Source organism: Planococcus glaciei (genome assembly GCF_900099655.1).
GTDB lineage: Bacteria > Bacillota > Bacilli > Bacillales_A > Planococcaceae > Planococcus > Planococcus glaciei.
On the sequence record NZ_FNDC01000003.1, the window covers coordinates 114,599 to 171,457 of the forward strand.

Here is a 56,859-nt window from a genome sequence, read left to right on the forward strand (position 1 = left end):
GTTATGGACGCGTTTGCCGCTTACAGCCGATACAAACATGATTGGCGCATAGTCAAGGAACAAGAAATGCTCCCGGATTTTACGGGTCATGACGTTCATGGTTTTCTCGTCTTTTTCGACGGCATCCCATTTGTTTACGACAATGATGACTGCTTTGCCGGCTTCATGTGCGTAGCCCGCAATTTTTTTGTCTTGTTCCTGGATGCCTTCTTCTGCATTCAGGACAACTAAAACAACATCGGAGCGTTCGATGGCACGAAGTGCACGCAGTACACTGTACTTTTCTGTAGTTTCGTACACTTTCCCTTTTTTGCGCATGCCGGCCGTATCGATGATGACATATGGCTGGCCGTCGTACTCATATTGAGTATCGATGGCGTCGCGTGTCGTTCCGGCAACATCGCTGACGATCACGCGCTCTTCGCCTAAAAAGGCATTGACAAGCGATGATTTCCCGACGTTTGGACGGCCGATCAAAGAAAATTTGATGACGTCATCCGGATATTCTTCCTCGTCATCCTGTGGGAATTTTTTCGCTACTTCATCCAGCAAATCCCCTAATCCAAGTCCGTGGGAACCTGAAATCGGGAAAGGTTCGCCCATGCCCAGAGTATAAAAATCATAAATAAGATGGCGCATGTCCGGGTTGTCGATTTTGTTGACGGCTAAAATAACCGGTTTTTTTGTCCGGTATAATATTTTAGCCACTTGCTCGTCTTGTGCCGTAACTCCGTCACGTCCGTTGACGAGGAAGATGATTACATCCGCTTCGTCCATTGCAATTTCCGCCTGTTGGCGAATTTGTTCCAAGAACGGCTCGTCTCTTAAATCGATGCCGCCTGTGTCGATGATATTGAATTCATGTGTCAGCCAATCTGCCGAACTATAGATGCGGTCCCGTGTGACTCCTGGAATATCTTCCACGATGGATACACGTTCCCCGACCACGCGATTAAAGATCGTGGACTTCCCAACGTTCGGCCGGCCAACGATTGCTACTACCGGTTTTGACATAATAATTTCATCCTTCCACTTCTAATATCCCCATTATACACGAAAAAGGTGATGGCATCTTGTAAATGTCCATCACCTTAAAAGGTGTAATATTCAGTTTTTCTTTCGGTTGGCATAAACCGACGGCTCATAGCCCCGCATCGCCAAATAATGGTGAAGCTCCCCCGTGATGATCACCGGGCAATTTTCCAATTCCGCAATGGATTTTGCCCCCAGTGCGGTCATCATCATTTGAAGGTCTTCAGTCAGGGACTCGATTTCTGAAACCAGCCGGCTTTCGCCATGCTCAACGGCCATTTTTAAAAATGAACCCGCCAGCCCTGCGGCATTCGCACCCAATATGAAGGCTTTGATCATATCCTGGGCACCGCGGATGCCGCCGGAAGCCAATACAGTCTTTGGAAAAGCCTCTTTCGCTTCAATGATGGCCGCCGCTGTCGGAACTCCCCATTCTTGAAAATAAGAGAGTTTGCGCGCGCGGCGCTCATTTTCGATTGCCGCAAAATTGGTTCCGCCGTAGCCGCTGACATCAATCGCTGCAATCTGGGTCCCGGCCAGCTTTTCGGCCGCTTCCCTGGAAATGCCGAATCCCGTTTCTTTGACGATGACCGGAACATGGAGGTTTTCAGCTATTTCGGCAATGCGTTCAAGCGCTCCTTTAAAATCACGGTCGCCTTCCGGCATGGTCAGCTCTTGGATTACATTTAAATGAATCTGAAGCGCATTGGCCCCGATCATCTCCACAGCATCTCTCGCTTGCTGAACAGTCGCTTCGCTGCCCAGATTGCCCATGATGAATCCATGAGGATTTTCTTTCCGGACAATTTCGTAGGAAGCCCGTTCATTTGCGTCTTTAATCGCTGCCATCTGGGAACCGACAGCCATCGCGATGCCTGTCTCTTTCGCAGCCCGCGCGAGCATTCCGTTCAATTTTTCGGTCTGGCTCCCGCCGCCGCCTGTCATGGCATTAATAAAAACAGGTGATTCCAATTTCAAATCACCTGTCTCCGTATGAATGCTGATATCCTCTACTCCAAGGTTTGGCAATGCTTGGTGAATAATGCGTACATCATCAAACAAAGCTCCAGCGCTTTGGCCTGTAGATAGTGCATATTGAATATGGTCCATCTTCCGTTCAGCTCTCGACATTTATTCGGACTTAAATCCTTTTAATTTGTCGCCGATTACATCACTGATAGAAAAGCCGCTGGATTCTTCCGGCATTTCATAATTGGAATAATCTTGTTCCTTCTCTTTTTCCTGAAGTTCTTTAATGCTGAGTGACAGGCGTTTATCAGCTTTATTCACTTCCAGTACTTTTACTTGGACTTCTTGCCCTTCAGAAAGCACTTCATTTGGAGTTGCAATATGCTTGTGGGCAATCTGCGAAATGTGCACCAGGCCTTCTACCCCCGGAAGCACTTCAACGAATGCGCCATAGCTGACAATCCGTTTCACTTTTCCGTCATGAACCGATCCTTTTGGCGCTTTTTCTTCAATGGCATCCCACGGCCCAGGAAGCGTGTCTTTGATCGATAAGGAAATACGTTCAGAATCCCGGTCTACCGAAAGAACCTTGACGGTTACTTCCTGCCCTTCTGTTACAACATCCGAAACTTTCTCAACATGCTCATGCGATAACTGGGAAATATGGACAAGCCCATCCACTCCGCCGATATCCACAAACGCACCGAATGATGCAATGCGCTGCACTTTGCCTTTCAGCACATCGCCTGCATGAATGGTGTCCATCACTTCTTCTTTTTGTGATTCTTTTTCCAATTCCACGACGGCGCGGTGTGAAAGAATTAAACGGTTGTTCTCTTTTTCCATCTCCACGATTTTAAATGTCATAACTTTGCCTTTGTAATCTTCAAAGGATTCCACGAAATAATCTTCTACAAGTGAAGCAGGTACAAATCCGCGAACCCCGAGATCCACCACAAGTCCGCCTTTTACAACATCCTTCACTTCAGATTCAATAATTTCGCCAGACGCAAACTTTTTCTCCAACTCGTCCCATGCCTGTTCGGCATCGACTTTGCGTTTCGACAAAACAAAGTTTTCGTCTTCTACTTTGGTAATGACTAAATCTAGTTCATCACCGACCTGAACTGAATCTGATGCTTTCTCGATGTGTAGGCTCGACAACTCGCTGATCGGAATTACCCCATCAAAAGGCGCTCCCTCAATTGTTACAGTTACAGCTTTTTCTTCTATGTTCGTAACAATACCTTTTACGCGATCCCCTGTTTGGAAGTCGCGGTTTTCCATCTCGTTCATTTCCTCAGACATAAGTAGCCCTCCTTCACAAACTATCCACTTTCTATTTTATTCGAATTCTCTAATAAAAACAAAAAATATCACTTATTTTTGCTATATTCATCCAGAATTTCTTGAATGCTGCTCATAATCACTTCGGTCACTTCTTCGGCAGATGCTCTTCGTTCCCGGTAAGGGTCCATTAAAATCGGTTTGCCATAGACAACCCGTACTTTTCTGAACATCTTATAGGGCCCGATGATGGCGCAAGGCACGACATCTGCATTGCCCCGAAGCGCGAAAAATCCGGCTCCGCTCAACCCTTTTTTCAAGACGCCGTCTGTCGATCTTGTGCCTTCCGGAAACAAGCCGACCACTTCTCCGCTTTTCAGCACTTTTAATGCCGTTCTTAAGGCTTCGCGGTCACTCATTCCCCGTTTAACCGGAAAGGCATTTACTTTCGGCAAAATTGGTCCAAGGACCGGAAGTTTAAACAATTCTTCCTTTGCCATGAAATGGACCGTTCTCGGCGCAGTCATTCCGACGACTGGAGGATCCAGCGCATTAATATGGTTGGAACAAAGAAGTACGCCGCCTTCTTTTGGAAAATGCTCAGTGCCAAGCACTTCAAAACGATAAAGAGGATGCAACGCTGTTTTTACCAAAGTTTTCCCAACTGCATATAAATTCACGTTAGCTCAACCTTTCTCCTGCAAGTCTTAAAATCTCTGCTGCCGCTTCCCGGATGGTCAATGAAGTCGTATCAAGGTAGATCGCATCATCCGCTTGGCGGAGAGGAGAAACTTCCCGTTCACTGTCCATTTGATCACGTTTTGCGATTTCCCCTTGGAGTTCTTCAAGAGGCGTATGGATATTGCGTTTTTTATTTTCTTCGAAGCGGCGGCGCGCCCGTTCTTCAACGCTGGCAGACATGAACACTTTCAATTCCGCTTTCGGCAAAACGTCCGTGCCGATGTCGCGGCCATCCATCACAACGCCGCGCCCTTCAGCAAGCTGCTGCTGTAATTTCACCATTTGCAGGCGAACAGATTCGTGCGCAGCCATTTCAGAAACTGATCCTGTTACTTCCTGCGAACGGATGGCTTCTGTCACATTCTGTTGATCCAGGAAAACCAGCTGGCCATTTTCAGACGGCTGTAAATCGATGGCTGTCTTCGCCAGCAATTCTCCCGCCGCTTTATTGTCCGAAAGGTCGATGCCTTCGTTTAACGCCTTTAATGTAATGGCGCGGTACATCGCACCCGTATCGATATAAATATACCCCAATTGTTCTGCAACGATTTTCGCTATTGTACTTTTCCCGGCAGCCGCAGGGCCGTCCAGAGCGATTTGTATTGATTTCGTCAAAAAAGTCACCTCATCATATGTATTCATCATATTTTAACATAGAAAAGCGGAGCCGCCTATTCAGTCCCGACAGGCGCTGGAGGAATTACGGACAATGGCGCTTTTTGCCATTTTCCGTAAGGCCGAAGCGACCCGAGGGACTAGGCGGCGCAGCTAGACAACACTAGAAAAGCGGAAATGGCCGCTTAGATTCGACAGGCAAGAGATGGACCAAACTATTTTGGGCCATCTCTTTGCGACGAAGCATGAAATGCTGCAGGAGCAATAAGGGTTTTAGGCAGACCAGCGAAGTGGCGTTCTTTGCCACACAGCCAGGCTGGCTTATGACCCGAGAATCTGGCCATTGAAGCTAGACATTAGAAAAGCGGAAGCGCCTATCAAGCTCTGACGGGCGTAAGACGATTTGGCGAAGCGGCGTTTTTTCAGCCGCACAGCCGAAGCGGCTTACGACCCAAGGAGCTAGGCGTTGAAGCTGGACACTAGAAAAGCAGAGACGGACATGTAGAATCGACGGGCATAAGACAAACCGGCGGAGTGTCGTTCTTTGCCGCACAGCCGGGCTGGCTTATAACCTCAAGAGTCTGTCCTTTGCAGCTGGCCAACTCAAAATTAGAGGCAGGGCCATTAAACACCCATACCCTTCAACCAAAATTTAAACACAAAAAAAGCCTTGGGATGCAAGACTTTTTTAAGGTTAGAACCTAATCTACTTTATGGGTGCAAGGAAGAATTGTTATGGTAATGGGTCAGTGAGAGCTGGTGAGCTTGTTTCACTTTTCTTAAGGCAAACCACCATAAAAACAGCATAAATGGAATGACACCATACGACAAGTTCGTGTTAATGTACAATATTGAATTGTAGATCAAGTGCAGCGACATGGAGCTGACAAACGCAAAGGCCAGCCAAATTGGCCCGTTCGTCCCTTTTGTAAACTTGGCTCTGCCTAAATAGTAGCCCATTACCACTCCGAACAGTGCATGGCTTGAAACCGGCAAAAATGCCCGGATAAATGCAGTTTCCAACCCAAACTCCATTAAGTATAGAATATTTTCAACAGTGGCAAATCCGAGAGACACACTGGCACCGTATAAAATGCCATCATAAGGGTCTTCGAAATCAACATGCCGATAGACAGCGATAATTAGGACAAGCCATTTGAAAAACTCTTCTAAAATACTTGGAAATAACACTTTTTGGTTGAAGACCTGCTCAAATACACCTTCAAACTCAAAAACATATTGAATAAATAAAATCGGGAAAGTCAATACCGCGCCGTATATAAAAGATTGAAACAGCAGCTTGGAAGGCTCAGCAGCAAATTGATCACGCAAATAAAAATAACTGAACAACGCCAGACTTGGAGCAATTGCAACTGTCAGTAGAATTATCATATGCCTGCTCCTTTGCTTAAGTCCTCTTCCATCATCAACAAACAGGATGATCGCCGGCTCTCCAAATGGAGGACCGGCTGACCGTGAATTTTCGATGGAATTACTCGGCAATCAGCAAGGACAAATCCACCTAACCAATTGACGTTTCTCTTAATTATAGCACGGAACAATGGTAAATATTATCCATTTTTTTAATTTAATTCGAGCGAACTTATTTATTGAATGTATTAATGTCCACTTCTTTTGCCAACGATAAAACAACAGCCAACTTGATGCGCGCTTTTTTGCTGTCATAATCGCTTCCAAGCAGGACGCCTTTCAGCATCAAATCGTGGGCACTCCCCGGATAGCTGTAGCTTGGATAGGATTTGCCTTCTTCTGCACTGGTGGTCAGGACGACCGCTATCCCTTTTTGGACAGCCCGCTCAATCGCTTCCACCATATGCGGCGACACCTGTCCGCGGCCGGCTGCTTCCAAAACAATTCCCGCTGTATCCCCTTCGGCCAGCAAATCAATCATATGGCCGTCCTGTCCGGAATAGCACTTGATAATTTCTACTCTCGGCAGATGGACTCCCACTTGATGGACTTCATGGAAAATCGGTTTTTGGTAGACACTGACTACATCATTATCGATGATTCCGAGATAGCCGTGGCCGAACGAGTCAAATCCCTGGAGATTGCTGGTATGTACTTTTTTGACATATTTCGCTGTGTAAATTCGCTCATTAAAAACCACTACCGTGCCAACGCCCTTTAAATTATCATCGACCGATACATATATGGAGTTCCGCAAATTCGAGTAGACATCTGTTCCAACTTCGTCCGGCGACCTTTGCGATCCTGTCACCACAATCGTCCGGTCATCGCTGATGGTTAAATCCAGAAAATAAGCCGTCTCTTCCAAAGTATCTGTGCCATGGGTGACAACAATCCCATCCACCGTTTCATCAGCCAGTTCGGTCTGGATCGCTTCCCTAAGCTGGAGCATTTTATCGAAGCCGATATGCATGCTCGGCAATTGGAAAACATCGATCACTTTTACTTCTATTTCTTCCGGCAATTGGCACAATGCTGCCAGCTCCCTGCCTGAAATCGCCCCGGATTTCAACAATCCTTTTGAAACTTCCTTGCTTGCAATGGTTCCTCCCGTGGTAATCAAAGACACTTTTTTATTCATAAACCAACACCCTTTCTCCACCCTATTTTACACTATTGCCTTATCGATCCCATATATTTTTCCTTTTAAAAACAAGAAAAAGCGCACTTAGCGTACGCTTTCTTTCGCTGCTATCGCAGCTGCTATTTGATCGCCGTGGAAACGCCCGTTTTCGATGAAAATCGAATTGGCGTTATTGCCGGCAGCGATGACGCCTGCAATATACAGATTCTCTGTCTCTGTCTCCATTGTGGCTTCGTCGAAGATGGGGCATCCCGTTTCTTCGTCGATGGCAATGCCGATATCTTTCAAAAACCCGTGGTCCGGGTGATAGCCGATCATCGCAAAGACAAAGTCATTCGGAATCGTTTCTTTCGTATCGTTGACGGTCAGCTCAACTTCCTGCTCGCCAATCTTGTCCACTATCGAGTCGAACAGCATCGTGATTTCGCCTTTGCGGACCAGGCTGTCAAACTCCGGCAAAATCCAGGGCTTGATGCTTTTGGAATAGCTCGTGCCGTGATAGGACACAGTGACACGGCTTCCGGCTTTATGCAATTCAAGAGCGGCATCCACTGCCGAGTTTTTGCCGCCGATCACCAGAACATCCTGGTCAAAATAAGGGTGGCCTTCTTTAAAATAGTGCATTACTTTCGGCAAATCTGCACCTTTTGCATCGAGCTTATTCGGATTGTCATAATAGCCGGTGGCCGCTATGACATATTTTGCGCGATAGGTGTTTTTTGTTGTCCGGATGGTAAAATCCTGTTCTTTTTCAACAGCCAAAACGGTTTCAAACGGACGGACTTCCAGTCCGCTTCGTTTCACCACTTCCCGGTAATACACCAGGGCCTGATTGCGTCTTGCTTTCCGGTCTTCCGTTATAAACGGAATATCCCCAATCGATAGTTTTTCACTGGAGCTGAAAAACGTCTGGTGGGTTGGATAATTGTATATTGCGTTGACGACATTTCCTTTTTCGATCACAATCGGCCGAAACCCTGCTTGTTGGAGGGCAATCGCTGCGGCCAAGCCACACGGACCCCCGCCGATAATCAGTGCATCTACATTTTCCATTATAAACCTCTCCTACAATTTGAATCTCTCTTTAGCATAGAAGATTCTTTTTACTGCTGACAACCAAAAACACTTGGCTGTTTTTAAAACGCCCAGTTGCTAAATATGTTCGGTTAATTTTGGCTGGATGGTATAGACATGGTATTCTGCTTCCGCACCTAAACGCAGTGGCAGCTTGGTAGTCCCGTATCCATTGCTGATCAGTTCGGTTTTGCCGCTCATTTTTCGGAATCGCCCTTTCTCTGCAATTCCGAAACGCCCCAGCCGGATTTGCCCGCCATGAGTATGGCCGGCCAGCAGAAAATCTGCTGGATGGTTTTCTCTGACGTATTTGAAGATGGATGGCGTATGCGATGCAAAAAGGACGGTGTCTTCCGGTTCAACTCCTGAAAAAGCCTTGGAAATTGCATCTTTTTCGTATATGAAGTAATCAAGGCCGACCAATTTCAACTGAGGATTGCCAAACAAAGTCACCCACTCATTTTCCAAAACAGTCACCTTATACTTCTCAAAAAGCTTGCGAAGTTCTGCTTCACCAACATTCCGGTCATGATTGCCCCAGGTAAAGTACAATTCCCCTAGCTGGCTAAGCACTTTTAGATTATATTCAACGCGGCTTAGCGGCACGCCTTTTTCTGCCAAGTCTCCGCCGATAATGACCACATCCACTGGATTTGCCGTTAAATTCCCGTTTAATGTTCTTCTATGGATATCCGAGATGAACATTAGTCGAAACGGCTTAAACGGCCGTATAGCTGGCAATTCCACTGTATGGCTTTTCAAATTTTGCTGAAAAGCATTGCGTAACATAAAAAGAAGCAACGCCAGCGCTGCCAGGATGCTTTTAGTAATCCATTTCATCTTAAAAATCCTTTCAATTAAATAAAGAGGCAAAGCAGAGAGCTGCTTGTGCCTCTTTACATTTGTTTATCAGATCAGTCTTCGGAAATATCCAATACGCGGAACCCTGATTTTTCAAGTTCCTTCACGAAACGTTCCACATTGTCTTTTTTCTTGATTTTCAGGACGATCCGGCGTACCACTTTGTCTGTTTCATCAAAAGTAACCAATGAGATGACAGCTTCCTTGAACTTCTCAATTATATCACCTAATCGGCCGATGCGCCCTTCCGATTCTACAGAAGTAAACGTTATGCGCACCCCTTCTTTTTCCATGCCAAATGCACTTTGCAGCTGGTTCATCACGTCAAAACGCGTGACAATCCCGAGCATCTCGCCATTTTCGACGACGGCGATAATCGGGAAATCGTTCAATTCGACAATCGCTTTTTCAAAAACGTCATCAAGCTGTAAGTATACCTCCTGATTGACCATTACATCGCCGATTTTTGTTGTGCTGACAAAATCTTCTTTGGTTTTGCCGGAAAGGAAAAATGCACGGTATACGTGATACCAAGTGAAAATCCCTTTATATGCAGTGCCTTCCAATACCGGAAGTGCATCTATTGTATGCTGTTCAAGCAAATCTAGTCCAATTTGGACCGAATCATCCATTTTAACCGTATGGCATTTTTCTCTTTTGACCATTACACTTTTTACAAACATCCAGTTCACCTCTGCCTTTTCTCTGCTTATGAGTAATTATTTCGCCATCACCATTGTGTTTCCCTCTTTTATGGCAAAATTAACGTCCGGCCAACGGTTAATTCATTTGAGGATAATCCGTTCGCCTGTTTGATTTTTTCTACACCTGCGTTTGCCCCGGCAGAGCCATAGGTATTAACGGCAATTCGGTAAAGTGTCTCACCTGGCTGAACCACATGCGTTTTACCAGATGCATTTTTCTTTTCCTCGGCTTCTTTTTCAGCTTTGGCTTTTGCTTCCGCCTCTGCTTTCGCCTTAGCTTCTGCTCTCGCTTTTGCCTCTGCTTCTGCTTGGGCTTTAGCTTTTGCCTCGGCCTCCGCTTTTGCTTCTGCTTGTGCTTTTGCCTGAGCTTCTGCCTGTGCCTTCGCTTTTGCCTCAGCTTCAGCCTTTGCCTTGGCATCTGCATCGGCTTTAGCTTTCGCATCCGCTTCGGCTTTAGCAGCTGCTGCTTTTTCAGCTTTTTCTTTTTCAGCAGCAGCTTTTTCTGCTGCTTCTTTTGCTTGTTTTTCTTCTTTTTTCTTGTCTTCCTCTGCATCAGCAAGAATACCTGCGTTATCAGACGGTGAAGGATTTGTATCCAAGGTGACTTGATCGTTCACGGCGCTGGTTGTCAATGTGTCATCTGGCTCATACAAAACGGCCAAGTATATAAGAAGTGCTACAGGGAGTAAAATGAACATGAAAAATAAGGCAGGCAGCAGTACATTCTTTCTTTTCTTCGGCTTCTTTTTGCTCGTATTCGTTTTGCGGTAAGCCTTTCTCGAAGCTGCTGTACTGCTTTGAATTGCAATTTCCTGGCGTCCTTTTTCGATTGCCTCACGATAATTTTGTTTTCCCATAGTCGACTACCCCTATCTGCTCTAATAACTCCATTATGCCGAAAAATTCCCTTTTTGTAAATGTCGTTTTCCGAAAATTGTCATTAAGGCAATAGTGCATTTAGACGATTTTGCCAGCTCTCAAGTACTACTTTCTTCGGTTTCTCCAAGCGCTTGCTAAAAATCGAATAATCAATGCCATCATTCACGCAGCAATTCTCGGGCTTTCCTTTCAAGTGCTGGTCAAAGCACTCGATGATATACTCCCGGATGCAGCTTTGGAGATTGACCAACTTCTTCATTTTATCCACTTGCTTGATTTTTTCCCTTTGAAGAAATTCCATTTGGCGCAAGGTTTCGGATTCGCTCAACCGGCTCAGCCAGTAAGCAACGACGCGCAATGCGGTTTCTCTCACAATGCCCTCAGCCACCAATTGTTCCGCGCCGGCTGGATGGGAAGCGACTTGCTGGATTTCATGCCGCGTCGGCAATTCGTCCATAACAAGGCTTTGCAGCAAGCCTTCATCGCCTTCTGCATAAAGCAAAGTGGCAAGTGCTGCTTCGCCGTCACGCCCCGCTCTTCCCACTTCCTGGACATACCCCTCAACAGAAGTCGGCAATTGAAAATGCACGACATGCCGGATGTTTGAAATATGGACACCCATGCCGAACGCATTGGTCGAGCAAACCCAGTCCAATTCGCCGTTCTGGAATTGCTGCTGCACAAAAACGCGGTCTTGGTGTTCCATTCCGCCGTGATAGTACGAAGCGGAAATTCCCTGATCCATCAAAATGGCAGCAAGTTCCTGCGATTTTCGCCGTGTTCCGGCATAAATGATGCCCGGTCCTGCACTTCCGCGGACAAAAGAAGTGAGCCATTCCAGTTTCTGCCGGGAATCATCGAATTTCTTTATGTCATAGACAATATTTTTCCGGTCCATCGAATGCTTATATATAAAAGGCTCTTCGAGTTTCAAATACGTTTTGATTTCTTGGGTCACTTTTTCTGTCGCTGTAGCGGTCAGTGCCAGCACCTGCGGAAACTTCAGGATCGGAAGGATTTCCGCAATGCGGAGATAATCCGGCCGAAAGTCAAATCCCCATTGCGAAATGCAGTGGGCTTCATCTGCTACGAGCAGAGAAACGTGGATTTTCTCCAATTGTTTTTTGACAAAAGGCTGGACCAGCATCTCCGGAGAGATAAAAATAAAACGGTAACTGCCAAGCGTCTGCCAAATTTTCTCTCTTTCCTGCGGCTTCAAAAAGGAGTTGATGGCCACTACAGACTTCTCCCCCATTTTTTTCAGCTGGGCAACCTGGTCCTGCATCAGCGACAGCAACGGCGAGACGACCAGTACGGTGCCCGGCAGAATATGTGCAGGCAGCTGATAACACATTGACTTGCCCATGCCGGTCGGCAGAAGCGCAACCACGTCCTTGCCTTTTATGACCTGTTCAATCACTTCCCGCTGTCCTGGCCGGAATGACGAAAAGCCGTAGGCGGAAAAAAGCACTTCTTCTAATTTCATGGTTGGTCCTCCCTTAACGCAAGCGCCAAACGGATTTGGAAATATGTCGCGTCCGGCAGCTCTTCTTTTATATCCCTCAAGCGCTTCGTGTTTCGTTTTTTGCTGACGGTCACAATTTGTTCATACATGGCTGGCGGCATGAAAGGCGTAAAATTGAAAAAGGGGTCATTCATCGCCAGCTCCACAAAATGATCTTCAATGGTGCTGGTTTTCAATTGGCGGATTGCGGCAATTTCACTCAAGGAAAGGCCTTTTTCAAACAGCTTTTCTGTCCGCTGGGTCGACTCCGTCAAAACGGATCGTTGAATGACGTGATCAAGCAACGGGGAAAGCATAGGGAATCCGTTCCGCTCAAGTACATCGAGCCATGCATGCAATGCTTCTACTGCCGCTAATTGAACGTCCAGGATATGCAAATCATGCGCTAATGCAATCTGCTCCCACGTCATCCCACTCCACCCAAGGCCCGTTAAACGCTGCATCAGGACCATTTTCGAGCGTTCTTCGACATCCGCCGCCTCCAGGCTTTCCAGCATCTCCGCTTTAAAGCGGGCGACAGAAGCAGGGTCCCGGAAATTGATCTTTTTCAAATAATGTTTAACCCACGACTGCAGGTCTTCTGCGTTATGTACCGGATCGAATCGGTTGGTTTGTTGGCTTGTATAGGATAAAGTCTGGACGACCAAAGACAAGCGGTTCAAAAAGACGGCTTCATTGCCCCTGTATTTCCAGCCATTGAGCGGTGATGCCGGCATCGCATGAGCTAAAGCTTTATCCGTCAAATCGATCACTTGATCATTGTCTCTAAGCAGCTGACGGGCAAATAAGTTCTGGATTACTTCATCGTAAAGACGTTTTTCCAGATTTGGCATAGCTGCGAAATATGGGTGGAGCCGATAATAACCGACATCCTGAATGGTTTGGCCTGATTTCTTCCCTTTGATCAAATGGAACGGAGAAGAGATGGTGCGTTCTAAATTTATGGCTTTCATAATGGTAATAACGAGCTCCTCGAATAACAAGAGCGGCCCCCCTAGCGTTTTTTGGTTGAAAAACATAGCAAACACCTTTAGAATGAATTACGGTAGTATAACTGAACTTGTTCGGAGATAAAGGAGAGGAAAATAATTATGGCTAAGTATACCATTGTCGATAAGGATACTTGTATCGCTTGTGGCGCCTGCGGAGCAGCAGCTCCAGACGTTTACGATTATGACGACGAAGGAATTGCGTTTGTTATTCTAGATAATAACATGGGAACAGAGCAAGTTCCAGATGAACTAGAGGAAGACATGGAAGATGCGTTCGAAGGTTGCCCGACCGATTCGATTAAAGTTGCAGATGCTCCATTCGACGGAGACCCTCTTAAATATGAAGATTGATTTGAAACGCTAAAACAGGCGTTCACGAAAGCAAAGATGCTTTCGTGAACGCCTGTTTTGCATTATCAGCTGTTTATGCGGATAAAAAAAGCTGAGCGAGAATTCTATCTTCCCGCTCAGCCCATTATGTCTTTATTGGTAATAAAGGCGCTGCTTGTCGATCCACTTTTGCATGCTGCTGAACATCAGCAGGACAATAGCTGTCAGAATCAGCCCTTTAATCAAGTTGAATGGTAAGATTCCCAGAACAATTGTGCCGAATAGCGCATTGCCTGTTTCTGCAGGCATGTTCAAGAAATACGTGTACATCGGCAAGAACACCAAGTAATTTAATACGCTCATGCCGATCGCCATGGACAATGTCCCGGCAGCCAATCCGAAAGCCATGCCTTTTTTTGTAGCCATTTTGCGGTAAATCACGTAGACGGGCATAATAAACAAAATGCTTGTTACAAAGTTGGCTAAATGGCCGACCGGAACGCCTGTAGGGCTTCCAGCAAAAAGCCAATCCAGCGCATTTTTGAAAAATGCTACGAGTATCCCCGCAACCGGCCCCATTGTAATGGCCGCAATCAAAGCCGGCACATCACTAAAATCGACTTTCAAGAAAGCGGGTAACGCTGGCAAAGGGAAATTGAAAAGCATCAAGATAAATGAGATGCTGCTCAACATTCCGATGACGATCATCGACTGCAATTTTTTGTTCTTCATATTCCTCTCTCCTTGTAGTGATTCACCAGAAGAAAGGTTTGGACAATGTGGCCCTGTACACAATAAAACCCTTAAGCACGTTCACTTAAGGGAGAAAAGGCACATTTAATAAGCGCTGTGCTTATAGCTAAGCAACACACGTCCGCACCTTCACCTTCTCCCATCCAGACTATACTGTCGGCTTTGGAATCTCACCAAATCCTGCGTTTTACGGCTCGCGGGCTTATGGACATAACGTCCAATTACCGCCGGTAGGGAATCACACCCTGCCCCGAAGATGAATCGATATTTTGTTATACCCTAATCTTAGTAGAAAACAGACACCTTGTAAACTAAATTGTTTACAAAGTGTCTGTTTATTTCAGTTATTCCGTTGTCCATGGCGTATTGTTGGTTGCCACGGGTGTTTTCAGCGGCATTGTAAAATCATACCCCAGCCACTGCGGTTGCTCTGTATTGGCCAATTGAACTTGCTTGCCGTAAGATTTGGCTGTCATGGCAAAGCTTTCAATCATGCGCTGGGCGTCCATTTCTTCCATAGAAGAGAAATCAAAAGGCGATTGAAATTCGATTTGGACAAGTTCATCCGTTTCAGTCACCGAAAAAGCGATGTCTTTCGGCAGTGTGCTTTTCTGGAAATCATTCGGCGAATCTTTCATGGCTTGAAACGCTTCAGTAGCCGTTTCAAAAGGCATGCCATATCCAGGCGCCAAATAAGTTTCTCCTGCCGCTGTTGTAAATGCGTAAAAAGCGACATTCTTCACATCCGTCACAACCGGTTCCATCGGTCCCATCCCATTGAACTCCACCGGACTGCCGTCTTCATTCAATATCGCTACTTGACCGGCATCACGGAAAGTTTCCTGCAATGTGGACGTATAGACGCCGATGCTTGCAGAAGCCAAATCATATTGGTGGTCGCTTGGAAGCGTATGCTCAGCTCCTTGAGGACCCATGGCAATTCTCCCCACATACGGATGATATTCATCAAAGCCAAGGGCTTGTTCATCAATTTGGCTGGCGTACTGATTATACAGTTCAACGGTATTCGGATTTTCCTTGCCGAAGTCATCCATGATTTGGGCATCCGGAATCAGAAAAGAAAGCGGAATGACAAATGCGTTTTCAGTAACCCCAATCGTAAAAAGCGTATGCCCTTCCAAGTCTTCATCATAAATGGATATGCGGGCTGCCCCGGCATCTTCAGATTCCATAATGGACGTCTCTGCATCACCGGTTGCCGCATTTTCTTCCTGAAGCGTCCGATCTTCTGCTGAATCCGCGGTAGAAGCTGCAGACTGGTCCGCTCCGCTTTCCGTACTTTGTTCGTTGTGTGCTGAATCCATACCGCTTTGGCTTAATATCGAGGCAACCAATATGCCGATGGTGATAAAAGCAAGAGCCGCTACGAGCAGAGGCAGCCACTGTTTCTGCCGTTTGCGGGCAGGTTCTTTTTGGGTTAAACGCCGGTAAACTTCCTCTTTTGGCCGGTCGTCCCGGATAGCGGGGAAATCGCGCAGCAAATTCTCGATATGCTCATCATCCCAGTTGTCATGTGGCATTTGCCTCTCCCCCTTCCTTAGAGGATAATTTTTCTCGCAGCGCTTTTATGGCACGATGCTGGGTGGTTTTAACTTTCCCTTCGCTCCAGCCCAGCACCTCAGCTGTTTCTGCAATCGATAAATCCTGGAAGAAACGCATGATGATGACCATCTTCTGGTCTCCGGTACATTGATCCAACGTCTTATACAGCAATATTTTGTCTTCATTTAAAGAAGCCACTTCTTCCGGAATGCGTTCTGGTGAAGTCAGTTGCTGGGTTTCCCAGTCAAAATGCTCAGCTGAATGCTTTTGGCGGACTGCCGTTTTGCGGAAATGGTCTATTGCTACATTTTTGGCAATGGAAAAAAGCCAGGTTTTTTCGGAACTCTTTCCTTCAAACCGATCATAAGCCTTAAAGACCCGAATATAGACTTCGTGCATCAAATCTTCCGATAAATGACGGTTTTTCACCAGGTAGATGAGAAATTGGAACACGTCCTGATGATAGTCATCATACAAGCGATGGAAAACGGAGTCATCCATACACTCCCCCCGTTCTATGAATTAGTCGTCTCTGATTTCATAAAGTTACATCTTTTTAAGAGGCAGCAGGAAGACGAATGATGTCCCTTCCCCGACCGTGCTCTCTGCATAGATTTTTCCATCATGCGCATTGATGATGTTGCTGGCAATCGCAAGCCCTAATCCTGTACCGCTTTTGCCGAGCGTTCTCGCTTTGTCTGCTTTATAGAAACGTTCAAAAACATATTGCAGGTCTTCTTCGGGAATTCCGATTCCTGTATCATTCACGGAAACCTTGGCATATCCTTGTTCTTGTTCAACTTTGACAATCACTTGTCCTCCTGCCGGTGTATGGCGGAGCGCATTGTCGATTAAGTTTGTCATCACTTGTTCAATGCGGTCTTCATCAATTTCAGCTGCGGCCCAGTCGTCCAGCTCGGTTGCGAACGAAAGCTGAACGCCTGTTTCTTTAGCAGCCTGGGAGAATTTCAAGCTCATTCGTTCGATTACTTCATTGAATTGTACCAGTTCTTTATAAAGGCGCATATAGCCGGATTCCATGCGGGCAAGATTCAGCAGATCGGTCACAAGACGGCCCATTCGCTGGGACTCTTCGTAAATGATTTTCGTCATCTCGCGCCGTTCATCCTCTGTGGTGCCGACATCATCCAGAAGCGCTTCGCTGTACCCTTGCAGCATCGCAATCGGCGTACGCAGTTCGTGGGAGACATTGGCAATAAAATCTTCCCGCAGTTTTTCCAAACGGTGCTGCTCCGTCATATTGTGAAGGACCGCAACCGCTCCACGTACGGATTCCCCACTGTAAAGCGGACTGAACGTGATGGCGTAATAGGCGCCTTCCATTTCGAGTTCTTCCTGGATTTCATCTTCATAATCGAGCACATGCTGCAGCATATGGATCATTTCAGAAGGGAGCGGCTCCCCTTTTTCCACGCCTCTTTTCATCAGCCATTGCTGCAGCAATTTTTCTGCAGGCGGGTTGCTTAAAAGAATCGTGCCATCTTGGTTAAACGTAATCACGGCATCCGCCATTGAAGTCAGGATGCTCGAAAGCTGTTCTTTTTCCTGGTTGATCACTTCAACGTGATGCTTCAGCTGGCGGCCCATTTGATTGAATGCGGTAGCCAGTTGTCCGATCTCATCACTTGAAGTCGCGCGCACTTTTGTATCAAAATTTCCTTTCGCCAATTCAAATGCGCCTTCACGCATTTTCCGGAGCGGCGAAGTGATGCGCGTCGATAAAAAGAAAGCAAAAAATGTCGTTAAAATAAAGGCGATAAAAGCGGAAAGGAACACGATGTTTGTCGTCCGTTCCGCCGTACGGTCCATCACTTCAAGGGACTGGTAAATGAACACCGTTCCATGCTTCTGCTCAACGGTCTGCAGCGGACTGGCAAGCACAATATACGACTCCAGCATGTCTTCTTCGGTCAATGACGGCAGAAGCATTTCTTTCATGACGGTTTCATCGGTCTCGAACACTTTTTGGAAATCCGGTTCGTTTAAAATTTCTTCCCGTAGTTGATTCCCGTTGATGCCATTGTGGATATAGTAGGTACTTTCATGCGGAGCTTCCGCAATGACGGCGTTTGTTTCCGGCCCTAAAATGTCATCAATCACCGTCAGCGATATATTGACTTCTCCGTGGTCGTTGAAAATTGAAGCAATCGTATCCGCTTCTTTTGTCAACGTCTCCTCTACCGCTTCGCTATGGTAATTTCCAAGAAACTCCAACAGCAGCACTGTCACAATAAAAAGGACAAAGGAAACGAGAAGCAGTATTGTGATCCACAGCTTCCCGACTACACTATTCCATATTCTATTCATTTCCTACCTCGAATTTATAGCCGACGCCCCAAACGGTGACAATCATCTTGGCCGCCGATTCCGATACGCGGTTCAGTTTTTCCCGCAATCGTTTTACGTGGGTATCGACAGTCCGCAAATCACCGAAAAAGTCGTAATGCCAAACTTCTTTCAGCAAATGTTCCCGGTCAAATACTTTATCCGGAGATTTAGCCAGGAAATACAAAAGTTCGTATTCTTTCGGCGTTAAATTCACTTCGACATTATCCGCCGTGACGCGATGCGCATCATGGTCAATGGTCAAATGCGGAAACACGACCAAATCTTTTGAAACAGTAGAACTTGTTACAGGCGAATACGCTGATGAACGGCGCAGAATCGCTTTTACCCGCAGTACGACTTCTCTCGGGCTGAACGGCTTAACGATGTAATCATCCGCACCGGCCTCAAATCCTTCGACGCGGTTCGCTTCCTCGCCTTTAGCTGTCAGCATGATGATCGGCGTCATTTTCTTTTCACGGAGTTCCGTGCTGACCTCGATGCCGTCTTTTTCAGGCATCATCAAATCGAGCAGAATACAATGGTAATCTTTTTCGGTCGCCATCTCTAAAGCCTGGACGCCGTTTTCCGCTTCCTCTACGATATAGCCTTCACGCTCTAAATACATTTTCAGCAAACGGCGAATCCTTTCTTCGTCGTCTACAACCAATATTGTAATTTCTTCAGACATTGTAAACCCCTCCAACTTTTGTCTCTTACTCCTCATTGTACCGTCAATATTTGCAAAAATAAATAAAAAGCCTTTTCCACTAGTGGAAAAGGCTCATTAGTTTGTCCAGATAAAGGCGCTGACCTCTTTCTTGTCCAGCTGCAGCGCCTAGCTCCTCGGAGCTGGGCAGGCGCTTCCGCTTTTCTTTTTAAGCGTAAGAGTGCAGTCCGGCGATAATTAGGTTGACCGCTACCAGGTTGAACATGATAATCGCAAAACCGACTACGCCAAGCCATGCGGATTTTTCGCCGTGCCATCCTTTTCCAAGGCGCAGGTGAAGATACGCTGCATAGAACAGCCAAGTAACCAATGCCCATACTTCTTTTGGATCCCAGCCCCAGAAACGGGACCAGGCGATTTGGGCCCAGATCATCGCAAAGATCAAAGCACCTAAAGAGAATAATGGGAATCCGATAATAACTGCACGGTAGCCGATTTCATCCATCAACTGCAAGTTGACGTTTTTGACGAATGGCTTAAAGATTGCCGCAATGCGTTTTCTGGCTACTAGCCGGATGACCCAGTAAAGAATCGTACCGAACACAAACGACCAGAAAACCGTTGTCAATTTGCTGGCGTTTACGACTGCCGGTGTTTCCACCCATGGCGTCATCGTGCCTTCTGTCAACTGGACATATTCATTCATGCCAAATACCGGCGGCATGTTGTACGTAATCTTTGTTTCCGCATCTTTTTCATCAATGTACGTAAAGTCGGCTTGATAGTCCGTCAAAGTGAAATAGGTGCTCGAAATGACAAACCCTAAAACAATAACCAACGAATACATAATGGCTTCCAAGAAAAAACGCTGTTTCGAGTTTTTCTTCATGTCTACTACTTTCAATAGATATACCAATCCTGCAGCAGCGCTGATGGCCAAGACGCCTTCAGCAATTACTACGGTGCTTACATGGATTGCAAGCCAGTTGGTTTGAAGCGCCGGAATCAATGGGCTGACTTCACTTGGGAACATACTTGCAAACGCAATGATCAGCAGCGCAACCGGCAAAACAATCATGCCGATAATCGGCGTTTTGTATAGCGCATAAATCACGATAAATCCGCCTACCAATGTCATGCCGAACGCTGTCGTAAATTCAAACATATTGCTGAGCGGGGGATGGCCTGTTGCGCCCCATCTTGTAAAGAAGTAGCCCAGATTAGCTAGAAAGCCGAGAATGGTAATGGCAAATGCCACTTTCCCCCAGCGATTTTCAGAATCGAATGATCGTTCTTTGTTTCCTTTTACAGCTCCGCCGAATACAAATGAAGCAATCAAATAAGCAATGAATGCTGCATAAAGTAAATTGGAGCTCATGTCTGCTAAACTCATGACAATGCCTCACCTTCCTCTTTCTTCTGTTTCTCAATTTCTTCCTGCTGATCACGGTAAGCAGGAAGCGACGCGTATTCTGTAACTTGATCGAGATCTTTCTTCAAACCAAACCAGTTTTTGTTCGTATGGCCTGCTAAAAGAATCCCGCCATCCGCTTGTTGCTGAATCCAGAAACGGCGATGGTTAAAGTACATTCCCTGCGCCACACCAATCATGAAAATCAGGCCGCCTAAACCTAGAATCGGCAAAGTACGGTCTTTTCGAATGGTCAAACCGGAAACATCACGTGTATCTGCACTTTGGAAAGCCAGCTTGTATTGGTTCTCACCCAAAGGCTCCACTGTATTCTGAATGGTGATAAAGCTTGTTTCTCCGCCTGGCGTTTCAGGCGTTGTCATTTCCACTAAAAATCCTGGGTTGTTTGGAAGCGGCGTTGCGGTTTGCGGTTCACCGTTTTCAAAACCGGAAAAATCAGGGTAATAGCCAAGCAATTTTACGGTAGAACCATTCTCCAGTTCGTAATCGTTTTTCGGATTGATCAGATCAATCGTCAATTCACCCAAATTTTCTTCTGTTTCCTTATTCGTCAAAGCAAAAGTCATCGCTTTTAATTCGTTCAATTTAAAGTCCATTTGGTAAATGGCATAGCCATCAAATTTCAATGGCTGATTTACCCGGATCGCCGATTCTTCAATTTTCTCTAAATCGTTGGCTCCCGGAAGGCTGTCATCCGGTTTTTTGTAAAGGACGACATCGGTTTGATAGTTTTTGGCGACTGTTCCCACTCGCTCAATCGCTTCTTCAAATACTTCATCTTCTTCTGTGTTATACGTTTCCATCTCAAAATTCTTGCTTTCAAGCGTATAGCCCGGCGCTTCTGGAATCGCTCTTGTTTCCCCTTCCCGGATCCACAAAGTTTCGTCCACGTAAAAACCTGGCATCATGCGCAGCATAACACCTACCAGGAATATGATAAGTCCAATGTGGTTGACGTAAGGGCCCCATCTGGAAAACCGTCCCTTTTCCGCCAACAATCCGTTTTTGTCGCGCGATACATTGTATTTCAGTTCTTTCAGTTTTGCTTCCGCTTTATCCAAGGTATCTTCAGTGCCATTGCCTTCCGCATAAATGCGCTGCTTGTTCATGAAACTGGCATGGCGCAGAACCCGTTGGTTTTTCAACGAGCGATAAAGTGGAACAAAACGATCCAGACTCGCAACGATCAACGAAATAGCCAGCATGCCGACTAGGATAATAAACCAGAATGAATTGTATAGATCATGGAACCCCAAGAAATGATAGACCCGCCCGACGCTGCCGTATACATCCGCATAATAAGCTTGGATCGTTTCGGCATTTCTGACCGGCACATCGACGTATTGTTGTTGAGGCAATATCGTTCCGATTGCAGCGGCCACAAGGATAACGACAATCAGGCTGACACCGACTTTTACACTGGAAAAGAAGTTCCAGATTTTATCCACAATCGTTTTGTTATACGTTTGTGACCGTCTGGCGGTTCCTTCATAGCGCATGTCCACTAATTTGCTGTTCTGCTCTTTTTCCGTCAAAGACCGCCCGCAGGATTCGCATAATACCGTTCCGGGCGGATTAACATGGCCGCACTTGCATTGCATTTTCTCCATCCGAAAAAAACTCCTTATTCGGGTTTAATTTCTTCCATAAACCCTTTAATGTCTTGCTCTGTCATTTCACCTGTAACAACCTGCTCAATTTCCCCTTCCGGGTTCACCAATACCGTTGTCGGCAACGGAATGATGTTATAAGCAGTCATGACGCTTTTTGTTTTGTCGATGACAACCGGGAAAGACAAATTGTATTGATCAGCAAAGTTTTGGACTTCAAATTCAGACTGTGCAATATTGACAGCGAGAACTTGGACCCCTTGATCTTTAAACTGTTCATACTGGCGGTCCATTGCAGGCATTTCTTTCGCGCATGGTTTGCACCAGGTTCCCCAGAAATTCAGAAACACGCCTTGCCCTTTGTAATCAGACAATTTGTGGGTATTCCCTTCCAGGTCCACCAGTGAGAAGTCAGGCGCTTTGTCTCCGGCTTTAAGCACTGAGACATCTTCTGCTGTTGCATTGTTATAAAGTGTATAGCCAATGGCAGCAATCATTAAAAGCAAAATAACTGTACGCATAATCAGCCTGTTCTGCTTTTTCTTGTTTTTCTTTTCGTTCAATGTTATTCCTCCTTCGAGGTATGAATGCAAATCCAATTATAGCAAAGTTTCAAAGGCTTAAAGGACGGAGTTTTGAAGGGTTTGTGAACGTTAATTGCGCTTTCCGGTTTCAGCCATGACGCGCAGCAATTTCACTTCGTGGGCTGTCAATTCTCTTGATTCCCCGGCATTCAAGCCTTTCAAAGTCAGAAAGGCAAATTGCTCACGGCTCAATTTCTGGACTGGGAATCCAATGGCGTCGAACATTCTGCGCACTTGGCGGTTACGCCCTTCGTGGATCGTAATTTGGACAATCGCTTTGCCCGTTTTCTTGTCAGCAGACAATTGTTTGACTCTCGCTGGTGCCGTCATGCCGTCTTCAAGCTTGATGCCGCGTTCAAGTTTTTGAAGGTCCTCACGTGCCGGAACCCCTTTTAAGCGCGCCACATAAGTTTTATCAATTTCAAATTTCGGATGCGTCAGCATATTCGCAAATTCGCCGTCATTTGTCATAATCAATAATCCCGACGTGTCGTAATCCAGGCGGCCAACCGGATAAATCCGTTTGTCGATATCGTCAAAGAAATCCGTCACGACTTTCCGGTTTTTATCGTCGCTCACCGCTGAAATAACGCCGCGGGGCTTGTAGAATAAATAATAGACTTTTTGTTCTTTTTCCAGCTGGACGCCTTCGACTTCAATCGTGTCGTTTTGCGTCACTTTTGTCCCTAATTCTTTTACCACTTTTCCATTAACCCGTACTTTTCCATCCAATATTAATTGCTCCGACTTCCGTCTTGAAGCTACACCTGCATGAGCAAGCATTTTTTGTAATCTCTCCATAAGTCACCTCATTGATTTTTTTAGACATACAAAAGCAGAAGCAGGATCAGCTCTCAAACATACTTTCTTCCGTTCGTCTCACTCGGAATTATGTCACATTTCGTCGAAAAGCGAAAGTACATAGCTCAGTCGCTTCCCCCATAAAAAACCAAAGAAGACTGCTTGAAACCGCAGTCTTCCCAAGGGTCCGAATATTATGCTTCTGTTTCTTGCTTAAATGTCTCCTGAAACTTCGTCATGAACAAATCGGTTTCTTCTTCCGCATTTTGTTCTCCTTCCTCCGGAAGTGGAGGCAATTCGCTCAAGTCTTTCAGCCCGAAATAATTCAAGAATTCATTGGTGGTGCCGTATAAAATAGCGCGCCCCGTGCCTTCCGCACGCCCCATTTCCTGAATCAGCCCTTTGGCAGCAAGCGTGTGCAACGGCTTCTCGCTTTTGACGCCGCGCAAATCTTCCACTTCCACCCGGGTCAGCGGCTGTTTGTATGCCACAATGGCCAGCACTTCAAGCGAAGCCTGCGACAAAGCTTGAGACGTCGGGTTTTCAACCAGCTTTTGAATGGTTTCTGCCGCTTCCGGCTTTGTCACCAGCTGGTAAACTCCGGCCAATTCCTTCAGCATGATACCGCTCTCCGGCTGTTTGTATCTTTGTGTCAATTCTTCGACACTTGACAAGATGTCCACTTTTTCTGCTTCCGTTAGAAATTGCAATTGTTTCATTGTTAAGCCGTCATCGCCGGCTACAAATAGCAGCGCTTCTAATTTACTCGAAAGAGTCGTCTTCATATTCCCACGTCTCCTTTTTTAGTTCGACCATCAAATCTGTAAAGTTTTTTTCCTGCTCCACTTGGATCACTTGCCGTTTCATCAGTTCAAGCACGGATAAAAACGACACGACCAACACCGCCTTATCATCAGATGGAAACAATTCAGTGAAAGGCGTCCGCCCTTTTGCAGCCTTCAGGCGGTTGACAATGGATGTCATTTGATCTTTAATGGAGACTTCCTGTCGAGCCACCCGGGCAGACAGCGGCGCTTTCAACTGCTTTCTGCGCAGCATCTTTTGAAAAGCTCCCAGCATATCATAAGCATTCACTTCCAGGTCCAGGTTGTCATCAGCCGAAGCAGGCTGCAGGCCGGACAAGTCCATTGGAGCTTTTGTGAAAATAGCGGACCGGTTGGATTCCAGTTCTTTCAGTTTGACGGAAGCTTCTTTATACTTCCGGTACTCGACCAAGCGGTTCACCAGCTCGTCGCGCGGATCCTGTTCATCGAATTCGTATTCGATGTCTTCCAGATCCCCTTCGTGGACCGGCAGCAGCATTTTGCTTTTGATTGCAAGAAGTGTTGCGGCCATGACCAAATACTCGCTCGCTTCGTTCAGTTCCAGAACTTGCAGAGCCCGGATGTGTTCCATATACTGGGTAGTGATCTGCGAAACTGGAATATCGTAAATATCAATTTCCAAACGATGTATTAAATGCAATAATAAATCAAGAGGACCTTCAAAAGCCTCTACTTTTACTTCATAAGACATGATTCTCCACCTGACTTTAAATTTACTCAATCTTGCCGTTCGCCTAAAACAAGTCTATACTTGTATCCGGTTATATACCCAGCAACGGATCTGCTGCGCAGCTTCCTGCTGGCCTTAAAAGTCCGATTGGTTCAGCTAGCATTCTGCGGGGAAGGCGTCCGCATAATGCAGTTTCACTTTATCCCGCTTTAACGCCCAGTACGGATCTGCTGCGCAGCTTCCTACTGGCCTTAAAAGTCCGATTGGTTCAGCTAGCATTCTGCGGGGAAAGCGTCCGCATAATGCAGTTTCACTTTATTATAGTAGAAAGGGGATTAAAATGCACCCACTCCATCATCCGCTTTTTATCCGATTTATCATACATTTCAACGAAGAAAAAGATTATTTTGAATGCCATGAAGTAGGCGAGGAATATTGGAAATCAGTTGCCCCAAAGAACAAATTGCATCCTTTGACCGGTTGGATCCAACTGGCTGTCGGCATGTACCACTGGCGCAGAAGCAATTACCCGGGGGCGCTCCGGTCATTTATCCGTTCTAAAGTCAAGCTTGCCAGCGGCAATGAATGGGTCGACGGATTTGACCAGGAATTGCTGATCAAAAACATTTCCAATGCGATTGAAGCGGTAACTGAACGCAAACCATTCAGCCCTTTTCCAATTCCAGTGACTTCAAATGAACTGAAAAAAATGGTCAAGAATTACCATGCAGCCAACCCGACAGTCGACCAGGATCCTTATTACATCATGCACAAACACCGTCTGCGGGACCGGTCTTCCATCATCAATCTGCGGGAACAGCGAAAAAGAAGAAACCTGGAACTTTGAGATAAAAGAAATGCCTTTTATTTCACTCTAAATCAGGTTCTTCCTATACATAAAAGCTTCTGTGAAACTGATTTTATAGGAAACAGAAAAAGAAAGTGCGGCCTATGCCTGCACTTTCTTTTTCTGTTTCGTCCATTTAAAACTGTTGTTTTCCCGTTTCTTTTTCCAATTCAGGACATTTTTGCAAGAAAGCTCTTGTTTCATCGGTTGAATGCATTTCTTTTCCTGGCATAATCTGGCGGATCTTTTCAATCATGGCGTGGCCTATTCCTTCACCCCGATGGGATGGATTCACCGAAATATGATGGATCGTGAAATAATGTTCGCTGACTTCCACGCCTAGCAATCCGACAAAATCTTCGCCTTTTTTCCAAAGGTAAAGCTGCCAATCAGGGTTTTCATCGTATATGTGCATGGTTTGCTGAAGTTTTTTCAATTCACGCTCTTTTGGCATGAATGACAGTAGCCCCATTGCAATTTTTTCGAATGATTTCTTATATCTGAGTAGCATATTCAATCCCTCATTTTCGTCTTTAAGCGGCTTTAACCATCCTACTATAAACACGTAAATAACTCAAGTTTGCCAGTAGTCATCCATTAATGACCGTGTCTGCAAAAAAGAGCCAGTAGACGATTCCCCAGCCGAGAGCCATCACTAAAAGAAGAATTAATAGGATAATATTGGTCTTTCTCATTTGCTTTCCACCTGTTTTTTATAACTTAGATCATGTTTCACCAAATCGTGTAAAGTTTCTCGTTCCACGACCAGTTGATGATCCCCGTTTTCCACAAAAACTACAGCTGGACGGGCAATGCGGTTGTAATTGCTGGCCATCGAATAACCATATGCGCCGGTACAGAAGACGCTTAGAATATCACCGGCTTTGGCCGCTGGCAAATCGGCTTGCTCAATCAGCTTGTCCCCGGATTCACAGCATTTCCCAGCAATTGTGTATTGCTCCGTTGCCGCCTCATTTGCCTTATTGGCAATCAGCGAACTGTATTTTGCCCCGTACAGCGCCGGACGGATGTTGTCAGACATGCCGCCATCCACTGCTGCATATTTGCGCGTGCCTGGCACTTCTTTCATCGAACCGATCGTATACAAAGTAGTGCCGGCGTCGCCGACAAGCGAACGGCCCGGTTCGATCCAGATTTCAGGAACCGGATAACCGGCCGCAGCAGATGTCTCTTTAACTGCCTGAATCATTTCTTTGACATATACCGCAGGTTCAAGCGGTTCATCTTCTTCCGTATACCGGATGCCGAAGCCTCCACCCAAGTTTAAAACCGGGCATGAAAAATCGAATTCGTTTTTCCAATCGCTCATTTTGCCGACCAATTTTTCGGCTGCCAAACGGAACGCTGCCGTATCAAAAATCTGGGAGCCAATGTGGCAGTGAAGCCCCAACAGATTCAGAAATTCGTGCTGATAAGTCTCGTGGAACGCACGGTCTGTCTGGCCGTTAATCAAATCAAAACCGAATTTCGAATCTTCCTGGCCCGTCGTAATGTAATCATGCGTATGGGCTTCTATGCCAGGCGTTACACGCAGCAAGACATTCATCGGCTTTTTCAATTGTTCCGAAAGAGTTTTCAGCAATTCAATTTCATGAAAATTATCAACGACGATGCAGCCGATTTCTTCTTCAAAAGCCATGCGAAGTTCAGCCTCGCTTTTGTTGTTGCCGTGAAAATGGATTTTTTCTTTTGGAAATCCGGACTGGATGGCGGTATACAATTCGCCTGCCGAAACAACATCCAGCGACAAGTTTTCTTCTGCAGCCACCTGGTAAATTGCAATGCTTGAAAATGCTTTGCTGGCATAAGCCACTTGGTAAGCAATGTTTTCTTCTTCAAATGTTTTCTGAAACGCTTTTGCCCGTTCCCGGAACAATTGTATGTCGTATACATAAAGCGGCGTGCCGTATTCCTTGGCCAGTTCAACCGAATCCGTTCCGCCAATTGTCAAATGCCCTTGATCGTTGATAGTTTGAGTGCCGTATAAATGCATGCTATCCCTCCTGGTATATGCGAACTGAAAGTCTCATTATATAAGTTAAACTAATAATCTCTGTATGTCGATATTCCGCAAAACAGCTCCACTTTCCTGCGGGCTTGCACCGAACTAACTCGGGCTTGATGCCCGAGTGGATTTCGGCACTTCGCTATCCCGCGGGAGTCTCCGCTGTTTTGCTCCATATCTTGAAATGGTTAAAAGTGCTATGGAGAAAATTCGATGATGTGGCGAACCTTCTAATCACAGCAAGGAGTAGCTTTCTTCTCATTTCTATCCATTTAAGATGAATGAGCGGAAGGCGGCGAGGGTCAAACATACTGCTCCTGCATCGCTTCGCTGCTTCGTCGCAAACGAGCTGTGCAAGTTACTTTTGCACAACTCGCTTCCTGCGGGAATAGAGGGCCAGGTGAGACCCCGCAGGGAGTGCAGCGACTGAGGAGGCTCACGGTCCTCCCGCGGAAAGCGTCCGCCTGGAGCGATTTCATCAACATCTAATTTATTGATTCAACTTATATACAAAAAAACTTGCTGAGAATAATCTCAGCAAGGCTTTTTAATCGGTAATCAGCGCAGAAATCAGCTGTACTTTATCAACCGGTTCGCTTGAATATTCTATGCTATTATATAACATCTTCATGCATTCTGCGAGTTCTTCTGTGTTCGAATAGATGGTCGCGATCGATTCGCCTTTTTCGACGCGGTCGCCGACTTTCTTGTTCAAGACGATGCCGACAGCTAAATCGATTTCCGATTCTTTTGTAGCCCGTCCTGCGCCAAGCACCATTGCTGCAGTTCCGATTTCATCCGCTTCCATGAATGAAATATAGCCGTCCTGCTCAGAAGGCACTTCCGTCACAAATTTCGCCTGCGGCAATAAGTCCACATCGTCCACTACGGCAGGGTTGCCGCCTTGGGCTTCGATAAACTGCTTCATTACTTCGAGCGCTTTGCCGTTGGCAATCACTTCTTCCAGCATGCCACGCGCTTCTTCCAAGGTTTCGGCTTTGCCGCCGACTACAACCATTTGGCTTCCAAGGACGAGGCATAGCTCCGTCAAGTCTTCCGGACCTTTGCCTTGCAGCGTTTCAATGGCTTCTTTCACTTCCAACGCGTTGCCGATGGCAAAGCCAAGCGGCTGGCTCATATCGGAAATGATGGCCATCGTTTTGCGGCCTGTCGAGTTGCCGATGCCGACCATCGCATGCGCTAATTCTCTGGCGTCTTCTTCTGTCTTCATGAATGCGCCTTCGCCTGTTTTTACATCGAGCACAATAGCGTCTGCTCCGGCAGCAATTTTTTTGCTCATGATCGAACTTGCGATCAATGGAATGCTGTTGACGGTCGCTGTTACATCGCGCAGCGCATACAATTTTTTGTCTGCCGGCGTCAAGTTGCCGCTTTGGCCGACAACCGCCAGTTTGATGTCGTTGACTTGCTTGATAAATTCTTCAGAACTGATTTCTACGTGGAAGCCTTCAATCGCTTCCAGTTTATCAATCGTTCCGCCGGTATGGCCAAGCCCGCGCCCGCTCATTTTGGCAACGGGTACGCCGCATGCTGCCACAAGCGGCCCAAGAACCAATGTAGTTGTATCGCCGACGCCGCCAGTAGAATGCTTGTCCACTTTGATGCCGTCAATTGCCGACAAATCGATTTGGTCTCCTGAATTTGCCATGGCAATCGTCAAGTCGGCACGTTCCCGTTCCGTCATGTTTTTGAAGTAAACCGCCATCAAAAACGCACTCATTTGATAATCGGCGATTTCGCCTTTTGTGTAGCCAGTAACGATAAATTGGATTTCTTCAGTAGAAAGTTCAAAACCGTCTCTTTTCTTTTCAATCAAGTCGACCATTCTCATGGAATACTACCGCCTTTTTAGTTTAATTTAGTCAAAATGCTGTTGCCGAATTTCGGCATCGGGGCAGAAAAATTGTCAGCAATTGTCGCACCGATGTCTGCAAATGTTTTGCCAAGCGCCAGTTCCTGTCCTCCATTGAAACGAGGAGAGAAAGCAAGCAGCGGCACGTATTCACGTGTATGGTCTGTCCCCGGGAAAGTCGGATCGTTGCCATGGTCTGCTGTGATGATCAATAAATCATCTTCCGTCATGCGTTCCAAAACTTCCGGCAATCTGCGGTCAAACGCTTCGAGTGCCTCTGCATAGCCTTTAGGGTCTCTGCGGTGGCCATATAGCGCATCGAAATCGACCAAGTTCAGGAAGCTCAAACCGTTAAAGTCTTCTCCTGCCACTTGGACCAGTTTGTCCATGCCGTCCATATTATCTTTCGTGCGAAGCGCTTTTGTCACGCCTTCGCCGTTGTAGATGTCGTTAATTTTCCCGATGGCAATTACATCTTTTTGAATATCTTTCAATTCGTTCATCACAGTACGGTCAAACGGTTTTAATGCATAGTCGTGGCGGTTTGATGTCCGTTTGAAGGCGCCTTCTTCGCCCAGGAACGGACGTGCAATGACCCGGCCCACCAGAAATTCCGGAGACAGCGTCAATTCGCGTGCGATTTCACAGATTTTATACAGCTCTTCCAATGGGACAATTTCTTCATGCGCAGCAATCTGCAAAACCGGATCGGCAGACGTATAAACAATCAGTGCGCCTGTTTCCATATGTTCTTTGCCCAGTTCATCCAAAATCTCCGTGCCGCTTGCCGGTTTGTTGCCGATCACTTTGCGGCCCGTGCGTTCTTCAAGCTGCTGGATCAGCTCCTGCGGGAAGCCTTCCGGATAAACTTTGAAAGGTGTATCGATGTTCAACCCCATGATTTCCCAGTGGCCAGTCATCGTATCTTTACCAACAGATGCTTCCTGCAGTTTTCCGTAGTAAGCTGCTGGCTGTGCTGCTGGCGTAAGCCCTTTCACGGGAACGATATTGGCAAGGCCAAGTCTTTCCATATTCGGCATATGGAGTCCGCCGACTGCCTCGGCAATGTGCCCGATTGTATCAGCCCCTGTATCTCCAAATGCTGCAGCATCCGGCGCTTCACCGATGCCGACTGAATCCAAAACGATTAAATGTATGCGGTTAAAAGCTTTATTTGACATGTTTTTTCCTCCTTATTTACCATCCTATAGTAACACAAAAGTACTCATCGTCAGAAGTCAGACCTCACATTTAATTATGCTCGCGGATGAAATTGTGAATAAACGTCTTTCAGCCTTGTTTTGCTGACATGGGTATAGATCTGAGTGGTGGAAATATCGGCGTGGCCCAGCATTTCCTGGACTGCCCGCAAATCCGCTCCATTTTCAATCAGATGAGTCGCAAACGAATGGCGCAGTGTGTGCGGCGTCAGTTCTCTTTGAATGCCGGCTTTTTGGGCATGCTGTTTGAGCAGCTTCCAAAAGCCTTGGCGCGTCAGCCGTTTCCCCCGCTGATTGATGAAAAGGGAATCCGTTTTGGTTTCCGGTTTTGCCAGTTCCCCTCTGGCATTTTCCAAGTACGTTCGACAAGCGGCAAGCGCTGTTTTTCCGAGTGGAATGATGCGTTCTTTTCCACCTTTGCCATAGCATTTAACAAAGCCCATCGTCAAATTGACGTCTTCAATATTCAGATTGATGCATTCACTGACCCGCATTCCGCTCGCATAGAGCAGTTCCAGCATCGCCCGGTCTCTTAAACCATTCGCTTTGTTTTCAGCAGGCGCCTGCATCAGCGCATCCACTTCTTCGATCGATAAGATGTTCGGCAGTTTTTTCTCCATCTGGGGCATTTCCAAATGGACGGTCGGATCATTGTCTACTACTCTTTCCCTGATCAGGAATTGATGAAACGACCGGATCGACGAGATGTGCCGTGCGACGGTCCGAGGGGTTTTTGTGGTTTCTTTCAAGTGGCGCAAATGATTCAATATATGTACTCGTTCTACTTTGCGCAATGAATCCAGCTGCTCCACTTCTTTTAGATACTGCAAATAACTTTTCAAATCGCGTTCATAAGACGTCAAGGTATTCGGGGCAAGCTGCCGCTCGACCCGCAGAAAATGCAGATAGTCATCCAATGCATCTTTTGCATATTTCATCGTAATCCCTCCATTTCGAGAAATAGAAAAGGAAGGCGACCTTTAGTTGGCCATCCTTCCTTTTCTCACCAATCATTCCGTTGGATTTTGTGAGTTGCGGTCCTGGCAACGCCAGCAAATGCCATGAAAAGTAAGACGGTGGTCTTTAATTTGGAAATTCCATCGTTTTTCAACGACCGACTCCACATCTTCAAGCAAATCTTCCTGTATTTCGTCCACTGCTCCGCACTCTATGCATACTAAGTGATGATGGAAATGGGCTGCGCCTTCCTGGCGCAAATCATAGCGTGATACTCCATCACCAAAATTAATTTTATCGACGATTTTTAACTCTGTTAATAACTCCAAGGTCCGATACACTGTGGCCAATCCAATTTCCGGTGCAATGTCTTTCACCAACAGGTAAACGTCTTCAGCACTTAAATGGTCTTCTTCATGGTCTAACAAGATTCGGACAGTCGCTTCACGCTGTGGCGTCAATTTATAACTTGCTGCATGCAGCTGCTTTTTGATTCGGTCAATTCTGGTTTCCATGCGACGCCCTCCCCCAAACTGACTTCATTATATCAAAAGTCGGTTCTCATTTACAAGATATATAACCATTCTTTCTTTAGAATGATTATAAACTAGGGGCGTTTAATTCTCAATTGCCAGCTTTTGCTTTGCCCATAATACGGCAAAGGCCGTTTTCGCATCATAAATCCGGTTGTCTTTCATCATCTGTTCCGCTTCTTCTATTGACACTTCCATCAGTTCGACAAATTCATCGTCATCCAGCACTGCACCTGAAGTGGCTTTGCTTAAGCCCTCCGCTGCGTAAAGGTGGATGATTTCGTCGGCAAATCCAGGCGAAGTCGAAAAAGATTGGATCAAGTCGAGTTTTTCGGCCGTATAACCGGTTTCTTCTTCCAGTTCCCGCAGTGCAGTGACTTCCGGGGCTTCCCCTTTTTCAATTTTGCCGGCAGGTATTTCGACGATGGTGCGTTCCAACGCTTTTCGGTACTGTTCCACCAGAATGATTTTCTTGTCCGGTGTCAGCGCTACTAATGCAACCGCTCCAGGGTGTTCCACCAATTCGCGTTTGGACGTGTTGCCGTTTGGCAGGCTGACTTCGTCCACTTTCAAATTGATGATTTTGCCTTCGTAAATCCGGTTGGAGCTGATTGTCTTTTCTTCAAATTTTTTCATCGGAATCCTCTTTTCATTTGTGATTTCTCTACCGCAAAGTATACCATAAGAGAAACAACTTACTAAAATGAGGTGGAATGATGAAGAAAGTGAATCTAGGCAACAGCAGCATCCAAGTAAGTGAAATCGGTTTCGGCTGCATGTCCTTGCCGCTTGATCAGCAAGAGGCAGGTGCCATCATCGACGCAGCCGTTTCTTCCGGCATCAATTATTTTGATACAGCCGATCTGTACAATAAGGGCAAAAACGAAGAACTGGTCGGAGAGCTTTTAAAAAAACACCGGAACGGCATCGTCATTGCGACAAAAGTCGGCAACCAGTGGAGCACAGATTCCGATAAAGTGAAATGGAATGCCACGAAAGCGTATATCACCGAACAAGTGCACACTAGCTTGAAGCGGCTGCAGACCGACTACATCGACTTATACCAATTGCACGGCGGCATGATTAGCGACAATGCCGAGGAAACGATTGATGCATTCGAGTCGCTCCAAAAAGAAGGTTTGATCCGCGCCTACGGCATTTCGTCCATCCGGCCGAATGTCATCCGCCGTTTCTTAGAAAACAGCGATATCGTGTCGATCATGATGCAATATAGCCTGCTCGACCGCCGGCCAGAAGAATACTTGGAGGAAATCCATGCTGCCGGCCGCTCTGTGGTCACCCGCGGCAGTCTGGCAAAAGGGCTTTTGACTAACGAAGGTTTGGAGCGCGCCAATCAAACAGGAAGCTACATGGCTTACAGCGAAGGAGAGCTGAACAATATAGTGCAGCAGCTGATGGACATCCACCCGAACCTTCACGCCCTGTCGCTTCACTCTGTGCTGCAGCAGCCTGCCGTCGCTTCTGTTGTAGCCGGTGCAAGTTCGCCTTCTCAAATTCAAGAGACGCTGAAAGCCTATGAAACGGCTGTGTCGGCTGAACAAATCGAACAAGCCCGCAGCTTGACCAAACAAGACCGGTACCAGGAGCATCGTGAGTAAACATAAAACAGGCCGACAGCGGGAATGCTGTTGGCCTGTTTTATGTTCTATAGCAAATCCATATTCTGTTTCTCATTTATACAGTCGATTGCCAGCAAAAATCCTTTGTAATGGGAATCGATTTTTGTTACCGATAGCTCCGAATTATGGATTAACGCAAGCGTGTCGCGGTTTAAATGGCAGCCGGCAAATGCTTTTTTCCAAAGCGGCGTCATTAAATCCTGCACTTTCCCCATCAGCCCCTGCGGCATCCGTACATGCTCAAGAAAAAGGATGCTCGCGCCAGGCTTTGCCACGCGCTGAATTTCCTGAAGTGCTTTGTGGGGATCCGGGATGGTGCAGAAAACCAGGGTTGCCACAACTGTATCAAAGACATTTTCATCAAAGGGCAGATGCTCTGCTTTTGCAGTATGAACTTCAATGGGGATCCTTGCCTTCTTTATCTTCGCAGTCGACTGTTTGCTCATCTGCAGATCCGGTTCAATAGCGTCTACTTTCAAGGCATTTCGATAGAACGGAAAATTTGCCCCTGTACCAGATCCGATTTCCAGCACATGGCCGACAGCTTTTTCTGTAAGCTCCGACCTTAGCTGGCTGATTTTCACTTTTTCCAGCGGCTGCATCGTTTTGTCATACACTTTGCTGAATTGGTCTGCCATTTTACTGCGCTCCTTTTCCCTTGCTGCCTTGCGGTCTTTTGGAACAAATAAAGACGTGCTATCCTCTGGCATCCCTTGTCCTTTATAATAGAATAAACTAAACCATTCCCTTGGTTTACAGGAGGCCAGCCGACGTGGACATCAATGACATCTCACTTGAATTTATCGCGTTATTGCTGCTTAACTTGGCCGCCGGTGCACTTGGATTTGTTCCCAGTTTCCTGTTGACCGGTCTGAATATAAGCAGTTTTGGCGTTGCCACAGGGACTGTGCTGTCGCTCGTTGGTGAAATCTTCGGCGCCATCCTCGGTTTTTATCTCTACCGGTTCGGTTTTTCAAAAGTGCAGCCATCCTGGAAACAGTCCCGCTTCTGGAATTACATGCACAAGCAGCCGGCAGCAACTGTATTCTGGGGCATCCTGCTATTTCGGCTGCTCCCGTTTATCCCTTCCGGCCTTGTCACAGCAGGTGCGGCTTTGACGCCGATCAACGGGCTGTTGTTTTTCATCGCCAGCAGCCTCGGAAAAATTCCGGCCGTCTTTCTTGAAGCAGCCATCGTCTACGGCATTATCGAAACGGTGCCGGCAGTTGTCCAGTATACCGTAGGAATTGCTGTATTCCTGGCAGCTCTGTTCGTTTGGCTGCACAAGCGCAAAACAACTGGAAGCGGTTTAAGGCAGTGATTGGCTCCAGTCGACGATTTCCTGCCCTTCCAAAAACCGTTCCGCATCAAGCGCCGCCATACAGCCCGTTCCGGCCGCAGTGACGGCTTGCCGATATTTGCTGTCCTGGACATCTCCGCATGCGAGCACACCGGGAATATTTGTTTCAGTTGTACCGGGGTTCACTTTGATGTAGCCAATTGCATCTGTCTCGATTTGCCCGTTTAAAAAGCTTGAATTCGGCAAATGGCCGATTGCTATAAAGATGCCGTCTGCCTGAATGACTTCTTCTTCCGCGGTTTCGTTGTTCCGTACCTTCAACCCTGACACTTTGTCGTCTTTTGTGACGACCCGCAAAGGGATCCGGTCAAGCGCCCAAGTGATTTTGGGATTTTGCCGCGCTCGTTCCTGCATGATTTTGGATGCCCTTAATTCACTCCGCCGGTGGACAACCACCACTTCGGAAGCGAACCGTGTAAGGAAGCTCGCTTCTTCCATTGCGGAGTCCCCTCCGCCGACAACAATGATTTTCTTGTTGCGGAAAAAAAAGCCGTCGCATGTGGCGCACGTACTGACTCCTTTTCCCAAGTTTTCCGTTTCCCCAGGAATATCGAGCATTTTTGCGCTGGCTCCCGTAGAAATAATCACGGCTTCTGCTGTCAGTTCATCGCCTTTTTGCAGCGTGATTTTAAATGGCCTTTTCCGTAAATCGATTCCTGTGACCCAGCCGCGCCTGAATTGCGCCCCAAACCGTTCAGCCTGCTTCCGCATATTATCCATCAATTTGGGACCGAGTATGCCGTCTGTATAACCAGGGTAATTTTCCACTTCGGTTGTCAGGATCAATTGGCCACCCGGTTCCGCGCCTTCAATGACCAAGGGGTTCATATTGGCTCTCGCCAAATAAATGGCTGCTGTCAATCCTGCCGGTCCTGTCCCCAAAATAACCACTTTTTCCATTTGCCGCACCTCCTGAATTCGTGAAGCTTGCGTTGTCATCTTCTACTGACCAAGTCTATTGTTTAGTAAATTCCCCTTCTTTCCCTCAATAAACTGCTCTTGAGCTTAGTTTAGGAAAAGTCGGGTAAAACATTTAATAAGCCATTAATGGAGGTGCCTTGAATGAAAGAACTCACTTCTCTACAAGAAACTGAAAGCTTTATTGTACAACCGGGATTGAATTTTTTATATGTCCTTACTCCTTCTTGAAGCGTCTGCCACGCGTTGCTTCCTCAGGTTGAGGATGCTTTAACTGAATTCCCACAGATCCAGGCAAGAGAAGCGGATGCTTCTCGCATTCCGGAGCTTGCTGGGGTATTATCGATTTTCACGGCTCCGGTTCTGATCCTTTTTGCAGATGGAAAAGAAATGCAGCGGGATGCACGCTTTGTCCATATGGAAGAATTCAAAGAGAAAACCCGAAAAATGTACGAAGGATACCACGGTCAATAGGATAACCCATTTCATCAAGCAGCCGAGCCTTATTTAAAGGTTCGGCTGTCGCTGGTTAAAACCGCTAAATCCTCGACTTTATTTCTTTTGGCATAAAAAAGCTATTCCCTTAACAGGTAAAAACAACTATAATAAAGAAAATTTACCTATTTAAGGAGAACCATGATGAAAACATCCACGCCCTGCCCTCATTGCCAGAAGCCATTGACTGTTGAAGACTTTGAAAACTTTACTTCCCCGTTTACCATGAAATGCCCGCATTGCAGCGCAAAGCTTAAGGAAACCAAAGTCACGCCTTTTTTGCTTTTGCTCGCTGCCGTTGCCGTACCTTTGCTCCTCGTTCTGGGCATCGCCGTCAAAACTTTTTTGGCCGGCATCATTCCTTTAGTGGATAAAGTGCCGACCGCATTGGTTTTTCTGGCATTTTGCTATCCGCTGTATGCTTTATATGAAAGCTTTAATGCCGCTGTAATGTTCAATAAAGGCAATTTGCATACCAAAAATAATAGATTTGAAAGCGGGAAATTTCCCGTTTGCTCCAAAATGGAAATGGTCAGGAAAAGGAGATTCCAATGATTAAAGTATCGGGAACACAGACAGAAGCGTTAATTTACTCAGATTCCCCTCAGCTAACTGCAATTGAACAGATTGAAGAATTATGCAACCAGGCATTTTTGAAGGATGCCAAAATCCGTATCATGCCGGATTACCATGCCGGAAAAGGCTGCGTTATCGGAACCACAATTAAATTAACCGATAAAGTCGTCGCCAATCTGGTAGGGGTCGATGTCGGCTGCGGCGTAAAAGTAGTGCAGCTAGACGACCGCTCGATCGATTTCAATCAATTGGACCAGATTATCCGCCAGTTTGTGCCGAGCGGCATTGAGCTGCATTCGGAAGAAACCGTGGGATCGGTTAAGGAAGAATTTCCAGAATCCGCTGATTTTAAAGCCGGGCACATTCTTAACAATGACCGAAGCCGCTTTAGCCTCGGCACCTTAGGCGGGGGCAATCATTTTATCGAAGTGTCACGGGATGAAGACGGGCGACATTATTTGCTGATTCATACCGGCAGCCGCTATGTCGGCGCAAAGATTGCGCAGCATTATCAAAAATTGGCGTTTGATTCATTGAACCGCAGCGGCATTTCAGACATCATTGCCCAATTGAAGCTGGAAAACCGGCATTCGGAAATCCAGTCCGCCATTAAACGCTTTGGCGATGAACACCCGCCGATTCCAAAAGACTTGGCTTATTTGGAAGGCCAGGCTTTCCACGATTATATTCATGACATGAAACTGGCCCAGCAATATGCACTCGCCAACCGGAACCAAATTGCAGAAACGATCCTTTCCCGGATGAACTTGACCCAAGCCGGTTCATTTGATTCGATCCATAACTATATCGACACCGAAAACATGATCTTGCGAAAAGGCGCCACTTCTGCGCAAAAAGGCGAACAGCTTGTCATTCCGATCAATATGCGCGACGGTTCCATCCTCGCGACCGGCAAAGGCAATAGCGATTGGAACTATTCAGCCCCGCACGGCGCTGGGCGGGTGATGAGCCGGACGCAAGCTTCCAATACGCTGAACCTGGAAGATTTCACTGCTACCATGAAAGATGTCTGGACCAGTTCCGTGTCCCTTGAAACACTCGACGAAGCGCCTATGGCCTACAAGCCGCTTGAAGAAATCATGGGCCAGATCGGTGACACTGTTGAAGTATCAAAAATCATCAAACCCGTCTATAATTTCAAAGCAAGCGATAAGTTTGTCCGAAGATAAAGGCAAAAAAACAGGAAAAGGCAGCAATTGCGCCTTTTCCTGTTTTTGTCTACTGCCTTAATAAACTTTGTCGCCGTTAAAAATCGAGTTTTTCACGATTACATAATCCACTGTGCGGATTGCCGACAATTTGTCGCCGCCGGCATAGGAAATCGAAGACTGAAGATCCTGTTCCATTTCCACCAAAGTATCTTTCAATGGACCGCGGTACTCGACAAACATTTTTTTGCCTTCAACGTTTTTCTTTTCGCCTTTTTGGAATTCAGAAGCCGACCCGAAATACTCTTTGTATAACTTGCCGTCCTTCTCCACGGTTTGCCCCGGAGATTCTTCATGTCCTGCGAAAAGTGAACCGATCATGACCATCGAAGCACCAAAGCGCACTGATTTTGCAATATCGCCGTGTGTCCGGATTCCGCCGTCGGCAATAATCGGCTTAGTGGCCGCTTTTGCACACCAGCGAAGAGCCGCCAATTGCCAGCCCCCTGTACCGAAGCCGGTTTTGATTTTAGTGATGCAGACTTTCCCGGGGCCGATGCCCACTTTCGTTGCATCAGCGCCTGCGTGTTCCAATTCTCTTACCGCTTCTGGCGTTCCTACATTCCCTGCAATGACAAAGCTTCCAGGCAAATGCTTTTTGATAAACCCGATCATTTTGATAACGCCGTTGGAATGGCCATGCGCTACATCAATTGTAATGTATTCCGGCGTAACGCCTGCATCCACCAATTGCTGGACAAACGTATATTCTTCTTCTTTGACGCCCACACTGATTGATGCATAAAGTCCACGCGCCTGCATGTCTTTCGCAAATTCCAAACGTTTTTCCGGCTCAAAGCGGTGCATAATATAGAAGTAATTGTTTTCAGCTAAATATAATGCAATGGTTTCATCGACAATCGTCTGCATGTTGGCAGGCACTACCGGCAGCTTAAATGTACGCCCTCCAAATTCAACCGATGTATCACATTCCGACCGGCTGTCCACTACGGCTTTTGCAGGAACCAATTGAATATCTTCGTAATCAAACACATTTTCCATCTTAAACACTCCCAAACACGAATATTTTATGTATATAACTCTATAATTGTTCGCCCATATGATAATGTACTTTATTTTCAGTCAGATGTCAAAGACGAATTCCCGGATATACTGAAAGCCGCCGGCCCTCTCAATTAAAGCCTAAAGAAAAAGCTGCCGGGGAAGGAAGTATCCTCCTGCCCAGCAGCCTCTATTTTCATGAAATCAAATCCGCAGTCGCATCGTCGATCACCAGAACATCCAGGTAGCCGCCTCTTAGCGCAGCCCGAATGCTTTCCACTTTATGCGTACCTTCCACAATGCCGATGACTTCAGGAATTTTTTTGTATTCGCTGATGTCCAGTCCGATAACCAAATCGTTCAACGGATGCTTGATTTCATTTCCGGCCTGGTCATAAAATCGCGAACCGATATCACCAACTGCGCCCGCTTGTTTTAAAGATCTTAAATCCTCTTCTTTCAAGTATTCCATCGTCGTCATCGTGGAACCTTCGAACGGATTGCCGATGCCGACAACCGCCATGTCCACATTGCGCCCTTCCTCCAGTACCATCGCAATGTCTTCCGATTGAATCAGACGCGCTTTCAATTCAGTCGTTTCGACCATTGCCGGAGCGTACAGATAAGAGCAATCCGTATTCATTTTCTGTGCCAGCTGATAGGCGAGCAGGTTGGAATGAATATCGACCAGTTTCCGTCCCATTCCACCGACCAACGGAATGATTTTCAGCTGCTGATGCTGTTCAAAAGGGTATTCCTGTACAAACTTTGCCAAGGTGCTCCCCCAGGAAATGCCCAGCGACTTTTTCCCGTTGATGTTTTTGGATATGTAGAAGGAAGCGGCTTTTCCGAGAGAATGCTTGATCATCTCCGGATCCCGGCCGGCAGCCGGCACGACAATCGCTTCTTTCAATTGATATTTTTTTTCAAGCCGATGCTCCAATTCAACCGTATGCGCATTTTCATCTTTAATATAAATTTCCACAATGCCGGTTTCCCGTGCTTTGTTCAGCAATTTGGAAATCACCGGCCGCGACACCCCGATTTTCTTGGCAATTTCGGCCTGTGTCTGCCCTTCAAAATAATACAGCCTCGACACTTTCACAATTTGTCTACGCTCTTCCCAATTCATCATCGCTGCACCTTCTCATCATAATCAACTAAAAGCGGATGGACCTGTCCGATAAACCGCTTACATTTCCGGATCAAGCTGCACGGAGCTTATTTCGTCCGCACATCGCTTTCGTTTCGTCCCTTTTTATCCTCTTCTATTATAGGATGCAGAGGCAGTATTTGGCAATTAATGATGAACACCTTTTCCAAGCCACGATGCAGCTGCTTCGTAGAGGCTTTCGCTGACAGTCGGATGGGCATGGATCAAGGAAGCCATTTCTTCGACCGTCCCTTCCAAATGGATGAACGCCGATGGTTCCGCAATCATTTCCGTTACATGGGGGCCGACCATCAACACACCAAGAATTTCACCGTATTTTGTGCCGGCAATCAATTTTGTAAATCCATCCTTTTCACCTTGAGCCAAGGCTCTGCCATTGCCGGCGTGATCTACCCGTACGACTTTATAGTCGATGCCCTGTTGCTTCGCTTCTTCCTCCGTCAGGCCGACGCTGGCAATTTCAGGGCTTGTGTAAACACAGCGGGGCACTACAGTATAGTCAATTGTCCGGTTTTCCCCTGCTGCATTCTCTGCTGCCACGATGCCTTCTGCGCTGGCCACATGAGCGAGCTGCCAGCCGCCGATGACATCGCCGACCGCAAAAATTTCCGGCTGGCTTGTGGCCATCCGCTCATCCACTTGGACAAACCGGCCGTTCATTTCCAAATTCAAGCCAGCGAAAGCAGCGGTATTCGGTGCCCTGCCGACCGCCATTAGAATAAGGTCTGTCTCCAAAGCTTCTTTTTTGCCGTTTTCGGTCTCGACGTTTACAAGCTGCGTGTTTTCTTCTTGTTCAATGCTGGTGACTTTTGTGCTTGTAAGCATTGAAATCCCTTTCTTTTTCAACGATTTCGCCAGAGCCTTGGACGCATCGGGCTCTTCGCTTGGAACAATGCGGCCGCTCATCTCGACGATGCTGACCTGCACATTCAAACTGGCAAAAATGCATGCAAGCTCTACCCCGATGATGCCGCCGCCCACAATAACCATCGATTCGGGAATTTTTTCAATATCAAAAATTGTATCACTCGTAAAGTATGTCGCGTCTTCAATGCCGGGGATTGGCGGAACAATGGGCCGTGAACCCGTAGCGAGAATAACTCGTTCCCCTTGGACCATTTCTTCCCGGTCTTTCAGCTGAATGGCAATCGAACGGTCGGCCCGCATTTCTCCCAAACCGTTGAATACATCGATTTTCCCTTGTTTCAGCAAATACGCGATGCCATTCCTCAATTGCTGAATCACTGCATCTTTGCGGGCGAGCATTTTGGACAGCGAAAATGTCACCGGTCCTGTTTCAATGCCCCAGCTTTTGGCTTTTTCAATGGTCTCAATGACTTCTGCGTGCCGCAGCAGTGTTTTGGAAGGGATGCATCCGCGGTTCAAACAGGTACCGCCGAGTTCACGCGCCTCGATCAGCGCCGTTTTTTTCCCAAGCTTGGCAGCCCGGATCGCGGCAACATAACCTGCAGGACCACCGCCAAGCACGACCACTTCATAAGTATTCAATAGGATCGACTCCTTAAATCAATAATTTAAACGGCTCTTCTAGTACTTCTTTCAGGTCGGTCAAAAAAGCCGCTGCCGGAGCTCCGTCAATCACACGGTGATCGAATGACAAACTAAGGACCATCATCGGGCGCAGTTCAATTGCCCCGTTCACACCTACCGGTTTTTCATTGATGCGGCCGACTCCCAGAATAGCGGATTCGGGCTGATTGATTACAGGGGTGAACGCATCAATGGCATACATGCCGAGATTGGATACGGTAAAGGTGCCTCCTGCCATTTCGTCCGGTTTCAGTTTGTTTTCGCGCGCCGCTTTGCCGAGGCGTTTGCATTCAGCTGTCAATGCGGAAAGGCCTTTTTGGTCAGCGTTTTTCACTACAGGAACTAAAAGCCCATTGTCGGCAGCTACAGCCAAGCCCAGGTTGATTTCATCCCGGTACACAATTTCATTTCCTTCCAATGAGACATTGACATTGGGGTGCAGTTTCAGTGATGTCGCCACAGCTTTCATAATCATTTCCGTATACGAAACCCGGAAGCCGGTCTGCTGCTCAATGGAGCCGAGCAATTTTTTCCGAAGCTCGATGGTTTCGGTCATGTCCACTTCGGTTGTCAAGGTCACGTGAGGCGCGGTCGTTTTGCTTTGAAGCATGCGCTGGGCAACCACTTTCCGAATGCCTTCCATTTTTACACGTTTTTCACCAGTTGTCGCAGGGGTTGATGCATTTGCAGATACAGGCTGTTTTGCTCCTTCCACATCAGCACGGTAAATCTTCCCTCGTGATCCTGTTCCGGTCACCGCATTCAAGTCAACGCCTTCCGCTTCAGCCACTTTTTTCGCCAGCGGCGTTGCTGTTGGTGCTGCATTTGAAGAAGCAAAAGCCGTCACATCGCCTTGATGAATCCGTCCATTTGGACCGGATCCCGGCACTTCTGCAAGCGTAACGCTTTCCTCTCTTGCCACTCTGCGTGCGGCTGGTGTCGCCCGGAGTTTTTCAGCCGTTTCCGCTGTTTGGGCCGGTTCGTTCTCCACTTCTTGAGAAGTGGTTTCGGTTATGCCTTGCTGTGCCAGATCTTCTGTTTGCGGCTGCCGTGAGTCGCTTGCATCTTCCTGTTCTTTCACAGCTCCCGATTCGCCTGGGGGAGTATCAGGCACTTGTTCGCCGGCTTCACCGATATATCCGACGACGTGGTTGATCGGCACTTCATCGTCTTCTTCAAAATACTTTTTCAACAGAATTCCTTCTTCGTAGGATTCCACTTCGATATTGATCTTGTCCGTCATGATCTCAAATAAAGGTTCGCCCACTTCCACTGCGTCGCCTTCATTCTTGAACCATTGCAGCAACGTTCCCACTTCCATCGTGCTGCTCAATTTCGGCATGAATATTTCTTTAGCCATTGGTCTGTTCCTCCTCCCTACTGGCGGTTTAGCGTTTCTTTTACGGCTGCCACAATGTCGTCGACCGTCGGAATGGCCGCTTTCTCCAGTTCCGGATTGTACGGAATCGGAACCGCTTTGCCGCCCAGCCGCTTAATCGGTGCATCCAGATAATCAAAGGCTTCGCTTTCTGCAATCGTGCTGGCAATTTCTCCGCCGAACCCGCCGCGCTTGACCGCTTCGTGCACGACAATCAGCCGGCTCGTTTTCTTCACGGACTGAATGATTGTTTCGGTATCCAGCGGGACAAGGGTACGCGGATCAATCACTTCCACTTGGATGCCTTCTTTTTCAAGTTCCGCTGCCGCTTCAAGTGATTTATGGACCATAATCGCGGTAGCAACGATTGTCACATCGGACCCTTCCCGTTTCACATCTGCTTTCCCCAGCGGAATGGAATACTGTTCTTCCGGCACGTCCGACTTCGTCTTGTAGCAAAGTTTGTGTTCATAAAAAATGACCGGGTTATCGTCGTCAATCGCTGCTTTTAGGAGCCCTTTAGCGTCATAAGCTGTTGAAGGCTGAACCACTTTCAAGCCCGGCACATGGGCCATCCAAGCTTCCAGGCTTTGCGAATGCTGCGCCGCTGCCCCTGTTCCGGAACCTGCCGGCGTACGCAAAACCATTGGCACTTTTCCTTTGCCTCCGTACATATAGCGGATTTTCGCAGCCTGGTTAACCATATTGTCCATGGCAATCGTGATGAAATCGGAAAATTGAAGTTCCAGGATCGGCCGCATGCCGGTCAATGCTGCGCCGACTGCTGTACCGGAAATCGCTGCTTCAGAAATGGGCGTATTGCGGATCCGTTCCGGGCCGAATTCTTCAATCATGCCGCGCGTCACCCCAAAAGCGCCTCCATAGACACCGATATCTTCACCCAGAATAAAGACATCTTCGTTTTGGCGCATTTCCTGGCTCATTGCTTCTCTGACCGCTTCTAAATACGTTAATTCTCTCATCGCTTTACTCTCCTTTGCTCCGCCTTAGGCATAGATATCTTCCATCAAATCATCAATTGTCGGCATCGGGCTGTCTTTTGCAAATTCCACCGATTCCTCGATTTCTTTTTTCGCTTCGGCTTTGATGTTGTCTGCTTCTTCTTCCGTCAACAAGCCTTCTTGGACCAATACGTCCCGCAAGCGGGCAATCGGGTCTTTCGCGCGCCATTCCTGCTCTTCTTCACGTGTGCGGTATTTTTTCGCATCACTCTTCGAATGCCCTTTCCAGCGGTATGTTTTCGCTTCGACGATGGAAGGCCCTTCGCCGTTCCGCGCCCGTTCCACTGCTTCTCCGACACCGTTCATGACATCGAACACATCATTGCCATCGACGACTTTCCCTGGAATGCCATACGCTTCTGCCCGCTGTGCAATGTCTTCTACGTTCATCATTTCTTTCACTGGCCCAGACATGCCGTATTGGTTGTTTTCGCAAACAAAGACTACCGGAAGTTTCCATATCGATGCCAAGTTGACCGCTTCGTGGAAACTGCCCTCATTGGAGGCACCGTCTCCAAAAAAGCAAAGTACGACATAGCCTTCGTTCCGCATTTTAGAAGTTAAAGCAGCCCCTGTCGCAATCGAAAAGCCGCCGCCGACAATTCCGTTCGCTCCCAAATTTCCTTTTTCGACATCCGCGATGTGCATCGATCCGCCTTTGCCTTTGCAATAACCGGTCGTGCGGCCGAACAATTCAGCCATCATCTTATTCACTTCTGCCCCTTTGGCGATGCAATGTCCATGGCCCCGGTGCGTACTGGTGATTTTGTCTCTGCCTTCAAGCACCGCAATGGACCCTACCGCTGAAGCTTCCTGGCCTACTGCTAAATGCGTTGTCCCGTGGATCATGCCTTTTGCAAAAAACTCATCTACTTTTTCTTCAAAATAGCGGATCAGCCACATCTGTTTCAATAAACCCTTTAAATCTGTCTCTTGGACGCGGGGTGGTAAATTAACTAATTGTGCCATTCGAAATCCTCCTCTATTTTACATTTGTTCACATGCGTAACATATGTAAATATCATAAGACTTTTCAGTCTATTCGTCAAGAAAGAAAAGAACCAGGCTCCTCTGCTAAGTGGAGAAGCCTGGCCCTTGAACAGGAGAGTATTATTTTATGCTTTTCTTTGATTTGTACGTCTTGATCACTTTTCTGGATGAATTGACGTCTTTTAAAATCCGGTACGGTTTTTTGATCGCCCGTACTGGAAGAGAAAACAGCAAATGGCTCAAATCTTCCCGGTACTCTTTGGTCATCCGGGTAGGTTTTGTTGCAATGCGTTCGTAAATTTCCCGGTAAAACTCTTTTTTCAAATCCACTTTCAATTCTTTTGTCCGGTTGCATTGAAGGCACCTGATGCTCTTGATATCACTGTTAATGTACGTGATTTCGTGATCGACTTCCTCTTTGCAGTGAACACAATACAATCCCGCTTCCATTTTTTTCACTTTCATTTAGAACACCTTCTCATTTAATGGTTTAACGTTTCTACCCGATGAATAGAATGTTCTTTTTCTTCGCTCGTTGAAGCATTCGTAGAAAGTTAAGCTTTTACTGGATTTTCTTTTTCTGCTTTTGCGGCAAATGTATCATCCTGCATGCGGCGCAGGCGCCAGATGGTCGATTCTTTCGTTTGAACCACATCATCATACGAAATAATTTCGCCTTTTTTAATAGCGCGCTTCAACTGGACATTGCGGTCTACTAACCCCATCGGCAGGGCATTCTGTTCTTTGGCTTCTGCAGCAGACAGAATGCTTCCATATACCGTAAAGCCGCCGATGCTGTCGAGGAACTGTCCTTCGTCAAGATCCGTCTTGGCCACTGTCACGGTTTCAGCCTGCAGGCCTTTCCACGGTGCAATGGTCGCTTCGTTGTAGATGAACGCTCTTGCGATGGAAATCGGCGTTTCCAGGCTCGTTAAATGATAAGGGCGGTACAGCACGTAATTCGGACCTTCTCCCATGCTCAAATACTGCATTTCGTGGTTGACTTCATCTTTTTCCGAAGCCACGATGGCAAATACGCCAGGCGCGATGCCGTTGATGTACTCCACAATTTTCTTATTATCGACTTGTCCGCCGTCTTCTTTCAACTTAAAGATTTCCGGCAGCCCTTTGACATCACTGACAAAGCCGTTCATGCCCGGCTTGTCCGGCAGGAATCCGGTGGCATTCGCCACAGCTGTCATTTCGACCATCGTTTTCGTGCCGTCCTGGAATGATGCCAGCATTTTTGCACTTGCGCCTTTTCTGGCCGCTTCTTCTGCAGCGGTATCCGGATTGGCATCCAAGTTCAATGGGTTATTTTTTCCTTTGCCAAGTGCGACCACTTCAAAGCCGAGCGCATCAGCAAAATCATACAATTCCATAATGGCTCCCGGTTCGTCTCCGGCAGTGCCGGTATAGACGACTCCGCTGGCATCCGCCATTTTTTTCAGCAGCGGGCCGATCGTCACATCCGCTTCTACATTCAGCATGACGATGTGTTTTTTGTTCAAAATGGCATCCCATGCAATTTTTGCCCCGATGTCCGGCACACCGGTTGCATCGACGACCACGTCCACTTCCGTCAAAGAAGTCACAAGCTGCGCATCCGTCGTAGCGACCACTTTGCCATTTCGGACAGCTTCTGCTGCTTTATCGGGGTTATCGGTCTTTATGATGTCTGCATCCGCTACACCGGATTTTGTATAAGCATGGACGACATTTTCAATTTGGATGTCTGCGGTGATGACTACCCGCATGCCGACCATATTTTCGATCTGGGATACCATCCCTCTTCCCATTTGCCCAGCGCCGACCAAGCCTACTTTGATTAAGATTCCATTGTCCTCAAGTTCTTGTAATTTTCTATTGATACCAAGCATTATAATGTCTCCTCTTTGTCAGGCTTTTAAAATGCGTATTTCAGCTCCCAGTGCCAATTCAGGCAGGGGTTTGTTTTCTACACACATCGTTCCAGGTAAGTCCGCTGCCACATCTCCGGTAAAGGAAATGGTGCAATGGCCGATATCTTGCAAAGTCTCGTTCACTTTGCTGCCGACAAAAAGAATGGCGTAGCGCTCACCGTTGATTTCCAGTACATCACCCGCTTCTACGTGTTCGTGGAGATCTGCTCTTTCATGGATCACGGCAAACGACCGAAGTTCTTCCGGCACCGTATTGTTAAAAATGACCATCATCTGTTCTTCTGCAAAAATTTCCACTTCTTCGCCGATTTCTGTTATTTTAGCTTCGTATTTTTTAATCATAAGATCCTCCACCTAACTGCCTCCTTTAAACTATTCAAGAAAGTATCGATTTTTAGTTTTTGTTTGATCAGCGCTTGTCGGAGCTATACGGCCGTTTACGCTTTTCTTAGTGTCCAGCTCTACGGCCAGGCTCTCGGGTCATAAGCCAGCCCAGCTGCGTGATAAAAAGCACCACTTCGCTGGTCCGGCTTATGCCGGTCGAGCCTTAACGGCCGTTTACGCTTTTCTTAATGTCCAGCTTCAACGCCCAGCCCCTCGAGGTCGCTTCAGACTGGCCTTTGATGGCCAAGACCGCCATCATAGGCCAGTCTTCCAGCGCTTGTCGGGGCTATACGGCCGTTTACGCTTTTCTTAGTACAATCCAAAGCTGAATAGGTAGGCGATGACTACTGCCAATGGCCCTGTGATCATACGGGAAATCAAGACAGCCGGAACCCCGACTTCGATTGTTTCCGGTTCCGCTTCACCTAACGTCAAGCCGACCGGTACAAAGTCAGCCCCAACTTGCGGGTTGATGGCGAATAATGCCGGTAAAGCCAGAGCTGGCGGAATATTGCCGCGCCCGATTTCGACTCCGACCAATACCCCGACAACCTGGGCGATAACCGCACCCGGACCGAGCAAAGGCGACAGGATCGGCAATGCACATATAACGGAAAGGATCAGCAAGCCGAAAATGTTGCCGGCAAGCGGCGATACGAAATTCGCAATAAGATCGCCGATTCCGGTATAAGTGATAATCCCAATCAGCATCGAAACAAACGCCATGAACGGCAGGATGTTTTTCAGCACTTGGTCAACCGTTTCCCGGCCGGCCTGGTAAAGGACACCGACCACTTTGCCGGCGCCGCGGCCGACCCGCTCGATAATGTTCATTTTCTTCGGCTGCTGATACGTTTCAGCCGCTTTCCGCTTCGCTTCTTCTTTGATTTCCTGCGGCGTTTTTTGGACAGCTGGAGCTTCCACTTCATCGACGGCTCTTTGCACTTCATCCTGGTCTTCATAAGGCGCTGCCACTGCACGGATATCAGAAACCGTTACCCCTGACACAAAATTTTCTTCATTGATGAATTTCATTAATGGACCGGATGGCGATGTTGCATTGACGTTAATCGTTAAAATTCCCATTTTCGGATAAACGCCGCAGCGGGCGGTCCCTCCGCAGTCGATAATGACGCAAGCCATCGTTTCTTTGGCATAGGATCCTTTAAAGCCGTCCACTGCTTCGGCGCCTGTCAGCCGTGCAATTTCTTCGGCTACCGGATGGATTCCGCCGCCTGTGACCGACACAATATACCGTTGTTCTTCGTTCGGGCGGATCGTAAGCGGACCGCCCCAGCCTCCGCGGCCCTTCGTGACGGAAACCGCCTTAAAATCTAATGGTGTTTGAGTACCTGCCATTTTGCTTGCCTCCTTTTCAAATGAGCGCATCTATAAAATTTAAACTTCCATTCCTTTTGCTTTCATCATGCGGACCGTAATGATTTCTGTCACAATGCCGCGGATTAAAATAACAATGATCCCGACAATGAAGTAGCGGATTGCCAAAGGCCCAAGCGACAAGCCTAATGTAGTAATCCCTGCGGATATCCCGAGGTAGACGAACAGTTCAGCTGGATTCGCATGTGGGAACAAGCCCGTAATCGGATGCACAAACGAAACTGCCGAATCGTAGAAAGCCGGCTTTTGTTTTTCCGGAAGAAACTTTCCGAAAGTATAAGCCATTGGGTTAGTCAAGAAGAACACGGCCAATACCGGGAACAGTGAATACCGCAAAATAATGTTTTTCGTACTTCTGCGCGCCAGCCGGTTGATGCGCTCTTCACCGATAATTCGGATCAGTGCATTGATGGCGGTGATTAATACAATCAGCAAGGGAATAATGCCTGTAACAAGTCCTGTAAACGTATCAGCACCCGCTTGGAACATTCCGATAAAACCTTCAGCGAGCTTAACCAAAAAATCCAAAATTGAATTTACAACTCCCATTTTCTTTCCTCCTTAAACTGCCAGATTGGTTTTCTTCTCCATTTGGCCTTCGATTTTTTCAAAAGCCATTTTAAATGCTTGAACTCCGTCTTCTTGATCCAGCCTTGCTTTCACTTGTTCCATATGCAGCCCATCGTATTCAGTAAACCGTTCAAAGCGGCTGAATACTGTCACCCCTCTCATTAATTGGCATTCAACAATCACCCCGTCATCATCTGTTACTGCGATTGCAATCACGCCGATTCCGAGTTTTTGTTTCTGGATGCCTACTCCTAAGTAACCGGAAGACCTGTTGCTCATTTTTTTAATGGTTGCCTGGTAATTTTTCAATTGCACTTTCGTCAGCATGATTTGAAGCAGCCAGATGCCTGCAAATATTACGATAAACCAGCCCCACAAAATGAACCCCTCCGTTCTTCTTTACATATGTTCTAACATGTAACAATTGTTATTAGCTACATTATAAAAGCGCTTTCAAGAGAAATCAATAGTTATTGGTAGAATATTTTTATTATTTGCTTAATAGTGTTTTTTTGAACAATCGATATATAGAAAAAAGCTGCCCGAGTCCAAGGCAGCATTAAAATTCCATCTTTCTACCTGCGATACATCATCGGATTTCTGTTGGTTTAAAAATTTCAAGAATCCGATTCTTTGCCGAATAGTTGGTACATATCACTATCGGAATTTTTGCCTAAGCAAGCGTTTCAAGGTGTTTTCAAGATCTTTCTCCAAATCATTTTTAGATTCATCGTACAAAGCGGCAGAATTCCTAAAAAACCCACGCCTATAATGCCATAGTGTAATTGTTGCTTCATAAAAGTCATTGTCTTCAGCCGGATCATTGTAATTGACGGCAAGTTGAGAACGATATTCTTTCTCCAGGCAGCAGTCGGCAGTCAAGGTGCTGATTTCATCGCCGTCAAGATCCCGGGTGACCCAAACCGAAAAGTTCCTCTTTTTTTGCGCTTCGAACTGGTCTGCATAGCGTGCTTGAAAATGCTCTGCCAAAGCCCCAGCTAGAATTTCCAATTCCATAACTTTGTTTTTGACGTCTTCGTTGATTCCTTCTGGAGCAATGGTCATGTATTTATTCGGCAGGCTGGATTTGTCTGCGCCGAAAAACCCTTTTATGATGTCATCCCCCACCTCTCTTTCTTCCTCTTGTTATGCACAAACTTTTTCTTATTGTATGAGTAGCAGAAGCTATTATTTTTTCAACAAAGATTTCTCTAAAATAATTTTAATTTCCCCGTCCTGACCGGTATAAGTCCCTGTCACATCAAATCCGTTTTTAATATTCAGCAAAAGCATGCTTCTCCATTTGTTTTTAGTCTTCGTTTGAATTACTTGAAAGCCGCTATTTTCTGCATATTGGTGCTGCCGTTTCATCAAGCAAGAAGCGACGCCATAGTTTCTGTAAACTTTGTCGACTCCGCCAAGCCAACTGTAAAACTGCTCATGGTTCAAAGCATAGCCGATTTTATAGCCGACAATCCTTTTCTCATGTATTGCAACATCTATTCTTAATCCTTTCTTTTCTCTCATCCTGCCGGCTAAATCGTCCGAACCGCCGAAGATGGACTCATGCAATTCAGCAATTCCATTCATTGCACCGCCTTCAAGAGCTGAACTGATATCCGAGTAGCTGTTGTAGCTGATTTTCAATTGTGGACCTCCTTTTGGTGTGCCATTTCACCAAAAATAGCTTAGTTTTTATATTCCAATCGAGATCCCGCCGGTTTTTCAGCAAGCTCAAGCAATTGGTGCACCACTTTTTTCCGCGTGCCAAAATCAAACGGTTCCCCGCACGGCCGCCCCAGTTTGAACGGTACATGCAAAGTGCGCGGCACCCCCGTTTTTTCAGTGACATCCGGAAGGAGGGTTATCATGGATGTGGCCACTCCTGAAGCTTCTAAAGCCCGGGCATACAGCCCAAGCACATTGTGGCAAGTGCCTCAGCCAGGCACCAAAAGGGCGACATCGATTTTCTTGTTTTTAAACAATTCCACTACTTGTGGAATCGATTCCGCTTCTACGTGTTCGGTATCCATAATGCCGCCGAACAGCCCAATGTGAACGTCTGACACAGCGCCAATTTCGCCTGCCTGTTCCAGCTCTTTCAGCTGCTGGATAGGAAAAACAATTGTCGTGTCTTTTTTGGCAGATTTCAAATCATAGTACATATGGGTCACCGTCAGATCCTCTTCACTGGCATCTCCCGGTACAACTCGGATCGTATGGTCGCCTGGGTGGAGGTCCAAGTTAAACGGAATATCCGTTTTCAGATGGACCCCGGCAGTGGACAGCAAAGCAACTTTGCATTCGGACAAAGGCTTTGCCAAGATGGTTTCCGGAAGTCCCGTTTGTTTGTTGACATGCTTTAAAGTGAAATTATTGTACGCTTTTGGAAAGTTCTTCGAAAATGCCACAGATAATTTTGATTTGATTTTTGTCCGGTTTTTCATTTTTTTGCGATGCCTCCATTCACTTTTTTATTGCCGGCTACCGAAATTTGTATCCACCACTGCGAAACCAGCTTTTTTTCAGTTAGTTGTGTTATTGATTCGACTGTCCCTATACGAATTCCTTTAATTCACAGAAGCGAAGAAAGAAAAAATTCATTTAAAAAGCAGCCTAAAAAGTTTTAGGCTGCTGAGTTTCGGTATTGTGGTCCGCAAATCAATCAATGATGATGTCCGGAAGAGGATTCTTGGTTTTTCGGACCTTGCTTTAAGGACTCTATTTCAGCGTCTGTCAGGTGACCGACGATGATTTGTTTGCGCGGGCTGATGAGTGATCCTTCATTTCCTGCATGGATCCGAATATAATAGAGGCCATCTTCCTTAAATCGAGCGGAAAAGCTGTAGACTCCATTTCCTTCGTTTCTCGCCTCTTCCATCGGTGCAGCAACTGTGCCGTCCTGTTTTAGGATTTCCACATGCATGAAGTCGGCATCTATTACAGCTTGGCTGTTCTGGGTAAGAATTGCCTGGATTTCGGTTTCTTGATTTGCAGAAATCTTCGGCTCATTTTTTATCTCCACTTGGAGGGGCGTTTCCTGTTTGTATAGCGTTGCAGCATCTTCCCGCAAACCGCAGGCACTGATACCAAGGAATAAGAAAGCGGAAAGCCCGAGTGGCAGGATCCTCTTCAATTTCTTCGTTTGCCTGCTTATGCGTTCAGCCATTTTTTCACCCGCTTTGTCCGTTGGATAATTGCTTGGTCTAGAAGCCACACGGCTAAAATAGAAAATCCGACTAACGGAAACAGAATGCCCATTGCCAAGATTAAAAGTAAAAACTTCTTGGATTCCGCTGCCGATGGAGCCTTGGGCGCACCTAAAGCTTTTTCGGGCCTGCGTTTCCACCAAAGATAAAGACCGCTAAACACGACCAGCATCAGCCCAAGGCAAATGGCCAGACTGACCAGCTGGTTGACTAAGCCGAACTGCGTGCCTTTATGCAGCGTGATTCCCCAAGCGACGATTTTGCCGATGACTCCGTAATTGCCGTAGCGGTAATCGGCAAGAATTGCGCCGGTGTATTGGTCGATATGCATCGTTGCCTCGTCCTGCGCTTTTGGCGAAAAGATCGACAACGTGTAGACGCCGTCTTTTTCTTGCGGCAGAAAAACCGTATAGCCTGGGTAAAGGCCTTCATATTCTGCCGTTTCAATAATGTGATCCAATGACTGGGGGACCAACCCTTCAATAGTTGACAAAGGCACATCCAAATTCTCGGCAGCCCATGGCACTTCAGCTATTTCTTTTGTTGCTGCCGACGACTTCGGGGCATCCCCTATCCAGACAGAAGGCGGATAGCCTTCTCCGGAATTGGTGATCAGTGTTTGAAACCCGTTGCCCCAAAACCCGGACCATGGCAGGCCGGTCATGATCAAAAACACCAGTCCTCCGGTGATCCAAAAAGCCGGAACGGCATGCAAATCTCTCCTCAAAACTTTAGCGCCTTTTGTGAATCGCGGAACGACAACACCGGACAAGCTCCTGCTGTTTTTTGGAAACCACAAGTACACTCCGGTGACAATCAGTACCAATGCCCAGCAAGCTGCCAGTTCCACTATCCGGTCGCCGATTGTACCCGCCATTAATTCGCCGTGCAGTTCTTCGATCCGGTCCATGATGCGGTCTTGATCTGCCAGCTCTCCGACGACTTCACCGGTGTATGGATTTAAAAACACAGTATAAGATTCGGTTCCTTCCGATAACTTGAACTCGGTAGAGCGCTGCTCGTCTTCACCTGGGCGGTACTGCGTGGCAACAGCATTCGGGTAAAGCTCCGCCATCTTCTTCAATTGTTCATCCGCTGTCAGCCTAGTTTCCTGAGGAACCACTTCGTAGTAATCGTTATACAGAACTTGTTCGATCTCTGTTTTGAATAAATAGATGGAGCCGGTCACTGCCAGCAGGAACAAGATGGGGGCGAAAATGATTCCTGCGTAAAAATGCCATCTCCAGATGATGCGCTGCAGCGAAGGATCCCGCTGTTGTTGTTTTATTTTCATATATGTCCTCTTTCTTTTTCAGCTCTTCACATCGTACTATGTTGTACTGTTCATAGCTGTGGAGAAAATGTGACACCGTTCGGTAAAATCAAAAAAACATGCTGGAATGTCCAGCATGCAAAAAACTGCTATCAGCTTTTGAAATTTGATTTAATAGGAAGGCTGATAAATCCGATCCGTATCCGTATCGATTACAAAGTCGACTTCTATTTCGCTGTCGTAAGGAACCCTATCAAAATGATGCATCCGGCAAAAGAGCTCCGGAAAGCTTTTCCCATCAACACTGTGTTTTTTGGCCTTGAGGTATTTCTCTTTCAACTGTTTTTTGGTGCATTTTCTCCCTGTTAACATTACGGACTGGAAATAGCCATCTATTTCAATAATCATACGGAATCACTGCTGTTTGCTAAACAGCTGATTAGCTCTAATTTGTATTCTGTAATTCTTCTACCTTCCCCCATACTTCCTCCAGCGTGCCTCTGAACAAGCGGTTCAGTTTCGCAGTCGAATCTTCCGGTTTTTCGGTCAGGGTGCGGACGTAAGCTTCCAGCCGGACGATTTCAATCTCAAGAAAGTCATGGATGGCACTGATTTTCTCTTCCAGATCTATCTCCACGCCTGCTTTTTTCCGGTCAAGCAGCAAAAGGACTTCCTTTTTCAGTTCTCCTTCCGGCACCATCGCTTCCAATAGCTCATCAAAATCGATCGGCGGGATGGATTGGTTTTCCTCAATCCATTTGCAGGCAAGCACCGGGCGCAGCGCGTAAAAATACTTCTTGATTTTCACCGTCGCCCCTTGCAGATGGCTTTGGTAATTGGACTTCGCCATATTCAAATAATGGTGAAGGCTGGCGTTCGGATAAAAAATGTCTGATTCCAGTTTTTTCATGTTCTCAATGAATGAATACTTCTCGTAATAGACAATTTCGCTTTTCAACCATTCCAGTAAAGGCGGGTTGCTTTTCCGGAACAAGCGCAGCGCTTTCGTAATTTCCCAGCCGCTGATGTCCAAAAGATCGTTTATCGGCATTTCAATCACGTCGCGTTTTTCACCGATGCCTTGAGGATCAATGGAAAGGTACCAATCCGGCTGGTGCACATATATGAAACGCACATCGTAGTCACTGTCTTTGGAAGGGAATCCCCAAGCCCGGCTGCCGGATTCTACTGCGTATAAAATTTTTACTTGGAACTGTTCTTCGATTTCTTGTAATTTTTCTAGAATTAATTGATTCACTTCAGCTGCTCCCATTCCTATTTAATTAAACAAATAAGCTTTTTTATTTTTTCAAGAAACGTTTCGTTTCGAAAAGAACCTTCATGTCCTCTTTTTCGGTTGTCGATATATTCATATTCCCCAGTTATGCGGATTGTTCCTATTTCCATCAAGTCCAAGATCCGCCTGGCTTCATTGGCACTTCTAGATTGAATATCTGCTAATGTTGTTCTTTTGTTCTTTATAATTTTCTCAAACCATCTAGTTTGGTTAGTATCGTTTAGAAAATCGACCACTTCTACAATATAAATAAAATCCAGTGGTTCTAGAAAACCGTAGCCTTCGCAATATTCCTCATAAAGCTGTTTCATGAAACTGATGAAACACTCATCAACAAGAACAATTCTGTCCAGCAGCCCTTTGATTCTTTCCTGTTCCCTCCTGCCAAAAGGGATTTCAGTGAATATAATTTCTATCAATTCATATCGGCTGTACTTGGCTTTATAGTTTATATCGAGCAATTTAAAGTGAAATTCAGTACCGTAAACTTCTTCTATATCAACGGCCGTGTAAAGCCATGCTTCAAATTCTTCTATACTGATGTCACTTCTATAAATTTCATAAAAGCGGTTTTGAATTTCCTGCTTCGTTAATGACGGGTTCTTCTTTTCTTGTTCTATGGTCATTCACTCTTTCATTTGCAATCAACTTAAGTAGAACGTAAAACCAGAAGACGCGGTTGCTTCTTCTGGTTCAAAATTAAAGCCGTGGATCTACTGGATCGGATTCCATCGCAAGCGTCCCAAGCACACATTCGTGGACGCGTTCGATTGATTCTCTTCCAACAAAGCGGGTTAGCCCTTCAATTCCAAGGGCAAATTCTTTCAGGGCCAACTTCTGCTTTTTGCCGGTGTTTCTATTCTTCAATCGGGCCAGGTTCTTCTCTTCAAGATAATCCATTCCGTAAATGATGCTCAAGTATTTCTGTCCGCGTACTTTAATAGCCGGCTGCAGCAGCTTTCCTTTGTTTTTCGGAATGTAAGATTCCGGTTTAATGATGATGCCCTCGTGCCCGTCTTCCGTCATTTCCTGCCACCACCGCACCACTTCCTGTTCGCTCGCTTCATCGGAAATGATTTTGAACTCCGTTTCCACAAACAAATCGGATTGGCTGGCGAGCATCCGGTTCATTTCCATATGCCACGTATGCGGCTGGT

The 56,859-nt window shown here is 46.6% G+C and carries 62 protein-coding genes and 1 riboswitch (2 of these 63 only partly in view); of the genes, 7 read left to right on the forward strand and 55 right to left on the reverse strand.

Features of this window, described 5'->3' with window-relative positions; all coding sequences use genetic code 11:
* The 13 genes from der to BLQ32_RS05745 form a co-directional block, all read right to left on the reverse strand.
* Positions 1-1,014, reverse strand: the 5' portion of a protein-coding gene (der, locus tag BLQ32_RS05685) for a ribosome biogenesis GTPase Der (protein WP_053165773.1). 297 nt of this gene lie to the left of the window's left edge; the window shows 1,014 of its 1,311 coding nt (coding positions 1-1,014); the start codon lies at positions 1,012-1,014; the stop codon falls past the left edge of the window.
* A 93-nt stretch (positions 1,015-1,107) separates the two neighbouring features.
* Positions 1,108-2,142, reverse strand: coding sequence for a type 2 isopentenyl-diphosphate Delta-isomerase (gene fni / locus BLQ32_RS05690; RefSeq protein WP_280513352.1), 1,035 nt, complete (start codon positions 2,140-2,142; stop codon positions 1,108-1,110).
* Positions 2,143-2,163: 21 nt separating this feature from the next.
* Complete coding sequence (gene rpsA / locus BLQ32_RS05695) at positions 2,164-3,309, reverse strand: 30S ribosomal protein S1 (protein ID WP_036801877.1); 1,146 nt, start codon at positions 3,307-3,309, stop codon at positions 2,164-2,166.
* Positions 3,310-3,377: 68 nt separating this feature from the next.
* Positions 3,378-3,968: a lysophospholipid acyltransferase family protein gene (locus tag BLQ32_RS05700; protein ID WP_036801875.1), complete on the reverse strand. Its 591-nt coding sequence runs from the start codon at positions 3,966-3,968 to the stop codon at positions 3,378-3,380.
* 1 nt (position 3,969) lies between these two features.
* On the reverse strand, positions 3,970-4,644 hold the full coding sequence (cmk, locus tag BLQ32_RS05705; RefSeq protein WP_175557075.1) for a (d)CMP kinase: 675 nt from the start codon (positions 4,642-4,644) through the stop codon (positions 3,970-3,972).
* 711 nt (positions 4,645-5,355) lie between these two features.
* Positions 5,356-6,036 carry a glutamic-type intramembrane protease PrsW gene (prsW, locus tag BLQ32_RS05710; RefSeq protein WP_074509422.1) on the reverse strand — a complete coding sequence of 227 codons (681 nt, stop codon included), beginning with the start codon at positions 6,034-6,036 and terminating at the stop codon, positions 5,356-5,358.
* A 211-nt stretch (positions 6,037-6,247) separates the two neighbouring features.
* Positions 6,248-7,216 carry an asparaginase gene (locus BLQ32_RS05715; RefSeq protein WP_074509423.1) on the reverse strand — a complete coding sequence of 323 codons (969 nt, stop codon included), beginning with the start codon at positions 7,214-7,216 and terminating at the stop codon, positions 6,248-6,250.
* Positions 7,217-7,303: 87 nt separating this feature from the next.
* Positions 7,304-8,272 carry a YpdA family putative bacillithiol disulfide reductase gene (locus BLQ32_RS05720; RefSeq protein WP_074509424.1) on the reverse strand — a complete coding sequence of 323 codons (969 nt, stop codon included), beginning with the start codon at positions 8,270-8,272 and terminating at the stop codon, positions 7,304-7,306.
* A gap of 99 nt (positions 8,273-8,371) precedes the next feature.
* Complete coding sequence (locus BLQ32_RS05725; protein WP_074509425.1) at positions 8,372-9,133, reverse strand: metallophosphoesterase; 762 nt, start codon at positions 9,131-9,133, stop codon at positions 8,372-8,374.
* 74 nt (positions 9,134-9,207) lie between these two features.
* Positions 9,208-9,837: a CBS domain-containing protein gene (locus tag BLQ32_RS05730; RefSeq protein WP_053165770.1), complete on the reverse strand. Its 630-nt coding sequence runs from the start codon at positions 9,835-9,837 to the stop codon at positions 9,208-9,210.
* Positions 9,838-9,905: 68 nt separating this feature from the next.
* Complete coding sequence (gene tolA / locus BLQ32_RS05735; protein ID WP_074509426.1) at positions 9,906-10,715, reverse strand: cell envelope integrity protein TolA; 810 nt, start codon at positions 10,713-10,715, stop codon at positions 9,906-9,908.
* A gap of 83 nt (positions 10,716-10,798) precedes the next feature.
* Positions 10,799-12,223, reverse strand: coding sequence for a RecQ family ATP-dependent DNA helicase (locus BLQ32_RS05740; protein ID WP_074509427.1), 1,425 nt, complete (start codon positions 12,221-12,223; stop codon positions 10,799-10,801).
* A complete protein-coding gene (locus tag BLQ32_RS05745) occupies positions 12,220-13,245 on the reverse strand; it encodes a YpbB family protein (protein WP_074509428.1) in 1,026 nt (341 codons plus the stop codon). Before BLQ32_RS05745 ends, BLQ32_RS05740 begins: the two co-directional genes overlap by 4 nt.
* A gap of 108 nt (positions 13,246-13,353) precedes the next feature.
* Here BLQ32_RS05745 and BLQ32_RS05750 point away from each other — a divergent pair, with 108 nt between their 5' ends.
* Positions 13,354-13,605, forward strand: a complete 252-nt coding sequence (locus BLQ32_RS05750) for a ferredoxin (RefSeq protein ID WP_036801855.1) — start codon at positions 13,354-13,356, stop codon at positions 13,603-13,605.
* A 132-nt stretch (positions 13,606-13,737) separates the two neighbouring features.
* Here the strand turns inward: BLQ32_RS05750 and BLQ32_RS05755 are convergent, their stop codons facing one another.
* The 11 genes from BLQ32_RS05755 to BLQ32_RS05805 all read right to left on the reverse strand — a co-directional run bounded on the left by BLQ32_RS05755 (position 13,738) and on the right by BLQ32_RS05805 (position 24,879).
* Positions 13,738-14,316 carry an ECF transporter S component gene (locus tag BLQ32_RS05755; RefSeq protein ID WP_036801850.1) on the reverse strand — a complete coding sequence of 193 codons (579 nt, stop codon included), beginning with the start codon at positions 14,314-14,316 and terminating at the stop codon, positions 13,738-13,740.
* A gap of 148 nt (positions 14,317-14,464) precedes the next feature.
* Positions 14,465-14,599, reverse strand: a riboswitch (FMN riboswitch).
* 82 nt (positions 14,600-14,681) lie between these two features.
* The gene (locus BLQ32_RS05760; protein ID WP_074509429.1) at positions 14,682-15,878 is read right to left on the reverse strand and encodes a GerMN domain-containing protein; all 1,197 of its coding nucleotides are present in this window, start codon (positions 15,876-15,878) and stop codon (positions 14,682-14,684) included.
* Entirely contained in the window at positions 15,868-16,401 is a 534-nt protein-coding gene (gene sigX, locus BLQ32_RS05765; RefSeq protein ID WP_053165765.1) for an RNA polymerase sigma factor SigX, read from the reverse strand. Before sigX ends, BLQ32_RS05760 begins: the two co-directional genes overlap by 11 nt.
* Before the next feature lie 45 nt (positions 16,402-16,446).
* On the reverse strand, positions 16,447-18,228 hold the full coding sequence (locus BLQ32_RS05770; RefSeq protein ID WP_074509430.1) for an ATP-binding protein: 1,782 nt from the start codon (positions 18,226-18,228) through the stop codon (positions 16,447-16,449).
* Entirely contained in the window at positions 18,221-18,937 is a 717-nt protein-coding gene (locus BLQ32_RS05775; protein ID WP_036801707.1) for a response regulator transcription factor, read from the reverse strand. Before BLQ32_RS05775 ends, BLQ32_RS05770 begins: the two co-directional genes overlap by 8 nt.
* A gap of 187 nt (positions 18,938-19,124) precedes the next feature.
* Positions 19,125-20,309, reverse strand: coding sequence for a c-type cytochrome biogenesis protein CcsB (gene ccsB, locus BLQ32_RS05780; protein ID WP_074509431.1), 1,185 nt, complete (start codon positions 20,307-20,309; stop codon positions 19,125-19,127).
* Complete coding sequence (gene resB, locus BLQ32_RS05785) at positions 20,306-21,958, reverse strand: cytochrome c biogenesis protein ResB (RefSeq protein WP_074509432.1); 1,653 nt, start codon at positions 21,956-21,958, stop codon at positions 20,306-20,308. Before resB ends, ccsB begins: the two co-directional genes overlap by 4 nt.
* Positions 21,959-21,972: 14 nt before the next feature.
* Positions 21,973-22,521, reverse strand: a complete 549-nt coding sequence (resA, locus tag BLQ32_RS05790) for a thiol-disulfide oxidoreductase ResA (protein WP_074509433.1) — start codon at positions 22,519-22,521, stop codon at positions 21,973-21,975.
* Positions 22,522-22,611: 90 nt separating this feature from the next.
* Entirely contained in the window at positions 22,612-23,343 is a 732-nt protein-coding gene (locus BLQ32_RS05795; protein WP_036801717.1) for a pseudouridine synthase, read from the reverse strand.
* 194 nt (positions 23,344-23,537) lie between these two features.
* Positions 23,538-24,128 carry an SMC-Scp complex subunit ScpB gene (gene scpB, locus BLQ32_RS05800; protein ID WP_074509434.1) on the reverse strand — a complete coding sequence of 197 codons (591 nt, stop codon included), beginning with the start codon at positions 24,126-24,128 and terminating at the stop codon, positions 23,538-23,540.
* The gene (locus BLQ32_RS05805; RefSeq protein WP_074509435.1) at positions 24,106-24,879 is read right to left on the reverse strand and encodes a segregation/condensation protein A; all 774 of its coding nucleotides are present in this window, start codon (positions 24,877-24,879) and stop codon (positions 24,106-24,108) included. Before BLQ32_RS05805 ends, scpB begins: the two co-directional genes overlap by 23 nt.
* 319 nt (positions 24,880-25,198) lie before the next feature.
* On the opposite strand from BLQ32_RS05805, the gene BLQ32_RS05810 reads away from it, so the two are divergent.
* Positions 25,199-25,705 carry a DUF309 domain-containing protein gene (locus BLQ32_RS05810; protein WP_053165759.1) on the forward strand — a complete coding sequence of 169 codons (507 nt, stop codon included), beginning with the start codon at positions 25,199-25,201 and terminating at the stop codon, positions 25,703-25,705.
* 136 nt (positions 25,706-25,841) lie between these two features.
* Here BLQ32_RS05810 and BLQ32_RS05815 read toward each other — a convergent pair whose 3' ends face one another.
* The 7 genes from BLQ32_RS05815 to BLQ32_RS05845 form a co-directional block, all read right to left on the reverse strand.
* Complete coding sequence (locus BLQ32_RS05815) at positions 25,842-26,216, reverse strand: GNAT family N-acetyltransferase (protein WP_074509436.1); 375 nt, start codon at positions 26,214-26,216, stop codon at positions 25,842-25,844.
* Positions 26,217-26,396: 180 nt separating this feature from the next.
* Complete coding sequence (gene lysA / locus BLQ32_RS05820) at positions 26,397-27,719, reverse strand: diaminopimelate decarboxylase (RefSeq protein ID WP_074509437.1); 1,323 nt, start codon at positions 27,717-27,719, stop codon at positions 26,397-26,399.
* 559 nt (positions 27,720-28,278) lie between these two features.
* Positions 28,279-29,583, reverse strand: a complete 1,305-nt coding sequence (locus BLQ32_RS05825) for a pyrimidine-nucleoside phosphorylase (RefSeq protein WP_074509438.1) — start codon at positions 29,581-29,583, stop codon at positions 28,279-28,281.
* A gap of 17 nt (positions 29,584-29,600) precedes the next feature.
* On the reverse strand, positions 29,601-30,785 hold the full coding sequence (gene deoB, locus BLQ32_RS05830) for a phosphopentomutase (RefSeq protein WP_074509439.1): 1,185 nt from the start codon (positions 30,783-30,785) through the stop codon (positions 29,601-29,603).
* A gap of 74 nt (positions 30,786-30,859) precedes the next feature.
* The gene (xerD, locus tag BLQ32_RS05835) at positions 30,860-31,762 is read right to left on the reverse strand and encodes a site-specific tyrosine recombinase XerD (RefSeq protein WP_036804071.1); all 903 of its coding nucleotides are present in this window, start codon (positions 31,760-31,762) and stop codon (positions 30,860-30,862) included.
* 72 nt (positions 31,763-31,834) lie between these two features.
* A complete protein-coding gene (gene fur / locus BLQ32_RS05840; protein WP_036804068.1) occupies positions 31,835-32,296 on the reverse strand; it encodes a ferric iron uptake transcriptional regulator in 462 nt (153 codons plus the stop codon).
* A 102-nt stretch (positions 32,297-32,398) separates the two neighbouring features.
* Positions 32,399-32,950, reverse strand: coding sequence for an NUDIX hydrolase (locus BLQ32_RS05845; RefSeq protein WP_074509440.1), 552 nt, complete (start codon positions 32,948-32,950; stop codon positions 32,399-32,401).
* Between the two features lie 80 nt (positions 32,951-33,030).
* Here BLQ32_RS05845 and BLQ32_RS05850 point away from each other — a divergent pair, with 80 nt between their 5' ends.
* Complete coding sequence (locus BLQ32_RS05850) at positions 33,031-33,933, forward strand: aldo/keto reductase (RefSeq protein ID WP_074509441.1); 903 nt, start codon at positions 33,031-33,033, stop codon at positions 33,931-33,933.
* 47 nt (positions 33,934-33,980) lie between these two features.
* On the opposite strand, the gene BLQ32_RS05855 is transcribed toward BLQ32_RS05850, so the two are convergent.
* A complete protein-coding gene (locus BLQ32_RS05855; RefSeq protein WP_074509442.1) occupies positions 33,981-34,592 on the reverse strand; it encodes a class I SAM-dependent methyltransferase in 612 nt (203 codons plus the stop codon).
* 134 nt (positions 34,593-34,726) lie between these two features.
* Between BLQ32_RS05855 and BLQ32_RS05860 the strand changes: the two genes are divergently transcribed.
* On the forward strand, positions 34,727-35,275 hold the full coding sequence (locus tag BLQ32_RS05860; protein WP_244890323.1) for a TVP38/TMEM64 family protein: 549 nt from the start codon (positions 34,727-34,729) through the stop codon (positions 35,273-35,275).
* Here the strand turns inward: BLQ32_RS05860 and trxB are convergent.
* Positions 35,264-36,214: a thioredoxin-disulfide reductase gene (trxB, locus tag BLQ32_RS05865; protein WP_074509443.1), complete on the reverse strand. Its 951-nt coding sequence runs from the start codon at positions 36,212-36,214 to the stop codon at positions 35,264-35,266. The genes BLQ32_RS05860 and trxB overlap by 12 nt on opposite strands.
* 264 nt (positions 36,215-36,478) lie before the next feature.
* On the opposite strand from trxB, the gene BLQ32_RS05870 reads away from it, so the two are divergent.
* The 3 genes from BLQ32_RS05870 (at position 36,479) to BLQ32_RS05880 (ending at position 38,493) form a co-directional block, all read left to right on the forward strand.
* Entirely contained in the window at positions 36,479-36,706 is a 228-nt protein-coding gene (locus BLQ32_RS05870) for a YbbN family protein (protein WP_235783831.1), read from the forward strand.
* A gap of 165 nt (positions 36,707-36,871) precedes the next feature.
* Positions 36,872-37,282, forward strand: a complete 411-nt coding sequence (locus BLQ32_RS05875; RefSeq protein ID WP_074509444.1) for a hypothetical protein — start codon at positions 36,872-36,874, stop codon at positions 37,280-37,282.
* On the forward strand, positions 37,279-38,493 hold the full coding sequence (locus tag BLQ32_RS05880) for an RtcB family protein (RefSeq protein WP_074509445.1): 1,215 nt from the start codon (positions 37,279-37,281) through the stop codon (positions 38,491-38,493). The genes BLQ32_RS05875 and BLQ32_RS05880 overlap by 4 nt, the downstream gene beginning before the upstream one ends.
* A gap of 57 nt (positions 38,494-38,550) precedes the next feature.
* Here BLQ32_RS05880 and guaC read toward each other — a convergent pair whose 3' ends face one another.
* The 22 genes from guaC to BLQ32_RS05990 form a co-directional block, all read right to left on the reverse strand.
* A complete protein-coding gene (guaC, locus tag BLQ32_RS05885; RefSeq protein ID WP_036804032.1) occupies positions 38,551-39,534 on the reverse strand; it encodes a GMP reductase in 984 nt (327 codons plus the stop codon).
* A gap of 196 nt (positions 39,535-39,730) precedes the next feature.
* Entirely contained in the window at positions 39,731-40,669 is a 939-nt protein-coding gene (locus BLQ32_RS05890; RefSeq protein ID WP_036804029.1) for a sugar-binding transcriptional regulator, read from the reverse strand.
* Between the two features lie 165 nt (positions 40,670-40,834).
* The gene (gene lpdA, locus BLQ32_RS05895) at positions 40,835-42,217 is read right to left on the reverse strand and encodes a dihydrolipoyl dehydrogenase (RefSeq protein WP_074509446.1); all 1,383 of its coding nucleotides are present in this window, start codon (positions 42,215-42,217) and stop codon (positions 40,835-40,837) included.
* A gap of 13 nt (positions 42,218-42,230) precedes the next feature.
* Positions 42,231-43,619, reverse strand: a complete 1,389-nt coding sequence (locus BLQ32_RS05900) for a dihydrolipoamide acetyltransferase family protein (RefSeq protein ID WP_074509447.1) — start codon at positions 43,617-43,619, stop codon at positions 42,231-42,233.
* A 17-nt stretch (positions 43,620-43,636) separates the two neighbouring features.
* Positions 43,637-44,620, reverse strand: a complete 984-nt coding sequence (locus BLQ32_RS05905; RefSeq protein WP_074509448.1) for an alpha-ketoacid dehydrogenase subunit beta — start codon at positions 44,618-44,620, stop codon at positions 43,637-43,639.
* Positions 44,621-44,644: 24 nt separating this feature from the next.
* Entirely contained in the window at positions 44,645-45,628 is a 984-nt protein-coding gene (locus tag BLQ32_RS05910; protein WP_074509449.1) for a thiamine pyrophosphate-dependent dehydrogenase E1 component subunit alpha, read from the reverse strand.
* 141 nt (positions 45,629-45,769) lie between these two features.
* On the reverse strand, positions 45,770-46,114 hold the full coding sequence (locus BLQ32_RS05915; RefSeq protein WP_074509450.1) for a bh protein: 345 nt from the start codon (positions 46,112-46,114) through the stop codon (positions 45,770-45,772).
* Positions 46,115-46,203: 89 nt separating this feature from the next.
* Complete coding sequence (locus BLQ32_RS05920; protein WP_074509451.1) at positions 46,204-47,529, reverse strand: NAD(P)H-dependent oxidoreductase; 1,326 nt, start codon at positions 47,527-47,529, stop codon at positions 46,204-46,206.
* Between the two features lie 18 nt (positions 47,530-47,547).
* Complete coding sequence (locus BLQ32_RS05925; RefSeq protein ID WP_036804108.1) at positions 47,548-47,913, reverse strand: PTS glucitol/sorbitol transporter subunit IIA; 366 nt, start codon at positions 47,911-47,913, stop codon at positions 47,548-47,550.
* Between the two features lie 351 nt (positions 47,914-48,264).
* Positions 48,265-49,314 (reverse strand): PTS glucitol/sorbitol transporter subunit IIB, encoded by a 1,050-nt coding sequence (srlE, locus tag BLQ32_RS05930; RefSeq protein WP_053165744.1) that lies wholly within the window; start codon positions 49,312-49,314, stop codon positions 48,265-48,267.
* A gap of 39 nt (positions 49,315-49,353) precedes the next feature.
* Entirely contained in the window at positions 49,354-49,881 is a 528-nt protein-coding gene (srlA, locus tag BLQ32_RS05935) for a PTS glucitol/sorbitol transporter subunit IIC (RefSeq protein ID WP_036804105.1), read from the reverse strand.
* Positions 49,882-49,914: 33 nt separating this feature from the next.
* Complete coding sequence (locus tag BLQ32_RS05940) at positions 49,915-50,301, reverse strand: transcriptional regulator GutM (protein ID WP_074509452.1); 387 nt, start codon at positions 50,299-50,301, stop codon at positions 49,915-49,917.
* 279 nt (positions 50,302-50,580) lie between these two features.
* The gene (locus BLQ32_RS05945) at positions 50,581-51,051 is read right to left on the reverse strand and encodes a hypothetical protein (protein WP_074509453.1); all 471 of its coding nucleotides are present in this window, start codon (positions 51,049-51,051) and stop codon (positions 50,581-50,583) included.
* Positions 51,052-51,111: 60 nt separating this feature from the next.
* Positions 51,112-51,570, reverse strand: coding sequence for a GNAT family N-acetyltransferase (locus tag BLQ32_RS05950; protein WP_244890324.1), 459 nt, complete (start codon positions 51,568-51,570; stop codon positions 51,112-51,114).
* 41 nt (positions 51,571-51,611) lie between these two features.
* A complete protein-coding gene (locus tag BLQ32_RS05955) occupies positions 51,612-51,794 on the reverse strand; it encodes a hypothetical protein (protein ID WP_036804010.1) in 183 nt (60 codons plus the stop codon).
* 66 nt (positions 51,795-51,860) lie between these two features.
* Entirely contained in the window at positions 51,861-52,370 is a 510-nt protein-coding gene (locus BLQ32_RS05960; RefSeq protein ID WP_051413716.1) for a glycine/sarcosine/betaine reductase selenoprotein B family protein, read from the reverse strand.
* 218 nt (positions 52,371-52,588) lie between these two features.
* On the reverse strand, positions 52,589-53,092 hold the full coding sequence (locus BLQ32_RS05965) for a FixH family protein (protein ID WP_074509454.1): 504 nt from the start codon (positions 53,090-53,092) through the stop codon (positions 52,589-52,591).
* On the reverse strand, positions 53,077-54,426 hold the full coding sequence (locus tag BLQ32_RS05970; protein WP_074509455.1) for a PepSY-associated TM helix domain-containing protein: 1,350 nt from the start codon (positions 54,424-54,426) through the stop codon (positions 53,077-53,079). The genes BLQ32_RS05965 and BLQ32_RS05970 overlap by 16 nt, the downstream gene beginning before the upstream one ends.
* A 150-nt stretch (positions 54,427-54,576) precedes the next feature.
* The gene (locus BLQ32_RS05975) at positions 54,577-54,813 is read right to left on the reverse strand and encodes a hypothetical protein (RefSeq protein WP_074509456.1); all 237 of its coding nucleotides are present in this window, start codon (positions 54,811-54,813) and stop codon (positions 54,577-54,579) included.
* 37 nt (positions 54,814-54,850) lie between these two features.
* The gene (locus BLQ32_RS05980) at positions 54,851-55,663 is read right to left on the reverse strand and encodes a nucleotidyltransferase domain-containing protein (protein ID WP_074509588.1); all 813 of its coding nucleotides are present in this window, start codon (positions 55,661-55,663) and stop codon (positions 54,851-54,853) included.
* Between the two features lie 17 nt (positions 55,664-55,680).
* Complete coding sequence (locus BLQ32_RS05985; RefSeq protein WP_074509457.1) at positions 55,681-56,328, reverse strand: hypothetical protein; 648 nt, start codon at positions 56,326-56,328, stop codon at positions 55,681-55,683.
* Between the two features lie 73 nt (positions 56,329-56,401).
* On the reverse strand, positions 56,402-56,859 hold the final stretch of the coding sequence (locus tag BLQ32_RS05990) for a polynucleotide kinase-phosphatase (protein WP_074509458.1). It continues 2,134 nt past the right edge of the window; the window shows 458 of its 2,592 coding nt (coding positions 2,135-2,592); its start codon lies off the right edge, out of view; its stop codon occupies positions 56,402-56,404.

Coding starts and splice junctions, on each gene's coding strand:
- sigX (WP_053165765.1), bottom strand. CDS start 16,401: ATGGATGACTCCGTTTTCCATCGCTTGTATGATGACTATCATCAGGAC.
- BLQ32_RS05805 (WP_074509435.1), bottom strand. CDS start 24,879: ATGTCTTATGAAGTAAAAGTAGAGGCTTTTGAAGGTCCTCTTGATTTA.
- BLQ32_RS05810 (WP_053165759.1), top strand. CDS start 25,199: ATGCACCCACTCCATCATCCGCTTTTTATCCGATTTATCATACATTTC.
- BLQ32_RS05775 (WP_036801707.1), bottom strand. CDS start 18,937: ATGTCTGAAGAAATTACAATATTGGTTGTAGACGACGAAGAAAGGATT.
- BLQ32_RS05825 (WP_074509438.1), bottom strand. CDS start 29,583: ATGAGAATGGTCGACTTGATTGAAAAGAAAAGAGACGGTTTTGAACTT.
- BLQ32_RS05715 (WP_074509423.1), bottom strand. CDS start 7,216: ATGAATAAAAAAGTGTCTTTGATTACCACGGGAGGAACCATTGCAAGC.
- BLQ32_RS05750 (WP_036801855.1), top strand. CDS start 13,354: ATGGCTAAGTATACCATTGTCGATAAGGATACTTGTATCGCTTGTGGC.
- BLQ32_RS05815 (WP_074509436.1), bottom strand. CDS start 26,216: ATGCTACTCAGATATAAGAAATCATTCGAAAAAATTGCAATGGGGCTA.
- BLQ32_RS05905 (WP_074509448.1), bottom strand. CDS start 44,620: ATGAGAGAATTAACGTATTTAGAAGCGGTCAGAGAAGCAATGAGCCAG.
- BLQ32_RS05975 (WP_074509456.1), bottom strand. CDS start 54,813: ATGATTATTGAAATAGATGGCTATTTCCAGTCCGTAATGTTAACAGGG.
- srlE (WP_053165744.1), bottom strand. CDS start 49,314: ATGGCAGGTACTCAAACACCATTAGATTTTAAGGCGGTTTCCGTCACG.
- BLQ32_RS05955 (WP_036804010.1), bottom strand. CDS start 51,794: ATGATAACCCTCCTTCCGGATGTCACTGAAAAAACGGGGGTGCCGCGC.
- BLQ32_RS05910 (WP_074509449.1), bottom strand. CDS start 45,628: ATGGCACAATTAGTTAATTTACCACCCCGCGTCCAAGAGACAGATTTA.
- prsW (WP_074509422.1), bottom strand. CDS start 6,036: ATGATAATTCTACTGACAGTTGCAATTGCTCCAAGTCTGGCGTTGTTC.
- BLQ32_RS05760 (WP_074509429.1), bottom strand. CDS start 15,878: ATGCCACATGACAACTGGGATGATGAGCATATCGAGAATTTGCTGCGC.
- ccsB (WP_074509431.1), bottom strand. CDS start 20,309: ATGAGTTTAGCAGACATGAGCTCCAATTTACTTTATGCAGCATTCATT.
- BLQ32_RS05960 (WP_051413716.1), bottom strand. CDS start 52,370: ATGAAAAACCGGACAAAAATCAAATCAAAATTATCTGTGGCATTTTCG.
- BLQ32_RS05850 (WP_074509441.1), top strand. CDS start 33,031: ATGAAGAAAGTGAATCTAGGCAACAGCAGCATCCAAGTAAGTGAAATC.
- BLQ32_RS05740 (WP_074509427.1), bottom strand. CDS start 12,223: ATGAAATTAGAAGAAGTGCTTTTTTCCGCCTACGGCTTTTCGTCATTC.
- BLQ32_RS05925 (WP_036804108.1), bottom strand. CDS start 47,913: ATGATTAAAAAATACGAAGCTAAAATAACAGAAATCGGCGAAGAAGTG.
- BLQ32_RS05770 (WP_074509430.1), bottom strand. CDS start 18,228: ATGAATAGAATATGGAATAGTGTAGTCGGGAAGCTGTGGATCACAATA.
- xerD (WP_036804071.1), bottom strand. CDS start 31,762: ATGAAATATGCAAAAGATGCATTGGATGACTATCTGCATTTTCTGCGG.
- fni (WP_280513352.1), bottom strand. CDS start 2,142: ATGGACCATATTCAATATGCACTATCTACAGGCCAAAGCGCTGGAGCT.
- resB (WP_074509432.1), bottom strand. CDS start 21,958: ATGGAGAAAATGCAATGCAAGTGCGGCCATGTTAATCCGCCCGGAACG.
- scpB (WP_074509434.1), bottom strand. CDS start 24,128: ATGAAGACGACTCTTTCGAGTAAATTAGAAGCGCTGCTATTTGTAGCC.
- BLQ32_RS05900 (WP_074509447.1), bottom strand. CDS start 43,619: ATGGCTAAAGAAATATTCATGCCGAAATTGAGCAGCACGATGGAAGTG.
- rpsA (WP_036801877.1), bottom strand. CDS start 3,309: ATGTCTGAGGAAATGAACGAGATGGAAAACCGCGACTTCCAAACAGGG.
- fur (WP_036804068.1), bottom strand. CDS start 32,296: ATGGAAACCAGAATTGACCGAATCAAAAAGCAGCTGCATGCAGCAAGT.
- guaC (WP_036804032.1), bottom strand. CDS start 39,534: ATGGAAAATGTGTTTGATTACGAAGATATTCAATTGGTTCCTGCAAAA.
- BLQ32_RS05845 (WP_074509440.1), bottom strand. CDS start 32,950: ATGAAAAAATTTGAAGAAAAGACAATCAGCTCCAACCGGATTTACGAA.
- BLQ32_RS05855 (WP_074509442.1), bottom strand. CDS start 34,592: ATGGCAGACCAATTCAGCAAAGTGTATGACAAAACGATGCAGCCGCTG.
- BLQ32_RS05795 (WP_036801717.1), bottom strand. CDS start 23,343: ATGGAGAGATTACAAAAAATGCTTGCTCATGCAGGTGTAGCTTCAAGA.
- BLQ32_RS05970 (WP_074509455.1), bottom strand. CDS start 54,426: ATGAAAATAAAACAACAACAGCGGGATCCTTCGCTGCAGCGCATCATC.
- BLQ32_RS05730 (WP_053165770.1), bottom strand. CDS start 9,837: ATGTTTGTAAAAAGTGTAATGGTCAAAAGAGAAAAATGCCATACGGTT.
- tolA (WP_074509426.1), bottom strand. CDS start 10,715: ATGGGAAAACAAAATTATCGTGAGGCAATCGAAAAAGGACGCCAGGAA.
- BLQ32_RS05915 (WP_074509450.1), bottom strand. CDS start 46,114: ATGAAAGTGAAAAAAATGGAAGCGGGATTGTATTGTGTTCACTGCAAA.
- BLQ32_RS05720 (WP_074509424.1), bottom strand. CDS start 8,272: ATGGAAAATGTAGATGCACTGATTATCGGCGGGGGTCCGTGTGGCTTG.
- BLQ32_RS05920 (WP_074509451.1), bottom strand. CDS start 47,529: ATGCTTGGTATCAATAGAAAATTACAAGAACTTGAGGACAATGGAATC.
- trxB (WP_074509443.1), bottom strand. CDS start 36,214: ATGGAAAAAGTGGTTATTTTGGGGACAGGACCGGCAGGATTGACAGCA.
- BLQ32_RS05965 (WP_074509454.1), bottom strand. CDS start 53,092: ATGGCTGAACGCATAAGCAGGCAAACGAAGAAATTGAAGAGGATCCTG.
- lysA (WP_074509437.1), bottom strand. CDS start 27,719: ATGCATTTATACGGCACTCAAACTATCAACGATCAAGGGCATTTGACA.
- deoB (WP_074509439.1), bottom strand. CDS start 30,785: ATGTCAAATAAAGCTTTTAACCGCATACATTTAATCGTTTTGGATTCA.
- BLQ32_RS05985 (WP_074509457.1), bottom strand. CDS start 56,328: ATGACCATAGAACAAGAAAAGAAGAACCCGTCATTAACGAAGCAGGAA.
- BLQ32_RS05880 (WP_074509445.1), top strand. CDS start 37,279: ATGATTAAAGTATCGGGAACACAGACAGAAGCGTTAATTTACTCAGAT.
- BLQ32_RS05725 (WP_074509425.1), bottom strand. CDS start 9,133: ATGAAATGGATTACTAAAAGCATCCTGGCAGCGCTGGCGTTGCTTCTT.
- BLQ32_RS05890 (WP_036804029.1), bottom strand. CDS start 40,669: ATGATGAATTGGGAAGAGCGTAGACAAATTGTGAAAGTGTCGAGGCTG.
- BLQ32_RS05875 (WP_074509444.1), top strand. CDS start 36,872: ATGAAAACATCCACGCCCTGCCCTCATTGCCAGAAGCCATTGACTGTT.
- BLQ32_RS05755 (WP_036801850.1), bottom strand. CDS start 14,316: ATGAAGAACAAAAAATTGCAGTCGATGATCGTCATCGGAATGTTGAGC.